Raw genomic sequence first — 55,630 nt, 5'->3', positions numbered from 1 at the left:
CCTCGCGCTCACCGGAGCGCTGTTCACGGCCATCGGGGGTACGGCCTCGGCCGCTGTGTACTTCCAGATCCGGGCACAGCACAGCGACAAATGTCTCGACGTCTACAACGCGTCCGTGCTCGACAACGCTCCTGTCGTGCAGTGGACGTGCTTCGGCTCCAGCCAGGCCAACCAGTTGTGGAAGCTCGTCGACATAGGCAATGGCCTGCACTACAAGGTGGCAGCCTTGCATAGCAACAAATGTCTTACTGTTCCAGGCTCGGCGATGAACGACGGTGCCGCCGCCGTGCAGTTCACGTGTTTCAACCCCAGCCCTGCCAACCAGTTGTGGCGCATCGAGCGGATAGGCGGCGCCTACTACAACCTTGTCGCCGTGCACAGCGGCAAGTGTCTCGACATCACCGGCGGCCCGGGGTCGATGGACGACGGCGCCGCCGCCACGCAGTGGGCGTGCCTCGGTCCGAACCAGACCAACCAGCGGTTCCGGTTCGTCAGCGCTTGACCCGTCGGGGGAAGCGGTGCCGGGCTCATCTGCCCGGCACCGCTTGACGCTCAGGACAGACCGAGAATGTCGCGTGCCTCCGCACGCATCTGGACTTTCCGGACCTTTCCGGTGACAGTCATCGGGAATTCGTCGACCACGTGGACATAGCGCGGCACCTTGTAGTGCGCGAGTCTGCCCGCGCAGAACTCCTTCAACGCCTCCGCTGTCAACGGATCCGCGCCTTCGCGCATCCGCACCCACGCCATCAGTTCCTCGCCGTACCGCTCGTCGGGAACGCCGATGACTTGCGCGTCAAGGATGTCCGGGTGCGTGTAGAGGAATTCCTCGATCTCCCGGGGATAGATGTTCTCGCCGCCGCGGATCACCATGTCCTTGATCCGGCCGGTGATGCTCAGGTACCCCTCGTCGTCCATCACCGCGAGGTCGCCGGTGTGCATCCAGCGGGCCGCGTCGATCGCCTCCGCGGTCTTGTCCGGTTCTTCCCAGTAGCCCAGCATCACCGAGTACCCGCGGGTGCAGAACTCGCCAGGAGTTCCGCGCGGCACGGTCAAACCGGTCTCCGGATCGACGATCTTGACTTCGAGGTGCGGGTGCACTCTGCCCACTGTGGACACTCGGCGGTCCAGCGAGTCCTCGGCGGTGGTCTGCGTGGAGACCGGTGACGTCTCGGTCATGCCGTAGCAGATCGTCACCTCGTTCATCCCCATCCGCTCGATGACCTGCTTCATCACCTCGACCGGGCACGGCGAACCGGCCATGATCCCGGTGCGCAGGCTGGACAGGTCGTAGGAGTCGAAGTCGGCCTCGGCCAGCATCGCGATGAACATCGTCGGCACGCCGTACAAAGACGTGCACTTCTCCTCGGCCGCGGCGGCGAGTGTCTCGGCGGGCTGGAACGACGGCGCTGGGATGACCATGCACGCGCCGTGCGACGTGCACGCAAGATTTCCCATCACCATTCCGAAGCAGTGGTAGAAGGGCACCGGGATGCAGACCCGGTCCGCTTCGGTGTAGCCGCAGCCTTCGCCGACGAAGAACCCGTTGTTCAGGATGTTGTGGTGCGACAGCGTCGCGCCTTTGGGAAAGCCGGTGGTGCCGGACGTGTACTGGATGTTGATGGGATCATCCGGCGAGAGCTGGATCTCCGCCAGCGCGGCCGGATCGGCCGCCCGGCCCGCATCGACCAGCTGGGTCCACTCTGGACTGCCGAGCAGGATGACGTCGCGCAGCGCCGGGCAGTTCGGCTTCGCCTCCTCGATCATGGCCGCGTAGTCCGACGTCTTGAAGGACGCCGCGGAGATCAGCGTCCGGATTCCGGACTGGTTGAGCACATAGGACAGCTCGTGCACCCGGTACGCGGGGTTGATGTTGACCAGGATCGCGCCGATCTTCGCGGTCGCGTATTGCACGAACGTCCACTCGGCACAGTTGGGCGACCAGATCCCCACTCTGTCGCCCTTCTTGACGCCGCGCGCCAGCAGGCCGAGAGCGACCGCCGTGATCTCGTCCGACAACTCCCGATATGTCCAGCGGCGAGCTGAAGCGCGGTCAACGAGTGCGTCCCGGTCCGGGAAAGCGGCGACGGTCCGGTCGAAGTTGTCCCCAATGGTGTCCCCGAGCAAAGGCACGGTCGACGTACCCGATGCGTAGCTAGGAACCGACACGGCGAGCCTCCCAACGATGTGGTCTATCTCACCTTAGAACTGTCCGCTACCGCCCTGGCAAGATCGACGCACCGACCACCGGTTGCGGCCCGGTCGACCTGACCAGCGCGGGCGGTGCGGAACTCGGCGCGGGGACCACGATCCCGCCGCGCTTGTCGTCGTTGGCCAGAAACGCGATGACAACGCCGATTATCAGGGTGAGCACAGCGGCAACGCCGACGACGGTCCAGTTGACCGGCCAGCGACTCGGCTTGTGCCTGCGACCCAATTCAACTCCTCGCCGTTACTCCAGTCGCCATTACTATCGTCCGCCGGATGGGCGGTCAAGCCCATCGAGACGGCCGAAAGGACGTCATCCACGCAACGCTGCGATCATGTCCCCATGACCTGGAACTATCTGATGGACATGGACGGTGTGCTTGTCCACGAGGAACACCTCGTTCCCAGGGTGGACGAGTTCCTCGCTGAACTGCGTGCCAACGACATCCGGTTCCATGTGCTGACCAACAACTCTATTTTTACGCCACGCGACCTGCGCGCGCGGCTGCTTCGGACAGGTCTTGACGTTCCTGAGACATCGATCTGGACCTCAGCGCTGGCGACGGCCAGGTTCCTGGACTCGCAGCGGCCGGGCGGTTCGGCGTTCGTGATCGGCGAAGCCGGGCTGACCACGGCGTTGCACGAGATCGGATACGTGCTGACCGACCGCGACCCCGACTACGTCGTCCTCGGCGAGACCAGGACATACAGCTTCACGGCGATCACGCGCGCGATCCGCCTGGTGGAAGAAGGCGCGAAGTTCATCGCGACCAACCCGGACGCCACCGGCCCTTCGCGGGAAGGCTCACTGCCCGCGACCGGCGCCGTGGCCGCGTTGATCGAACGGGCGACCGGGTTCAAGCCGTACTTCGTGGGCAAGCCGAACCCGCTGATGATGCGGTCGGCGTTGCGCTCGCTGGGGGCGCACTCGGAGAACACACTGATGATCGGCGACCGGATGGACACGGACGTCCGCGCAGGTCTTGAGGCCGGTCTCGCCACGATCCTGGTGATGACCGGGATCTCGAACGAGCACACCGCCGAGCAGTTCCCGTACCGTCCGACCAGGGTGATCAACTCGATCGCGGACCTGATTGGGCATACCTTGAATCCGTTCGACTAGACGGGCTCGTATCGTCTCCTTTTGTGCGGGATGAGCGACGGACCTATGTGATCGGGGACGTGCACGGGCACCGCGCGGAACTCGAGGGGGCGTTGCGAGCCAACGGCCTGGTCGACGAGGACGCGAACTGGTCCGGGGGCGACACCCACCTGTGGTTTCTCGGTGACTTCGTCGACCGGGGGCCGGACGGCGTCGGCGTGATCGACCTGGTGATGCGGCTGTACGAGCAGGCCCCCGAAGCGGGCGGGGTGGTCGACAGCCTGCTCGGCAACCACGAGATCCTGCTGCTGGGCATGCACCGGTTCGGCGATACGGACGTGCCGTCCGACTTCGGGCCACGCAGCTTCGCGCGCAGCTGGGAGATCAACGGCGGCCAGGAGGAGGACCAGGAGGCGCTGACCGCCGAGCACGTGGACTGGCTGACGTCGCGGCCGGTGCTCGCGCTGGTCGACGACCACCTGCTGATGCACTCGGACACCATCGAGTACCTGCAGTGGGGCGAGACGATCGAGAAGGTCAACGACGCCGTGCGGGCCCTGCTGCAGTCCGATGACCTCGGCGAATGGTGGGAGTGCTGGCGGCGGATGACCACCAGGTACTCCTTCCGCGGACCACAGGGCACCGAGGTCGCCGAGCAGCTGTTGGACATCCTCGGCGGCAAGCAGGTCGTGCACGGCCACAGCGTCATCGCCGACCAGCTGGGGATCCTGCCCGCGCAGGTCGAAGCGCCCTACGAGTACGCGGGCGGGAAGGTGCTCGGTATCGACGGCGGGTTGTTCGTCGGCGGCCCGTGCCTGGTCGTGCCGCTGCCCTACACGCCGGAGGACTGAGCCCGCAGCTTGGCCAGCGCATGCTCGTCCGGCCACTTCAAGGTCCGGCGGCGGGGCGGCGTGGTGAGGGCTTCCTCCCACTCGGTGGTCAGTACCTCCATGACCGTCGACCACGAGACCCGGAACGCGCCACTGGACGCCGGGAACAGGATGTCGTCGGCGTACGGCAGCAAGGCGTCATGACCTTGCGGCCACGTGGTCATGCTCCGAGCAGTCCCATCAGGACCAGTGCCCACTTCGTACTCGGCGATCTCGAGGTCCTCGCCCGCCTGGCGGAACAGCTTCTCCATCCGGTTTCGCTGCTCGCGGTACTCGAACGTCTCCAATGTCCGTTCGGCCAGCCGGACTGACGCGTGCGCCATGCTTCCCTGCGCCGGTTGCCACGCGACGATGTCGCCGTCCTCGTCCGCTTTGTACGGAACCGGCGAGAGCCAGCGCGGGTGGTCGGCGAAGATCTTCAGTCCTTCGTCGAGCATCCAGAGCACCGCGGCTTCGTCCCGCTCATCGGCGATCAGCATCATGTCGCGGGACGGCACCACGGCCACCGGCTGAATGCCGACTTCCTCACCGAGTCCGGCCAGCCATCCCGGGACGACCAGCCGCGAGGATTCATAGGTGTCCTCACTGGCCACCGCGAACACGCCATTGTCCAAACGCGCCAGATGCGTGCCTTCGACCATCAGGTTCTGCGCACCGCGCTGGTAGGCCTCGTCGAAGGTGACGCCCCACTCTTCCAGGCTGTCCGAATTGACCAGGCTCATCCGGTGCTCGTGGTCGATCACGATCATCTCGACCAGGTGCCGCAGTGCCGGACGGCTCGCCACGGTGATCCCGCCGACCTGTCCTGCCTGGGCGTATGAGGCCGTACGCAGCACCGGCCGCAGCCGTGGCGCGGCCGCTTCCCAGCTTTCCGGCTCGTCCGGCTGCGCGAACATCGCCGCGACGAACTGGCGGACCGCTTCTTTTCGCTCGGCCGGCGAGAGGTGCTTCACCTCGGCGAACAGATTGCCCAAAAAGATCGAATGCGCACCGGTCTCCCCCACCCTGCGCACGTCGATGCCGAATCCGTCGGTCCTGGTGATCTTCGCGATCCCCGGCAACCGGTTGATGGTGGCCACGAAATCGTCGGTGAACTGTTCCTCAGGTGTCCGCCCCCGGCCGAACCCCCGCTTGATGCGCCCCAGGAAACCCATATCCACAAGGTATCCGACATGGACTAAGGCGTTTCCACCATCACGGTCGTCGCCTTCACCACAGCCACCGCCAACGAGCCGGGTTCAAGACCAAGTTCCCGCACGGCCTCGGCGGACATCAGTGACACGACCCGATGCGGCCCGCACTGCATTTCCACCTGTGCCATCACTTTGTCGATCACAATGGACGTGACCAGGCCGACAAACCGGTTGCGGGCCGACCGGCCGATACCGGACGGATCGGGCACTTCGTTCGCATGGGACCGGGCGAATTCAGCCAGTTCGGCCCCGTCGACCACTTTCCGCCCGGACGCGTCGAGGCTCGAGGACAGTTCGCCCGCGTCGACCCAGCGGCGGATGGTGTCGTCGCTCACACCGAGCAGTTTGGCCGCCTCGGCGAAGCGGAACCGGGGCATCAGCGGTTCTCCAGCTCAGCGAACGCGTCCTTGCGGAACCGGTCGACCAACTCGCGCTGGAACCGTTCGATGATCGCGCGCTCCGGCGGGGAGAACTTGGTCAGCACGTCCTCGAGGCCGGTGGCCAGGTGCGTGAACAGGTGGTCGTACTTGTGCTCGTCGACCTTCGTGACCTCGACGAGGACTTTGCGGCGGTCGTGCGGGTCACGGACGCGCCGGACGAACCCGTGTTTCTCCAGCCGGTCGATCACGCCGGTCACCGCGCCGGTCGACAGGCCGGACATCTTGGCGATCTGGCCGGCGGTCAGCGGCTCGTCCACCCGCATCGCGATGTCCAGGCACTTGTAGTCGGTCGCCGACACACCCATCTGCTCGGCGATCCGGGAGTGGAACAGCACGGTCAGGCCGCTCATCTCCCGGCCCATGTCGCCGAACCGCGCCAGCTCGTCCGGGGGCACCGGGTACGTGCCGCGCTCGGCCGAGGTTGACATGGCACACCACTCCTCTTAGCCTCCAGTTATCTTAGTAACTAAGAGGCTTAGTCGCTGACAAGCTTTGTTCTAAAGACATAATAACCGGAGGAATCCGTCATGAGCACCACGACACTGCCCACATCAGCCGCTGACCAGGCGTTCACCGCACACCCGCGGCGATGGGCGGCACTCACCGTGCTGATGATCGCCGGGTTCATGGACTTGCTCGACACCACCATCGTCAACGTCGCCTTACCCGCGATCAGCCACGACCTGAGCGCCGGGAACGCCGCCGTGCAATGGGTCGCGGCCGGGTACACGCTCGCCTTCGCCGTCGGGTTGATCACCGGCGGAAGACTGGGCGACTTGTTCGGCCGGAAACGGATGTTCCTGCTCGGCATGGCCGGGTTCACGGCGTTCTCCCTGCTCTGCGGCCTTGCATGGACTCCCGAGGTGCTGATCGGTGCCCGTGTGCTGCAAGGACTTTCCGCTGCCGTGATGATCCCGCAGGTGCTCAGCACGATGTACGCCACCTTCCCGCCGTCCGAGCGGGCCGCCGCGGGCGGGTTGTTCGGCGGTATCGCCGGGTTCGCCTCGGTCGTCGGACCGCTCGCGTCCGGGCTGCTGGTCGAGCACGACCTGTTCGGCCTGGGCTGGCGGGCGATCTTCCTGGTCAACGTGCCGGTCGGGGTGATCACGATGGTGGTCGCAGCCCTGATCGTGCCGGAGACCAAGTCGGACCACGCGATCAAGCCGGACCTGCGCGGCATGCTGCTCGTCTCGGCCGCGTTGACGCTGATCCTGGTGCCGCTGGTGCAGGGCCGCGAGCTGGGCTGGCCACTGTGGACGTTCCTGTCGATGGCCGCGTCGGTGCCGGTCTTCGCACTGTTCATATACAGCTCCCGTCGGCGCGGCGGTTCGGCGCTCGTGCCGATGCGGTTGTTCTCCTCGCGCGGATTCAGTGCGGGCTCGGCGATCGCGGCGCTCTTCTTCGCCGCACTCGCCGGGTTCTTCCTTCCTTATACGTTGACGCTGCAACTCGGCCTCGGCTTCACGCCGATCCAGGCCGGGCTGACCTCGTTGCCGTTCTCGATCGGCGTGGCGTTGTCGGTGGTCCCGAGCAATGCGCTGGTCACACGGTTCGGCCGGTACGTGACGACGGTCGGCGCTCTGGTCATGGCCGGCTCGATGGTGATGATGCTGACCACTGTGGACAGCGGGGTCGGGTTCTGGGACCTGGCGCCGTGGCTGCTGATCGGCGGGCTCGGAATGGGTGGTGTGGTCGGGCCGATCTTCGCGATGGCCGGTGCCGAGATCGCAGCGCGGGACGCGGGCGCCGCGTCCGGCACGCTCAACGCGGCCGACCAGCTCGGCGGCGCGGTCGGGATCGCGGTGCTCGGTGTGCTGTTCTTCGACGGGATCGGCCACGCGCCGGACGTCACTGCTTATACGTCGAGTTTCAGCGGTACGACGTGGTACGTGGTCGGCACGCTGGTCGTGGTCGCACTGCTGAGCCTGCTGCTGCCCCGCAAGATCACCGCCGAGCGGCTCAGCCAGGCGCACTGAACAGGCCGGACATCATGATCCCGAGGTTCGCCTCGACCTGCCCGCGGGCCTGAGCCGGGTCGTCCGCGTGCGCGATCACCATCACGGCCTCGACCAGCAGGCTGAACACGAACCGGGCAAGCACCTCGGAAGGCTCGTGCGCCAGCACGCCTGCCGAGGCTGCTTGCACCATCAGGTCGTTGATCAGCTTCAGGCCGTACTCGGACTCGATCGCCCGCCAGGTCTCCCAGCCGAGCACGGTCGGCGCGTCCTGCAGGACGATCCGCAGCACCTCCGGCCGCTGGCAGGCGTCGAGAAAGGCAGGCAAGGCGATCGCCATCCGGGCCGGGACGTCCGCCGCCTTGTCCATCGCGGCGGCGATCTCGTCGCTCAGCTCGGCTTCGATCTGCTCGAACACCGCACGGAACAGGCCTTGCTTGTCCTTGAAGTGATGGTGCAACGCACCACGTGTGAGCCCAGCGGCCGCGACGATCTCGTCGGCGGAGACGCCTGCGTAGCCCCGCTCGCCGAACATCGGACGCGCTGCCTTGATCAACGCGTTCTTCGTCGCCTTCGAACGGTCCTGCTGGGTGCGCGGCATACGCCTTAGTTTGCCTTGATGAACCCGATGATCTGCTCGGCCAGCTCGGCGGGTTGGTCTTCCGGGACGAACGTGTAGCTGTCGTCGATTTCCACGACGGTCGCCTTCGGCAGGATCTCGCCAAGCCGGTACGCGAGCTTGACCGGGAACACCTTGTCCTCGCGGGCCCAGGCGAGCAGCACCGGCTTGGTGAAGTCCCGCAGCTGCTCGGCCGCGGCGATGGTGTGTCGGTTGTGGACGTTCCGGAGGAACCTCGTCAGGTCGTCCCTGACAGCTTTGCTACGGCGGCTCGGCGCGAGGTAGGAGTCGACGATTTCGTTGGGAATACGACGTTTCGCGATGAAGCCGAAGGCGGCTGGGGACCGTTGGACCCATCGCGAGCGCAGTGCGGCCACGAGCACCGAGGCGAAGCCGGGAACGCGGGCGAGCTTCGGCAGCGGTGCGAACAGCGGCGGGAAGAAGTACTCGAAGCAGTCCGACGGGGTGAGCACGACCCGGCCGATGCGGTCCGGGTTCCTTGTCAGGACAAGCTGAACGAGCGCACCGCCGGTGTCGTTCGCGACGATCGTGACGTCCCGCAGGTCCAAAGTGTCCAGAAACTCGGCGATCAGATCGGCGACGCCCGGCGGGCTCATGTCGGCGTCCGGCACCGGTGTGGTGTGCCCGCCGAGCGGCCAATCCGGTGCTATGCAACGGTTTCCGGCGTCCGCGACGACCGGCGCGACGTGGCGCCACAGCCCCGAGTTGACCAGCAGGCCGTGCACGAACACGACCGGCGGCCCATCTCCCCACTCTGTGTAGTCAATCGTCGCCCGGCGCAACCGGGCGGATTTCCGTGTCGGCATGCCGTCGATAAAAACATACATACCGTATGTATGTCTACGCGAGACTAGAATCACCGAGGTGAGTGACAAGGTCACAGTCCAGGTCCGGTACTTCGCAGGCGCGCGCGCCGCGGCCGGCATCCAGGAGGAGCTGATAGCCCTCCCAGCAGGCGCGACAGTGGCCGACGCGGCCAGCACCATCTCCGCACAGCACGGCGAGAAGCTCGCCGGCGTACTGACCGCGTGCAGCTTCCTGCTCGACGGCGTCGCGGTCCGGTCGCCGGGCACGCGACTGTCCGACGGAGTTCAGCTGGACGTCCTCCCGCCGTTTGCCGGCGGCTGAATGGGCGTGCACGAACGGCCCAACCGGGTCGCGACACGCATGACGCAGGTCTCACTTAGAGTGAAAAATCTCGGCCAGGAAACGAACCGATAACGGCGTCCCTACCTGCGGATATACCTCATATCGCAGGGGGTTGCGTGACGTTACTGTGACCTAGGTCACGCCCACATAAATTTCCGATCTCGGTTCTGGTTACGTACGGTCGCTCTCGGGTTGGACCCGACCAACCCGGCAAGACCTGAGAGCCCGCAGCGCCGAACCCCGTCCGGTGGGCTCCCAGGACCCGAGCCCCGAGTGAGAGACAACTTCCGGACGGGGGCAGGAGGGCGAACCCCGAGTGACCCCTCCCAGCACGCAGCAGGCGCTGGAGGTGAGAGCGAAATGACTAACCCCGGCAAGCACCGCAGGCCGACCTTCGCTACCCGCACCATCGCTCGCGTCGCCATCGCTGGCCTCGCGGTCGGCGCGCCCCTGGCGATCGCAGCGGCACCGGCGCAGGCTGAAGGCAGCGTCAACTGGGACGCCATCGCGCAGTGCGAGAGCGGCGGTAACTGGTCGATCAACACCGGTAACGGCTACTCCGGCGGTCTGCAGTTCCACCCGCGCACCTGGACCGCCAACGGCGGCAAGGGCAGCGCGCACAACGCGTCCCGCGAGGAGCAGATCCGCGTCGCGGAGAACGTGCTGAAGTCGCAGGGCATCGGCGCATGGCCGGTGTGCGGCAAGAAGTCCGGCGCCTCCGGTGCCGCCAAGAAGCCCGCCACCACCAAGAAGGCGACCAAGCCGGTGAAGAAGGCCACCCCGAAGCCTTCGAAGCCCGCCGTGGCGGCTCCGGTCGCGCAGAACAACGTCGGTGACTACACCGTCGTCGTCGGCGACACGCTGTCCGGCATCGCCACGAAGCTGAACGTCCAGGGCGGCTGGCAGAAGCTGGCCGAGCTGAACAAGAGCAGCGTCAGCAACCCGAACCTGATCTTCCCGGGTCAGAAGATCGTCACCAAGTAAGTGATGATCACGGGCGGCTGAGGCCCGAAGCCCGGAATCCGGTGACACGACCGGATTCCGGGCTTCAGCCACATTCACGGCTCAGCTCGGATCCCGCCGCCGTGGTGAACGCTGCTTGCCATCCGGTGGCATGCGGAACCACGACCAGTACACCAAGCCCAGCCCGACAATCGCGAAACCGGCCGCGCCCACCAGGAACTCCGGCTCCGATATCGGTTCCTCGGCCAGCCGGGCGTTGCGGACCTCGCCCGAGCTCCGCACGTCGTAGCGGATCCTGACCGCGTCGCCCACGGCTCGGAGGGTCTTCCACTCGCGGACGACAAACGTGGTCCTGGTGGCGGTCGGTGTCTCGAACTCGACGCGCAGGTCGATGCCCTTCCTGCGCTTCTCGCGCGAGATGACCGTCGCGTCGGCCTCACTCCATGTGGACTGGTCGTAGGAGAACCAGAGGCTCACCCCGCCGAAGACAAGAGCGAACCCTAGGAAGAAGATCGAGAACCCGCGGGCGAACGCGCGGGACTGCCTTGGCTTCTTGGGTTTCTCGCCCAGAAAGTCGTCTGTGACACCTGACACCGGTACGCCCCCAGTCTTCCGGCTGCTGAACATGACGTGATCGCAGCCGGGACATCAGGCGTTACGGGCAGTTGACCCATTCATCGGTGCCGTCAGTGAAGGTCTGGTGCTTCCAGATCGGCAGCTGCCGCTTCACCTCGTCGACCAAGTCCGAGCACGCCGCGAACGCTTCGGCGCGGTGCTCTGCCGAGACCGCGCAGGCCAGGGCCACGTCGCCGATCTGCAAGTCACCGATCCGGTGGCTGACCGCGATGCCACGCAAGCCCGGCCGAGACCCGGCGATCTCACCGGCCACGCGCTCGATGACCTCGGCCGCACTGGGGTGGCCGCTGTAGGACAGCTCACGGACGCTCTTGTTCCGGTCGTGGTCACGGACCACGCCGCCGAAGGTCACCACGGCTCCGGCTGCCCGGTCGGCGACAACCTCAGCGTGCTCCTCGACCGACAGGGGCTCATCGGTCACGACCGCCCGGATGACCCGGGCGGGCACGATCTGGCCCTGCTGGCGCTCGTGGTCGCCGCCGCTCAGCTGGTCCACCGCGTGGTCGAGCACTCCTTCGAGCACCCCAAGGCCGTCGCGCACGCCGCCGGTCGACCCGGGCAAGTTGATGACCAGCGTCTTTCCGGCCACTCCGGCGAGTCCACGGGACAAGGCCGCGGTGGGGACCTCGGGCTGGCCCGCCGCGCGCACGGCGTCGGCCAGGCCCGGGATCTCGTAGTCCAGCACTGAGGACGTGGCCTCGGGCGTGCGGTCCGTCGGTGTGATGCCGGTACCGCCCGTCGTGATGACGACATGCACCCCGGATGCGACGGCCTCACGAAGCGCCGCGGCGACTGGTGCGCCGTCGGGGACAACGACGGGCGCGGGTACGTCATAGCCGCGAACTCGCAGCCAATCGACGATGATCGGGCCGGTGCGGTCTTCGTAGACGCCCGCTGCCGCCCTGTTCGATGCCGTGATTACCCGCGCCGTGCTCGTCATTGCCAACAATCCTTACTGCTGAGCAGCCTTGCGGACCGCTTCGGCGACCGCGGGCGCGACCGCCGCGTCGAAGACGCTGGGCACGATGAACGACGCGTTGATCCGCTCACCGTTCGACACGTCCGCGATCGCGTCGGCCGCGGCCAGCAACATGTCGTCGGTGATGGTCCGCGCGTGCGCGTCCAGCAGTCCACGGAAAACACCCGGGAAGGCCAGCACGTTGTTGATCTGGTTCGGGTAGTCGCTGCGGCCGGTCGCCACGACGGCGGCGTACTGCTGGGCCTCGAGCGGGTCGATCTCCGGGTCCGGGTTGGCCAGTGCGAACACGACCGGGTCCTTGGCCATCGTCTTGACGTGCTCGGCACCGAACAGGTTCGGCGCGGAGACACCGATGAACACGTCCGCACCGACCAGTGCGTCGTGCAGGGTGCCGGAGACACCGTCCTTGTTGGTGCTCGCGGCGATCTGCTCGAGGTTCGAGTCCAGGTCGCCGCGCTCGGCGTGCACGATGCCGTTGATGTCGACCGCGATGATGTCGCCCGGGTCGCGGTGCTGCAGCAACCGGATGATCGCCGAGCCCGCCGCGCCGACGCCGCAGACCACGATCTTGCACTGGTCAAGGGACTTGCCGACGACCTTCAACGCGTTGCGCAGCGCAGCGACCACGACGATCGCCGTGCCGTGCTGGTCGTCGTGGAAGACCGGGATGTCCAGCTTCTCGCGCAGCCGGGCCTCGATCTCGAAGCAGCGCGGCGCCGCGATGTCCTCGAGGTTGATGCCCGCGTAGGCCGGGGCGATCAGCTCGACGGTCCGGATGATCTCGTCGGTGTCCTGCGTGTCCAGCACGATCGGCCACGCGTCCACGTCCGCGAACTTCTTGAACAGCACGGCCTTGCCTTCCATCACCGGAAGGGCGGCGGCCGGGCCGATGTTGCCCAGTCCAAGCACCGCGGAACCGTCGGTCACCACAGCGACCGTGTTGCGCTTGATGGTCAGCCGGCGTGCGTCCTCGGGGTTCGCGGCGATCGCCTGGCAAACCCGGGCGACACCCGGCGTGTAGGCGCGGGACAGGTCGTCACGGTTGCGAAGCGCGACCTTGGAGTGCACTTCGAGCTTTCCACCGAGGTGGATCAGGAACGTCCGGTCGGAGACCTTGCGGACCGCCACACCGGGCAGCTCACCCAGTGCCTCGGTGATCTCGTTGGCGTGCTCGGCGGACGTCGCGTTGCACGTGATGTCCACGACCACGCGGTCGGCGTGCGACTCGACGACGTCGAACGCCGTGATGACGCCGCCTACCCGGCCGACGGCCGAGGTCAGGTCGCCGGCGGCACTCGCCGACGGCGGGGCCTCGACCCGGATGGTGATCGAATAACCAGGACCGGGCACTGGCATGTCTTGCTCCCCGCGAGAGAACGATTTACTTGTTGATCTCCGTGACCGGGTGCTGGTAGCCGAGGTCCTCGACGGGCAGCGGGAAGGTCACGTCACCGAAGGGCGACAGCGCGCCCTGCATGTCCGCCGCGAGTTCGCTGACCGGATGCGCGGCGTTGACCGGCTTCTCGGGCCAGGTTGGGTCGATCCGGTCCGGGTTGACCTTGGCCACCGAACTCCTCCTCGAAGTGCTCGCCCGCTTGTCGATGCGGAAATCCGCCCGTACGGTACCCGACCTCGCACCTGCCGGAGCACGCGCGTATACCGTGGTCAGGGTGTCAGTCTCCACGTTAACCGAGTGGCTGCGCGAGCGGGATGACGCCGCGTTGGCCCGGCTGCTCGGTGCGCGCCCGGACCTGGCGACGCCGATACCTGCGGACACGTCCGTTCTGGCGACCAGAGCAGGCAGTCGGGCGTCCGTCGCACGAGCGGCCGAATCGCTGGACACCTTCACGTTGACCGTGCTGGACGCGCTGCTGTTGTGCGACGCGGACACCCGCTCGGTCACGCTGGCCGAGGTGGCCGCGATGCTTGGCGCGAAGGTGCCACGAAAACGGGTCCGTGAGGCGTTGGCCACGTTGATCGATCTGGCCTTGGCGTGGGGTTCGGACGACGCGTTGAGCGTGGTGCCCTCGGCGCGGGAGGCGGCCGGGATGTTTCCCGGCGGTCTGGGGCGCCGGTCGTCCGAACTGGACGGCAAGGACGTGACCGATCTGCTGTCCGGACTGTCCGAACCGGAGCGCAGGCTGCTGGCCACGCTGGCCGAGGGCCAGCCGACTGGCCGCAGCCGGGACGCGAACGTGATCGTGCCGCTTGAGCAGGCCGAGACGCCGGTGCAGAAGCTGCTGGCACGTGGGCTCTTGTTGCGGCTGGACGCCGAGACGGTCGAGCTGCCGCGGCAGGTCGGGCTGGCGCTGCGCGGCGCGAACCCGATGGGCCAGGTCAAGGCCAACCCGCCGCCGGTGCAGACCACCGCCCGCAATCTGTCCACTGTGGATTCCACTGCGGCCGGTGAGGCGATGGAGCTGATCCGGCACACCGAGTCGCTGATCTCGGCGTGGTCGGAGGATCCGCCTGCCGTGCTGCGGGCGGGCGGGCTCGGCGTACGGGACATCCGCAAGCTGGCCCGTGAACTGCAGGTCGACGAGGCGCGCGTGACACTGCTCGCCGAGCTGGCGCTTGGCGCGGGGCTGGTGATCGCGACCGACACGACCTCGCCGCAATGGGCGCCGACGACTCAGGCGGACGTGTGGCTCGTGGCCTCGCCGTCGCAGCGCTGGGCGACGCTGGCCTCGTGCTGGCTGGACCTGCCTCGGCTGCCGGGGCTCGCGGGCAGCAAGGACATACGGGACAAGGTGATCGCTCCCCTGTCCGAGGAGCTGCGGCGGCCGCTCGCCCCCGCGTCCCGGCGACGGGTCCTCGACGCGTTGGGCGAGTTCGAGCCGGGCACCGGAGTGGACTCAGTGGACGACCTGGCCGGGCTGCTGGCCTGGCGGGCGCCGCGCCGGGGCGGACGGCTGCGTGACGACCTGGTGCACTGGACGGTCCGAGAGGCGCAAGCGCTTGGCCTGGTCGCGTTCGGTGCGCTGACGTCAGCCGCCCGCGGCCTGTTGGCGGACGGCCCGGCCGCCGCGGCCAAGCAGATGGCCGAAGCCATGCCGACACCCGTGGATCACGTATTGGTGCAGGCAGACCTCACGGTCGTCGCGCCAGGACCGTTGGAGCAAACGCTCGCGCACGAGATCAACTTGGTAGCGGACGTCGAATCGGCCGGTGGCGCAACGGTTTACCGGATCAGCGAGGCCTCGATCAGGCGCGCGTTGGACGCCGGTCGAACGTCGACCGACCTGCACGAACTGTTCCGGACACGGTCGCGAACGCCGGTCCCGCAGGGCTTGACGTACATGATCGACGACGTCGCCCGTAGGCACGGACGGCTGCGCGGAGGCACGGCGATGTCCTTCCTGCGCTGCGATGACGAGACGTTGCTGGCGGAAGTGGCGTCGAGCCCGGCCGGCGCGCGGTTGGAGTTGCGCAAGATCGCGCCGGGCGTGCTGGTCAGCCCCGTACCGTTGGCCGACGTGCTGGAAGAGTTGCGAGCGGCGGGTTTCGCGCCGTCCGCCGAGGACTCCGACGGCCGGTTGATGGATCTGCGCCCGAGTGGCCTCAGAGTTCCGTTGCGGCAACGTGCCAAAGGCACCGCGATCCCGAAACCACCCAGCCCGGAGCAGCTCGCGGACCTGGTCAGCGCGATGCGCGCGGGCGACAAGGCCGCCGCGACCCGTCGCGGCAGAACCGTCGCACTGGCCGGCGGCCGAGGCGCGGACACGTCGGAAACCCTTGCCCTGCTTCAGGAAGCAGCCGCACAGGGCCGAAGCGTGTTCATCGGGTACGTCGACGGCAACGGCACCGCGAGCCAGCGCGTGATCGAGCCCATCCGGGTCGGTGCGGGCGTCCTGGAAGGACTGGACTCGACCCGTTCGGAGACGCACAGGTTCGCCCTGCACCGGATCACATCGGCCTCACTGGTGGAGGACTAGGCCCACCGCCGTGTCCACCGTTCCGGCACACCGTGTCCACCGTTCCGGCACAATGAAATTCCCCATGCGCGGACCGACCGGTGATCTCGTTGTGCCGGAAAGTGCATTTCATGGTGTCGGTGTGGTGGACACACCGTGCTGGGGTGGTGGACACAACTGGGCCGTGTTTTAGGTAGCGGGTGAGTCTTGGGCGGACAGCTCTTCGGCCAGTTCCATACAGCGCAGGCGGGCTGGGGAGAAGTCGTAGGGCATCTTGCCGATGGCTTCGAACGCGCTCATGGAGTCAGCCTCCCGCCTGCCAGAGCTGAGGTCGGCCTCGTCCTCGCCGTCATCGGCGGTAGCAGAGTGCGAAGTGTCCCAGGCATCGCAGAGCGCATCGTCGTCCTTACCCAGGCCGGACTCCTCGATGACGGCCTGCAGGGCGCTTTCGAAGGCGTGCCGCTCGACGGCCACTTGAGCCACCCGTGGATCATCGACGGCGACGCTGTCATCGAGTGCCTCCTCGGCGGCATCGATGCGGTCGGAATCCGCCCGCAGCGTGGGATGCGTGGCCAGGACGACGAAGCGGGTGGCCTGGACGGCCGCGCCGAGCGGGCCGAAGATCCGCTCAGTGACCAGCAGACTGTCCAGGTCCGCCTGACGCAGGGAGCCTTCGGGCAGGCTCTTGAGGCGTTCGGTGACGAAGTCGGAGAGCAGGCCCATCCGGCTGCCTTCGGTGCGCATCCGCTGCACGGCGGTCCGTTGCCGCCGCAGTTCCGCCTCCTGCTCGGCGAGGGTTTCCGCCAACCGCTCCAAGATGCCCGCGATACCGTCTCCGCTGTCCGCACCGGCGGAAGCCGGGCCGGTGGTAAAGGCGTCACGGATGTCGTCCAGTGCGATCCCAGCGTCGGCCATCTTGCGAATCCACAGCAGGCGGATCATGTCCTCGTACCCGTAGCGGCGGCGGTCATCACCGCCCCGCTCAGGCTCAGGGAGCAGGCCGATCTCGTGGTAATGGCGAATCGCCCGTGGCGTGCTGCCGGCGAAGGCCGCCGCGTCACCGATCTTGACCTGGCGGGGTGGCATGAAAGACGAATGCATGAGCAGGGACCTTCCTCAAGGGATCGGGACGTAAGTCCACTGGACCACATGCCGCTACGGAAGGTGCAACTCTGTACACACCGCCCCGCGCCAATGCCAGGAAATGTGTCCTTCCTCCGTAATGACCGCAGGGCCGTCGTTTTCCTGCTGGGGCATCCGCACGACGGCAGGCTAAAACACGGCCTAGGCGGCGAGCGCGTCGTGCACTGCTTGGCGGCCGAGCATGACGGCCTTGCGCAGCAGCTGCGTGTCACGTTCCAAAGGGGATACTGTCGGCGCGTCGCTGGGCGGGCGAATTGACATGACCGTAGGAAGTTCGGTCAGCAGCTGTTCGTCTGCGATGTCGCGGGGATACTGCTGGACCCAGACGCTTCGCAAGCCAGGCAACGCCCGCGGCACGACCATGCTGTGCATGCGGCGCGGTTTCGTCGGACGCTCGGTCGCACGCCGGGTGCGCAGCACCAGGACATGCGTCGCGCCATTGGCAAGGGCCGTACGGAAAGGAAGCGGCTCGGCCACGCCGCCATCGACGTAACGCCTGCCTGCCAGGAAAACCGGCTTACCGGCGAGGACGGGCATGCACGCGGTGGCGCGCAGGGCCGTTTTCAGGTCCTCGACTTTCCGGATGTACGGCCGTAAGTCGACCGGCTGGCCGGTTTCGGCGTCGGTGGCCATCGGGTGGTAGCTCACCGGGTTGGCCAGGATCGCCGGGAAATCCATCGGCGTCAGTTCTTCGTAGACGGTGTCTACCAGGAACTTCGTGTCCAGCACGGGTTTGCCGCGAAAGAACCGCCACGGGTTGATGACCTGGTGCATGATCTCCGGATCCCACCAGCCGCGCATTCCGGACAAAGCACGCCCGGACAGCAGCCACGCGCCGTTCAGCGCACCGGCGGACGATCCGTACACGGCATCGAAACACCTGGTCAGGCCGAGTTCTTCGATGGCCATCACCATGCCGCTCGAATAAGTTCCCCTGCTGCTGCCGCCTTCGATCGCCAACGCGATGCGGTGTCCGTCGGCCCGGTAACCGGGGCGGCTGCCGTCCGCGTGACGACGAGAGATCAGACGCATAACAGGGTGCACAGATCAAGTTTGACATGAGCAGAATGGGGGTATGCGCGCACTTGTCCTTGGCGGTGGTGGAATCGCCGGAGTCGCTTGGGAAGTCGGGATCCTGCACGGGCTCGGCGAAACGGTCCTCGACGTCGACATGATCGTCGGGACGTCGGCCGGCTCGATAGTCGCCGCGGCACTCGGCCACATCTCTCCTGCTGAGGCGTACCGGCTCCAGACCACACCGGCACCGCCGTCGGCCAACAACGCCGCTGGCCCGGTCCCGGACATCGACAAGCTGATGGAACTGTTCGGCAAGGCCTACAGTCTTCCTCCGGACGAGGCCGTGCGGATGGTCGCCGACGTCTCGTTGGCCGCGGAAACCATGCCCGAAGAGGCGTTCGTGAACGTGATCGGCAGGAACCTGCCGTCGCCCGAATGGCCGGACAGCAACATCTCGGTGGTCGCGTACGACACAGGTTCAGGCGAACGCACAGTGTTCACCCGTGATTCCGGTGTGGCTCTGGGACTCGCCGTCGCGGCGAGTTGCTCGGTACCCGGCGTCTTCCCGCCGATCACGATCGACGGAAAGCGCTACATGGACGGCGGAATCCGGATGTCCAACAACGCGGACCTGGTCGCGGACCACGACGAGATCCTGATCATCGCACCGATCGTGGAACTGGCGCCGCCACCGAACGCCAAGGTGATCACGCCGGACGAGGGCGCGATGAAGGCGATGGGTGCCAACGTCCTCGACCCCGCGAGCAGGATCCCGAGCGCCGAGGCCGGACTGCGGCAAGGCCAGTCCATAAAGCTGCACTGAAGTCGCGCGCGCGATCAGCCGGGTGTCGATACTGTCCCGCCTGTGGGAAAACGACTGTTCGTACTGACGTTGGCCTGGTCATCGGCACGCATCCAGCCAACTGGAACGTCGTCAACGTCGAAGCGTCGCAGCAGCTGGCGCAAGAGCTGGGCGTGCCGTTGAACGTGCACCTGCTGGAGTCCAAAGCAGACCCGGCAACCGACCAGATGGGAGTCTTGCGCCGGGCCGGAGCCCTGCGCCCCGGACTGCTGGCCAACCACGTGGTGCACGCGACGGACGCGGAACTGGACGAGCTTGCGACGCATGACGTTCGCATCGCCCACAACCCGCTTTCCAACATGCGCTTGGCATCCGGTGTGGCACGCGTGCCGGAGATGAAGGCCCGCACCATGAAGTTCGGCCTCGGCCTGGACGGCGGGACGAACGACACGTCCGACATGTTCAACAACATGCGGGCCGCGGTCGGCTTGCAGCGAGCTCAGTCCACGGATCCGGCCCGGTATCCCACGCCTGCCGACGCGCTGCGGATGGCGACGTTGGGTGGTGCCGAAGTCCTTGGACTGGAGGAGGAAATCGGTTCGCTGACGCCGGGGAAGAAGGCGGACCTGCAGGTGATCGACACGCAGGCACTGAACTTCGCGCCCAAGGTGGACTGGGCCAGTCAGGTGGTCTTCAACGCGCAGCCGGTGAACGTCCAGTGGGTGTTCGTGAACGGCGTGCCGCTGAAGAAGGACGGCAAGGTCACCGGTGACAACGGCCGGGTCATCGCGGACGCCCAAGCGGCCGCGGACCGCGTGCGGGAGTACCTCGGCCGCTGAGGCCGGAGTTGATCACTCTGCGGGCGCACCAAAGCGGCTGCCGCCGACGAGGGCGACAGCCGCTGGTGAGAGCAGATCAGACCGCGCGGGCCGACATCCGCTGGTGCATCGCGTGCTCGACCAACGTGATCAGGCTTTCCTTGGTGGATTCCCGATCTCGCGCGTCACACGTCACCACCGGCACCGACGGCTCGATGGTCAGCGCGTCCCGCACGTCTTCGACCCGGTGGTGCAGCACCCGCTCGAAGCAGTTGATCGCCACGATGTACGGCAGCTGCCGGTCCTCGAAGAAGTCGATCGCGGCGAACGCGTCGGCCAGCCTGCGGGTGTCCACCAGCACGATCGCGCCGATCGCACCGCGCACCAGGTCGTCCCACATGAACCAGAATCGGTGCTGGCCCGGCGTTCCGAACAGGTACAGGATCAGATCCGAGTCCAGCGAGACACGGCCGAAGTCCATCGCCACCGTGGTGGTGACCTTGTTCGGCGTGGCCGACAGGTCGTCGACGTCCTGGCTCGCCTCGGTCATCACCGCCTCGGTGGTCAGCGGCACGATCTCCGAGACCGCTCCGACGAACGTGGTCTTACCGACGCCGAACCCACCGGCGACGACGATCTTCGCGGACGTCGTCGCCTGACGCGCCACGGCCCGCGGGTTGTGAGGACTAGAGCCTGCGGAGCCCACTGAGCACCCTTTCCATGAACTCGATCGACGGCCGGTCCCCGACGACCATGCCGCTCTGGTGGATCAGCACGAGCCCCATGCCGGCCATGTCACCGATCAGCACCCGGGCAACGCCGAGTGGCAGACGCAAGTGTGCGGCCACCTCGGCGACCGAGCGCGTGTCGAGACACAGCCCGCAAATCGACCTGTGCTCGGGGAGCACAGCCGCCTCCGGCAGCCTTCCTCGGTCACTGGTCGACACCAGCGCCTCGATGGCCAAGTCGTAGTCGGACCGCGTGCGCCCACCGGTCTTCGTGTAGGGACGGACCAGCGAACCGGTCTCTGCGATCGGTTCAGCTCTGACCGGCTCCTCCCACTCCGTAGCGGCTGGCACCGCGGGAAGCTGGTCGGAGTTCCAGTCATTCTGCCTTGGCACTCCCGGGTCGCCGTACAGGCTAGCCCCTGGCCCACCGAACAACCTCGCTCGGTAGCCATCCAGGTCGATCCTGTTCGGTGGGTCCCCAAGTCCGTGCTCGGGCAGGTCCTCCCAACCTCGCTCCGGCATTTCCTCTTGCCTCCGCTCCGGCCGGCTCGGCAGCCGATGGTCTTGCTCGTCCAACGCCTCATCGGGCTCGTGATAGACCGCCACGTCGACCGCGGCGTCATCATCGTCGTCGGGGCCACCCGCGTCGGGCTCGTCGAATCGGAACCCGGTCGAAGCCCAGTCCCGATACGAAAAGTCCGCGCCGAACCGACCGCCTGAGGCTCGGTGACCTCTAGCCATCTGCTCTCACCCCGCCCAACCCGGCTTATCTTCGCTGCGCGCCTTGCAGCTGCGCCCGTAGTTCGGGCGTCATCTGCTGGCCGACTCGCTCGACCAGAAGCGTCATCTCGTAGGCGACCAAGCCTATGTCGCAGTTCGGTGCTGCGAGCACGGCGAGACAAGACCCATCCGAGATCGACATGAGGAAGAGATATCCCCTGTCCATCTCGACGACGGTCTGGTTGACCCCGCCTGCCTCGAAGCACCTCGCGGCGCCCTGGGTGAGGCTCACCAGGCCGGACGCCACCGCGGAAAGCTGTTCGGCACGGTCGCGGGGCAAGCCCTGGGACCCGGCCAACAGCAGGCCGTCTGCCGAAACCACCACCGCGTGCGCGACTCCGGGCACCTGCCGAACGAAATCGGTGATGAGCCAGCCGAAACTGCCTGGCTGGTTAGTCGTCGCGGTCGTCACTCCTGCTCCTCGTCTTGACGGCTCTCGACTGAATCCTGGTCACCAGCGTAAGACTCGGCCATCGCGTGCCTGCCTCGGCGGATGCCTTGCTGGAAGCTCGACATGCGGCCTCGGACCGCGTCTGCCGAACGTGGTGGCAACGCCGGCGCGCGCTGCGCCTGCTGCTGCGGCGATGCTGGTCTTGACGGCGCCGATCCAGGGATCAGCTGCGCCTTCGGTACCCGCTTGGGCAAACCGGCGGAGGTGACCACCTCAGGCGCTTTCTTGGTCAGTGCCTGTGCGGCCTGCCAGCCCTCGTCACCCGGCGACTGCCAGGCGGACTGCGCCGGGGTCGGCTCGGGCTGGGGCTCCGGCTCTGGTTGCGGCGCGGGCTGCGGTTCGGCGTGTGCGACCGGCTCCGGCTCGGCGTGCTGCTCAACGTGTGGTGAATCGCCGTTCATTGCTTCCACGTGTGCTGGCGGCGGAGGCGGCGGCGTCGCGTTGCCGGGCTCCCGGCGCGGTAGCGACGTCTCAGCGGCGGGCGCCGTCGAGCGGCCACGCTCGGACGCCGGGGCGCGCTTCTCGCTGTCGCCCTCCTCGAACCACTGGGACAGCACGGCCTCGTAGATCGGCAGTCGCTCGGTCGGCGCGTCGAGGTCCTGGTTCACCGGCTGGGGCGGTGGCGTCGGCCTCGGGTTCGCGGCTTCCCGTGCGGCTTTCTCCGCGGCGAAGGCGTCACCGAACAGCGACGTCGTCGCGTGCTGCTCCGGCTGCTCCTGCTGGAGCGGCTGGGCGTATGCGGTCGACTCGTCGTGCCCCGGCTGGTGGGGCGGCTGGTCGAGGCGGTCCGGCGCCCACCCGCCGGTGGCGGGCATGCTGCCGTTGGTCGCGTTCTCCGTCGCCGGCGGGTATGCGGGCGGCGGGTACGACGGCATCGACGTGAGGTTCGGGTCCGAGTCCTCCGGGCCACCCTCACGGCCGACCCTGGGCAGGCTGCCGGTGAACGCGTTGGCGATCCCGCCGCCCGGCCTGGACGCAGGCGGCGGCGTGCGCTGCCCGCCCATCGTCCCGGTGCCGCTCAGCGTGCCCGTCGGCGTGCCACCCATGGTGGTCTCAACGGGCGGCGCCAGGGTCGGGATACCACCGGTCGGGGTCAGGTTCGTGGCCTGCACGCCACGCGAGGACTGGATCAGCGACGCGGGGACGATGATCCGGGCGATCAGACCGCCGTCGATGTCCTCGTTGTCGCGCAGCCGGACCTGGATGTTGTGCCGCTGCGCCAGGCGCGCGACCACGTAGAGGCCCATTCGCCGGGTCACCGACACGTCCATGTCCGGCGGGTCGGCCAGGCGGCGGTTGGCCGCCTCGATCTCGTCGGCCGACATACCGACACCCTGGTCGGTGATCTGGATGGCCAGCTCCTTCTTGCGGGTGGCGGCCATCCGGACGGTGACCTTCTTCTCCGGCTCGGAGAACGAAGTCGCGTTGTCCAGCAGTTCGGCGATCAGGTGCACGAGGTCGTTGACCGCGCGGCCCTGGACGGCCACCTCGGGCGCGGAGAGCACCTCGATGCGGGCGTACTGCTCGACCTCGGACACGGCGGCACCGACCACGTCAGCCGCGGGCACGGGCCGCGTCAGCTGGCGGGAAAGACCGGTGCCCGAGAGCACCAGCAGGCTTTCGGAGTTACGCCGCATCCGGGTTGCCAGGTGGTCCAGCTCGAACAGGCTGGCCAGCTGGTCGGGGTCCTGCTCGTCCTGCTCGAGCCGGTCGATCAGGTTCAGCTGGCGTTCCACCAGCGCCTGCGAACGGCGGGACAGGTTGACGAAGATCGAGTTGACGTTGTCGCGCAACAACGCCTGCTCGGCCGCCATTCGGACGGCCTGTTCGTGCACCGCGTCGAAGGACCGGGCGACTTCACCGGTCTCCTCACGCGTGAACACCGGCATCGGCTCGACCGCGTGCTTGGACGCCGCGACCGGGTCCGGGTCGGCCAGGATGCGCTGCACCGTCTCCGGCAGCCTGGTGTAGGCCACGTCGAGGGCGTTGGTCCGCAGCACCCGCAGCGGCTTCAGGATCGAGCGGGTGACCAGGGCCATCAGGATCAGCGCGGCGATCAGCAGCGCGAGCACGATGGCCGCGTTGGTCCACGCCGAGTTGGTCCGCGCGGTGGCCAGCACGTCGGCACTGTTGCGCAGGTTGGTCAGCAGGTTCTCCTCGACCGTGCGCAACTTGTCGACGGTCACCGTGCCGTCCCTGACCAGCGCGGCCTTGTCGATGCCCAGACCCTGGTTGTTGTCGGCCTTGTTGAAGGCCGTCGACTTGATCCGCTCCCGGTCGTCGACCTCGGGGCCGGACACGGTGTCGGAGTAGAACTGCAGTTCCTGCGGGGTCGCGTTGGCCCGGAACGAGGCCTGCGCGGCCTGGAAGCTCGCTTCCGCGGCGCGTGCCTCCTCGAGCAGGCCGGACGGGAAGCTGTTCACCGTGGCCGCGATCTGCAGTGCCGCGTTCTCCTGCGAGGCGAATTCCTTGGTCTCCGAGAGACCCTGCACCGTGGTGGCCTGACGCAGCAGGTCCCGGTCGGTGACCGCGGTGTTGACCTCACGGCCCAGCTGGACGAGCGCCTCGATGATCGAGGTGTACGCCGCCTTCACCGCGATGTGCGGGTACTCGGTCTCCTTGGCCGCCTGGCGCAGCGCGTCGAGACCCGCCAACCGCTGCAGACCGCGGTTGTAGCGCTCGAGCGCACCCTCGTCGTCGGTGTTCACGCGCTGGGCGGCTTCGCTGAGCTGCTGCCTGGCGTTGTTCACCGTGTTGATCTGACCGTCCAGCTCGGCTCTTGCCGCGTTGCGGTCCGCCGCCACGTTGTCGACCGCGAGCGTGCGTTCCTTCTGCAGCTCATGCACGACCTTGGTGACGTTGTTGGCCAGATCCACCTGGTTGACCGTCTGGCGGAAGGCTTCGGCGCGCTCAAGGTCTTCCTGCGCACGCAGGCCACCGAGCGCGAGAGCTGTCAAGGTCGGGATGATGAGCACGGCGAGGACCTTGGTGCGCAACCTCCAGTTGCGCATGCGCCATGGCGACCCGGCGCGGGCGGTCTTGCCGCCGGGCGCGCGAGTCCCTTGGGGCCTGGCACCTATGTCGGCCGGCTCGCCGCCTGGCATCACCGCCTGGCGGCCGAACCCCGAGCTACCTGCGACCCCAGCGTTCTGGTCGGGCACTCCCAGCACACTCCCTGCGTTTGAGCCAGTAGCCCGGTACCCGGAAGGCCAGCTCGAACGGACGATTTACCGCAATGAGTAGGACAGCGAACGAGACACGTGTCTCGTTCGACACCGAACGTCAGGTCACATAGCTCCAGTCCTCACAACCTGTCGCTTCGGCTCGCGGCAGCCAATCCACTCAGCCTCGAGCCGGGCATGCCAAAAACCGTCCGGCGCGAAGCATCGCGGCCCAAGGCCACCTAGGTCAACCCATCCCGACCTGGGTCGTCCTCGGCGGCCACGGTGTTCCCCTCGAGACTTCTCGGCTGTCGGTACGACGGCTCGATGCCATCGGCCCGGCACCCGGGCAGCCTCCTCCCTACATCGGTGGCGCTCCACCTCACTGTGGGCACAGAAGGTAGCGAAAACTATGCGCTGATGTAAGCCTATCGGGGAGGTTTGCCGGACAGTCACCTGGCAACCACCGCTACCGGAACGATCGTTTTGTGTCGGAATAGCCTCTTCGGAGGGGCGGATTCCGCCATTCGAGTGCAATTCATCCCGCAGGTGCAACGGTCTGTAGCCCATTGTCACAACGGCTTCGCAGTCCCTACGGTGGCCTGACCGATGTCGCCGCTGGGAGGAGCGGATATGTGGCGTCGCTCATTCGGCCGAGGATGCATGTCGATCATCGGGGTGGCGGTTCTCACACTTTCGGGATGCGGATTACTCGGGGATTCGGACAACTCCGGCACCGCCGGAACGACCACGGTCAAGATCTCGGTGATGCCGACGATCGACCTCGCCCCGTTCCACCTCGCGATGCGTAACGGCTACTTCGAAGCCGAGGGCCTGAAGATCGAATCGTCGGTCGCGCCGAGCGGACCGGCGTCGGTGGCCAAGATGGTCTCCGGCGAAGTGGACATCGCCTACGGCAGCTACACGCCGTTCTTCACGGCCAAAGCCCAGAACACCGCCGATATCAAGATCATCGCCGCGTGTTCGTCCGCCGGGCCGTCGAGCACGATGGTCGTGACAGTGCCGGGGTCGTCGGTCAAGTCGATCACCGACCTGCCGGGCAAGCGGGTGGCGGTGACCGCCCGGGGAACCATGTCGGACCTGTTGACCATGTCCGCGCTGAAGACGGCCGGCGTGGACTACCAGAGCATCCAGTGGGTCACGATGCCGTTCCCGGACACACCGGCGCGGCTGCAGCGCGGTGACGTGGACGCGGCGTTCCTCACCGAACCCTTCATCACGCAGGCGATCCAGACCGTCGGCGCCGTTCCGTTGTTCGACACCGCGACCGGACCGACCACCGGCCTGCCCACCGCCGGGTACGGCGCGACCGCGGCCTATGTGGCCTCACACGGCCAGGCCGTCGCCGCGTTCCAGCGCGTGATGGATCGCGCGACCAAGGAGGCATTGGCGGATCGGTCGAAGATCGAGCCGCTGCTGGTGGAGTTCGCCAAGGTCACGCCGGAGATCGCCAAGTCGACGAAGCTGCTGACCTTCGAGTCCCAGGTGGACATCACGTCGATCCAGCGGGTGCCCGACCTGATGCGCGACTTCGGGTTCATCAACCAGCGTGTCGACGTCGCCTCGATGATCTAGTGCGGGCGCTGATCGGGCTCGCCGTCTTCGCCGCGCTGTGGCAGGCCCTGTTCTCGCCACCCTTTCACGTGGTGCTGCTCCGGCTGGTCGAACTGTTGGGGCAGCGCGGTTTCCAGCTCGACATCATCGCCAGCGTGCTGGCGTGGGCGATCGCGATGGGGATCGCCATCGCGATCGCCGTGCCTGCCGGACTGGTCCTGGGCAGCGTGCCGCTGCTGCGCACGGCGACCCGCGCGGTGATCGAGTTCCTCCGCCCGATCCCCTCGGTGGCGCTGATCCCGCTGGCCATCGTGGCGATGGGCGGCGGATCGGATACGAAGATCGCACTGGCCGTGTACGCGTCGGTCTGGCCGATCCTGTTCAACACGATCTACTCGATGGCCGAGATCGATCCGTTGCTTGTGGACACCGCGCGGTCGTTCGGCTTCCGGCGGCCCCGGATCCTGCTGACCGTGGCCCTGCCGCACGCGGCGCCGTTCGTGTTCACCGGCATCCGGCTGGCCGGCTCGATCGCGCTGATCCTGATCGTCAGCACGGAATTCCTGGCCGGAGCGCCGCGCGGGATCGGCACGTTCATCCTCAACGCGAGCAGCGGCGCGGGCCGTCTCGACCTCGTACTGGCCGGGACCCTGGTCGCCGGGGTGTTCGGCTTCCTGGTCAACGCGGGCCTGGAACGCTTGGGCCGCAAGCTTTTCCGGTGGCAGCCATGAACCTGCTGCGGAGTTTTGCCCGCAACTGGGCGTTCTTCATCGGCATCGTGGTCGTCTGGCAGCTGGTCACCGCCGCCGTACGCAGCCCGTTCTTCCCCACGCCCGCGACGATCGCGGATCACCTTGGCCGGTTGCTGCTCACCGACGCCGTCGTGCACGACATCCTGCCGAGTGTCGGGCGGATTCTGGGCGGGTGGCTGATCGCCGTCGCGATCGGCGTGACCCTGGGTACCGCGCTCGGGCTGACGAAGACCGGAATGGCTTACGTCGGTTCGCTTTTCGCGTTCTTCAGGGCGATTCCACCACCCGCGTTGATCCCGGTGTTCATGATCTTGTTCGGAATCGACACGACCATGAAACTGGCCACGATCGTTTTCGGCGCGCTGTGGCCCGTCCTGCTCAACACGGTCGACGGAGTCCGGTCCGTCGATCCGGTGAAAACGGACATCGCGCGGGCATTCCGGATTTCACCGCACCTCCGGCTTTTCATGATCGTCATACCGGCGGCATTGCCGAAGATATTCGCCGGGCTGCGAATCAGTTTGTCGATCGCGCTGCTGCTGATGGTCGTCTCGGAGATGGTCGGCGTCACCAACGGCATCGGCTACCAGCTGCGATACGCCCAAGACCAGTTCAGCTTCCCGGACATGTGGGCGTGGGTCGTGCTACTCGGCGCGCTCGGCTACGTGTTCAACACGCTGTTGCTGGTTCTCGAGCGCAGCGCGTTGCACTGGCAGTCAGATTCCAACATCAGCTAGATCCAGAAGTTTGCCAACAGTTGCCGCCAGGTCGGGCAGACGGTTACTCCATTCGGGGTTTTGACCGGAAAGGGCGATCAATTGAGGCGAAGAGAAACCGGTCGGCAACCCATTGTGACCGACCAGTAGTCGGCCCTAGAGTCTCGCCGGTACGTCGGGGAGCGACCTTGCGAAACATTCACATCAGCAAGAACTCGAGGAGAGGCAATGCCTAGACGCGGCGACACCCGGTCGCGCGTGTGGATCCCGATCACCTCCATCGCCGTCGCCCTGTTGACCGCGCTCAGCGGCTGCAGTGCGCTCAACGGCTCGTCCAACAACCCGAGCGGTGGCGGCTCGGGAACAGCCGGGCCGATCGAAAAGCCCAAGCTCAAAGTCGGTCTGCTACCTGTGGTCGACGTCGCCCCGCTGTACCAGGCGGTCGAGAAGGGCTACTTCAAAGAGCAGGGCCTCGACGTGGAGCCGATTGTGCTGGCCAGCGGCCCGAAAGCGGTGGAGAGCGTGATCTCCGGTGAGATCGACATCGCCTTCACCAGCTACCCCGGCGCGTTCGTCGCGCAGTCCAAGGGCGTGGCGAACCTGAAGATCGTCGCCGACGCGTACGCGGCGAGACCAGGTCACCTCGCGCTGGTCGCGACACCGAACTCGACGATCAAGAAGCCTGAGGACGTCGCCGGCAAGAAGATCGCGGTGACCAGCAAAGGGTCCATCTCCGACCTTGGCGTGATGTCGGTGCTGTCGGCGCAGAACATCCCGGTCGACAAGATCCAGTGGATCCCGATGACCTTCCCGGACATGGGCCCGGCGATGAAGGCGGGCAACATCGACGGCGCGGTGGTCGCCGAGCCGTGGTTCACCAGGACCGCCAAGGAGTTCGGCGCGATGTCCATCGTCGACGTCTCGTCCGGCCCGACGGCCGACATCTCGATGTCCGGCTGGGCCGCGATGGACAAGGTGACCAGCGCGAACCCCAACTCGTTCGCCGCGTTCCAGCGCGGGCTGGCCAAGGGTGTCGCCGACGTGAAGAGGGACCGGACGGTCCTCGAGCCGATCCTGATCACGCACGTCAAGATCGACCAGCAGACTGCTCCGCTGGTCACGATCGCGGACTACCCCGAGCGGGCCGACGCGATCCGGCTGCAGCGGGTCGCCGACCTGATGCTGGAGTTCAAGGTGATCAGCGAACGTCTGGACGTCAGCAAGATGCTGCTGGAGCCGTCAACGAACTGATGCGCGCGAGAAGTCTGTCAAGCCCGGGGATCACACATCCCCGGGCTTCTTCTGTTCATCGGCAGCAGGATGGCTCGCACGCAGTAACCGTGTCCGGCTGGACGGAGCAACCCGCTGCTCCTGCGCGGCTAGGCCGAACGGCCGGATTTCCATACCGTCATGGGTTGACGGAACGTGAGCAATTTGTCGAAAACCGTCGCCAGTCTCTACAGTGACCCCCTGGCATCGCCGGGTGACCCGCCTTCCAACCGCTCATGGAGTTCGGTGTGTTCATCTCCGCAGCGTCGCCGCTCGACGCCGCACCTGTGATCTCGTCTGTCGGTGAACCGGGGTGATCCGGTTTCTCCGCGGCCTGGTGGGGATCGTCGTCATCCTCGCCGCATGGCAGCTCGGCTCGTTCACCGGGCTGTTCCCCCAGGACTACATTCCGCCGCCGACCACGGTCATCCCCCGGATGTTCGAGCTCTTCGGGCCGACCTTCAACGCGAACGACACGAGCTCGACCAGCAGCCACTTCATCGACGACCTGGTCGCGACCATGCTGACCTGGTTGCTCGCCCTGCTGATCGCCATCGGGATCGCCGTCCCGCTCGGGCTGATCCTCGGCAGCATCCCGTCGGTGCGGATGGCGACCAGGGTGATCATCGAGTTCCTCCGGCCGATCCCGTCGGTCGCGATCATCCCGCTGATCATCGTGATGCTCGGCTCCGGCGTGGAAACCAAGATCACACTCGCGGTGTACGCCGCGGTCTGGCCGATCCTGTTCAACACGATCTACGCGCTGGACGAGATCGACCCGCTGCTGCTGGACACCGCACGGTCGTTCGGCCTTGGCAAGGCGCGGACCATGTTCACCGTCGGCCTGCCGCACGCGGCGCCGTTCATCTTCACTGGTGTCCGGCTGGCCAGCGCGGTCATCCTGATCGTGGTGATCAGCGTCGAGTACCTGGCAGGCGGCGTGATCGGGATCGGGAAGTTCACGCTGGACTGGGCAAGCGGCTCCGGCCGCCAGGACGTGATCCTCGCCGTGACGATCCTGGCCGGCGTGATCGGCTACCTGCTCGACGGCGGATTCCTGAAGCTGCAGCGGGTGCTGTTCAAGTGGAACACCGTGGAGGCGGGCAAATGACGCACCTGAGGGGTTTCGCGCAGCGCTGGGTGGTGTTCGTCGGCGTTCTGGTGGTCTGGCAGCTGCTGACCATGGCCAGCGGGTCGAAGTTCTTCCCCACCCCGGTGTCGATCGTGCAGGCGGGTGCCGAGCTGTGGTTCGGCGGGCCCGCGTCGCAACTCGGCTTGCACGACAACGTGTTCACGCACATCCTGCCGAGTCTCGGCAGGCTGCTGACCGGCTGGCTCGGCGCCGCGGTCGTCGGGATCACGCTGGGCATCGCGCTCGGCCGCTCCAAGCACGGCGTCGACTACTTCGGCCCGCTGTTCGCGTTCCTGCGGTCCATCCCGCCGGTGCTGCTGCTGCCGTTCTTCATGGTGATCTTCGGGATCGAGTCGCCGCAGAAGATCGCGTTGATCGCGTTCGGGGCGCTCTGGCCGATCCTGCTCAACTCGGTGGACGGTGCCCGCTCGGTCGACGCGGTGAAGACCGATACCGCGCGGTCGTTCCGGATCCCGCGCGGTCAATGGATCTTCATGGTCGTGCTGCCTGCCGCGCTGCCGAAGATCTTCGCCGGCCTGCGGGTCTCACTGTCGTTGTCCTTGGTGTTGATGGTGATCTCCGAGCTGGTCGGCGCGGCCACCGGCATGGGCACCCAGCTCGTCGACGCACAGCGGCAGTACGAGTACACCGACATGTGGGCGATCATCCTGCTGCTCGGCGTGCTCGGTTACGCACTGAACAGCTTGTTGCTGGCGGTGGAGCGGCGCGTGCTCTCCTGGCAACCCACCCGAAACACGCAACCGAGTACCGTTAAGGCCGGAGGCTGAACTTTTATGACGCCAATGCTGGAAGTTGCCGGTCTTCGGCACACGTACGGCTCCGGGCCGACCGCGCACACCGCGGTGCAGAACCTCACCTTCGAAGTGGCCACTGGCGAGCTCGCGTGCATCGTGGGCCCGTCGGGCTGCGGCAAGTCGACGCTGCTGCGCTGCATCGCCGGGCTGATCAAGCCCTCCGCGGGCACGGTGTCGTTGCACGGCGACAAGATCGACCGCACGCCAGAGGACCTGGCCGTGGTGTTCCAGGACTACAGCCGCTCGCTGTTCCCGTGGCTTTCGGTGCGCGGCAACGTCGAATTCCCATTGCGTTCACGCGGTGTCTCGCGGGCCGACCGCCGCAAGCGTGCCGCGGAAGCGTTGGAGTGGGTGGGCCTGTCCGGCGCGGGTGCGAAGTACCCGTGGCAGCTTTCGGGCGGTATGCAGCAGCGCGTGTCGATCGCGCGTGCGTTGGCGTGCCAGCCGTCGTTGCTGCTGATGGACGAGCCGTTCGCGTCGGTCGACGCACAGACCAGGTTCGAACTGGAGGACCTGCTGCTGCGCGTGCGCCACGAGCACGAGAGCACGGTTCTGCTTGTCACGCATGACATCGACGAGAGCGTGTACCTCGGTGACCGCGTGCTGGTGCTGTCCAAGTCGCCCGCGTCGATCGTGGCTGACTTGACAGTGGATCTGCCTGCCCAGCGCGACCAGATCACCACCCGTGAGTCGAAGAACTTCGTCGCACTGCGCGGCGAGGTCGCCCGGCTGCTGCACAACCAGCCGGCCGCTGAGCCGGAGCCGGTCAAGCGGCCGACTCCGTCATCGGCCGACGACCAGGCCGCCGCTCAGCGCTTCCTCGAGGCCGAGCGCGAGCAGGCCCGGCAGACCAGCCACTAGTTCAACATCGGGTTTGATGACCGGCACGCGCGACGGCGGTGCCGGTCGTCCATAAAGGACTGTCTCATCGGTCCCCCGGCACCTTCACACCGTCCACTTCGGTCAGAATGCGTATCGGCAACGGTTTCGGCAATGACTGAACCGATCGGCCGCGGTACACGTGATGTGTTAATGCGGGCGCGCCGAGGACGAGAACGAGGTCGTATGGGCTCTACGCACTGGCGATCGCCGGGCGTCTGCCAGCATCCAGGCTGGCCACAAGGTCCTTGACTGAACTTAATGCTCCATTTGACGTACGGCCTTGGGAAAATCGCCGCGTTCGTGGCACCGGAAAATGGCTCCTCAGGGAGTAATGATCATATTTGTTCCTCCCGCGAGGACAATCTTCGGCGGCCCCGGTGATGCTTCCTACCTGCGCGTACCCTCGACCATGGCGACGACTGCAGATTCCTGCAAGCCGAGGGCGCAGATCACGCGAAATGGCACTTCAGCGGTGCCTTGATTGCCCAAGATCGTCGCCAGCCGGAAGGCAGGGAGCAGATCCCTGATGACTTCGTGAAGAGTACTCACGATCATCTTCTGGGAATGCTCGGCCCGATGGTGTATAAAACACCGCACAGAAACACGTTAGGTGACTGATCGCGTACGGGGCAGTGTCAGATCGTGTCACTCGTGTCTCATCTGTTCCAGATCCTCACTCCCAGATAAGGCATCACATGCTTGGAAGAGGCAGTAGGTCTGTTCATAGTCGCCGCGCCGCGATCAGCGTCCTGGGAACCGCGAGCCTGCTCGCGGCGCTGAGCGGCTGCGGACTTCTCGGCGGATCGAGCAACGACGGTGGCAGCGGTGGCGGCAGCAACGGTCAGCTCGAACGTACCCAGATCACCGTCGGGGCCATGCCGATCATCGACTCGGCACCGATCCACATCGCGGCGCAGAAGGGCTTCTTCAAGGAACAGGGCCTCGACGTCAAGCTGGAGACAGTCACCGGTGCCGCGACCGCGATCCCGAAACTGATCAACGGCGAGCTGCAATTCACTTACGGCGCATACGTTCCGGTGTTCCAGGCGCAGGCGAAGGGCACCGGTGACTTCAAGTTCGTCGCCGACAGCTACCAGACGGCCGAGAACATCTTCGTGATCATGGTGGGCCGCGACTCGACCATCAAGACCCCGAAGGATCTTGAAGGCAAGAAGATCGCGACGAACACGAAGAACAGCATCACGGACCTGCTGGCCAAGTCCGCCATGGAGACCGCGGGCGTGAACCACTCGACGGTGACCTGGGTCGAGTTCCCCTTCCCGGACATGCAGGCCAGGCTGGACAACAAGCAGATCGACGCCGCGGTGATCCTCGAGCCGTACGTCACGCAGGCCGCCCGTGCGATCGGAGCAGTGCCGATCCTGGACACCTCACAGGGCCCGACCTCGAACTTCCCGATCTCCGGCTACACCGGGATGTCCAAGTTCGTCGCCGAAAACCCGAAGACGACCGAAGCATTCCGCCGCGCACTGGTGAAGGCCAGCGAAGTGGCCCGCGACCGAACCGTGGTGGAAGAAGCGGTGGTCCAGTACGCCAGGCTGGAGAAGCAAGTGGCGCAACTCGTGCGCATCGGCACATTCCCAACCAGTGTGGACCGCACCCGCCTGCAGCGAACCGTTGACCTGATGAAGCAGTACAACATGTTGCCCGCCAACGCGAACATCAACATCGACTCGATGATCTTCACCCCACCAGCCAGCTGAGACCCGCGACCGGCGGTATGTCCATATGAGACAGACCGCCGGTCAGGTCATCATCGGGCTGGTCGCACAGGCCACGCTCGACCCACCGCGCAAAGCAACGCCCTCGGGGGGCCGACCAAGCCGCCGCCGGTCCCATGAGGAGCGGGACCAATAAAGCCTGCCGAGCTGACGACGGATCCGCATCCAGTGCTGGCCCGGTTGCGCAGTCCGTGAGCTGCCGGACAAGCCGCCGCGGCCAGAAAAAGCACCGGACAAGGCCCCGCCCATCCATGAACCGCCCGGCAAACGCCGCCGATGGGCGGTCGCCGCGCAGGGCAGCGTTGCCGTTGGGCGACCGACCAAGCCACCACCGGTCCCCTGAACGGGCCGATAAAGGCTGCGCCAGTCCATGAGCTGCTGCCCGACAACCCGCCGCCGAACGACAGATCAACCGTTGGCCCGTGGGTGGCGGGCAAGGCACCGGCCAAGGGTTGCCCAGCCACCCACGAGGTTTGTCAGCGCCAGCGGAAGTGCCAGCGGCGCAAGCGGATCAGGCCGCGCGACAGCTGCGGCAGTGTGCCGGGGATGCGGGGGCAGAACGACCGGTGTTCGTTGGCGATCACCAGGGCGTGGTGCAGTTCGGTTGGCGGGGCGGACACCGACAGCATCATCTCGCGCGCTCCGAGCATCACCAGGGTCGCGCCGAAGCGGTCTTCCCAGCTGCGCAGGATCGCCGAAATCCCTGGCCTGCCAAGGCGCGCGGGCACGTCGGCCGGGCGGCTGGCTTCCACTAAACCGAGGCGGTAGGCGGGGCGCTTGTTGGCGAGCATCACCGCGCCGGTGATGCCTGCCTCGGCCTGCGGGTCGTGCCGGTCGACTGCGCGACGGGCCGACTCGGGCACGAAGTTGACCTCGGGTGGGATGCCGAGGCCGCCCGCTGGCACGAGCACCGGCCACAACCGGGTCCGCGAGTACTCCGCGACCCGGTCGAGGTACGCGTGCGGGTCGGTCAGCACCGCGTCGGTCAACCAGATCTCACCGTGCCAGCTGCCCAGCGCCGCCGGTGCGATCGTCATAGCCGTCATAGCGAACCCCTCGCCTCGAACGTGTGTTCGAATATAACCGTAGCGGAGGGGTCCGACAATCTGATTCAGCCGATCTCTGGCACCGGGGGTCCCAGCAGGTCGTCGGCGTCCACGATCGTGTACGCGTATCCCTGTTCGGCCAGGAAGCGCTGCCGATGAGCCGCGTATTCGGTGTCCAGTGTGTCGCGGGAGACCACCGAGTAGAAGTGCGCTTGGCGCCCGTCGGCCTTCGGCCGCAACAGCCTGCCGAGGCGCTGCGCCTCCTCCTGGCGCGACCCGAACGTGCCGGACACCTGCACGGCCACCGAGGCCTCGGGCAGGTCGATGGAGAAGTTCGCGACCTTCGAGACCACCAGGGTGGGCAGTTCGCCGTTGCGGAACGCGTCGAACAAGGCTTCGCGTTCCTTGTTCTTCGTCGAACCCTGGACGATCGGGGCGTTCAACTCCGCGCCCAGTTCGTCCAGCTGGTCCAGGTACGCACCGATCACCAGTGCGGGCTCGCCCGGGTGCTTCTCCAGGATGCTGCGGACCACCGGCAGTTTGGTCCGAGCCGTCGAGCAGATCTTGTAGCGCTCCTCCGGCTCGGCCGTCGCGTACTTCAGGCGCTCCGCATCGGTCAGCGTCACGCGCACCTCGGTGCACTCGGCCGGGGCGATCCAGCCTTGTGCCTCGATGTCACGCCAGGGCACGTCGTAACGCTTCGGGCCGATCAGCGAGAAGACGTCGCCTTCCCGGCCGTCCTCGCGCACGAGGGTCGCGGTGAGGCCGAGGCGGCGACGGGACTGCAGGTCCGCGGTCATCCGGAAGACCGGCGCGGGCAGCAGGTGGACCTCGTCGTACACGATCAGGCCCCAGTCACGGGAGTCGAACAGCTCAAGGTGCCGGTATTCGCCCTTGGTCTTGCGCGTGATCACCTGGTACGTCGCGATGGTGACCGGGCGGATTTCCTTGCGCTCACCGGAATACTCGCCGATCTCGTCCTCGGTCAGCGACGTGCGCGCGATGAGTTCACGCTTCCACTGCCGCCCGGCGACCGTGTTCGTCACCAGGATCAGCGTCGTCGCCTGCGCCTCGGCCATCGCGGCCGCACCGACGAGAGTTTTACCTGCGCCACAAGGCAATACGACGACGCCCGAGCCGCCTGCCCAGAACGTCTGGGCAGCGGTGCGCTGGTAGTCGCGCAGTTGCCAGCCGTTCTCGTCAAGGGCGATGGGGTGCGCCTCACCGTCGACATAGCCCGCCAGGTCCTCGGCCGGCCAGCCGACCTTGAGCAGGACCTGCTTGAGCCGTCCACGCTCGCTCGCGTGCACGACGACCGTGTCGTCGTCGATCCGCGCGCCGAGCATCGGAGCGACCTTTTTGTTCCGCAGCACCTCTTCGAGCACCGCGCGGTCGAGGGCGTTCATCACCAGGCCGTGCGCCGGGTTGTGCAGCAACTGCAGCCTGCCGAACCGGCTCATCGTGTCCACGACGTCGATCAGCAACGGCTGCGGCACGGGATAGCGCGAGTACCGCGACAGGGCGTCGACGACCTGTTCGGCGTCGTGCCCGGCGGCGCGGGCGTTCCACAGCGCCAGCGGCGTCACCCGATAGGTGTGCACGTGCTCGGGGGCACGTTCCAGCTCGGCGAACGGCGCGATGGCCATCCGAGCCTCGTCGGACAGTGGATGATCGACTTCGAGCAGCAGCGTCTTGTCGGACTGCACGATCAGCGGGCCGTCGGTCACTGTGTAGTACAACTCCTCATCCGCAGGATCTCCCCAGTGTGCCAACACGGCGAGCGCTCGCAAAAATCCCGGCCATTCCGGCCTGATGACAGCCTTCCGAGAGGTAGCGTGACCCCGTCTCAACCCGATCAAGCTGGGGACCCGATGACCTATCCACCGCAGGGGAACTATCCACCGCAACAGGGTGGCTACCCACCGCCCTACCCGCAGCAGCCGCCGCCCCAGTACCCGCAGCAGCAGCCCGGCTACCCGCCGCCGTCCGGTGGTTTCCCGCAGCAGCCGTACCCGCAGTCGCCCGCGGGCGGCTTTCCACAGCAGCAGTACCCGCCGCCCCCTGCAGGCGGATACCCCCAACCTCCCGCAGGCGGATACCCACCGCCGCCGGCCGGATTCCCACCACCGAACCTGCCGCCGCCGATGCCGCAGAAGAACCCGCGCTCGAAGGTCGTCCTCGGCGTCGTGGCGCTCGGTGTGGTCGGACTGATCATCTTCGGGATCATCAACTGGGGTACGGGCGCGGCATCGGCCGAGGCTGGTGACTGCATCAAGGTCGTTTCGGCGTCCAGCGCGGAGGCCGAGAAGGCCGAATGCGGCAGCCAGGAAGCCGTGTACAAGGTCGCCAAGAAGCTGGACAGCTCGTCCGACGCGTGCCCCAAGGGCGACTACACGGAGTGGACCAGGCGCAGCCGCCGGGACACGATGAAGCTCTGCCTGATGCTCAACGCCAAGGAAGGCGACTGCTTCAAGATCTCGGCCAGCGGGCTCAACCAGACCGACGAGCGTGTCCCGTGTGGCCCGTCCGCACCGTACAAAGTGGTCAAGGTCGTGACCGGCACGGCCGACAAATCGGCTTGCGCCAGGGGAAATGTGGCAGCTGTCTACTCGGAGCCGGCCACGACCCTCTGTATCGCCAAGACCTAGTCGGCGACGTTTCCGTGCGCGATGACCTTGGTTATCCGCGCACGGATCAACAGTTCCTCAGGCACCGCGTTGCGTTTGCCGTATGCCTCGGCCTTGTCCTCACCCATGTAGCGAGCCGCGATCTTGGTCGCCCAGATCAGTGACTCGTCCAGATCGTCCACGATCGCGGCCTCCGCGTGGAAGACCACGTACGAGTACGGCGGCTGCTGGTCGTCGACGCACAGCGAGAAGCGCGGGTCCCGCCGGAGTGCCTTGCCCTTCAGCGACTCCGCGCCGGTGTTGAAGATGATCTCGTCGTAGCCGTCCTGCTCGTTGAGCAGAAACCAGATCGGGGCCACATGGGCCGCGCCGTTGGCCCGGACGGTGGCGAGCTTGCCGGTGCGGGTGCCCGCCGATGCGAATTCCCACCACTGTTCCCGTGACATGTTGTACATAGCGATCACAATGACGCACCGCGCCGCACGACACATTTCGGCACGTCACGAAGCGCTACCGGCACGGGCTGTTCGGGCGATTCGATCCGCGTTCTCGGATGCGATCCGCACATCGACCCGCAGATGCGGATCTTGATCGACACGGGGTTGATTGAGCACGCAATCGGGAGCAGGCTCGAACACTGGTGAGCGTGATCACACTCACCAGTTCCCGAGCCCACCACCGAGCCAGCGTTGGAGGCGCTATGCGGATCACCGTCAGCGTCGACGGGACCAGGTACACGGACGATGTCGAGCCTCGCATGTTGCTTGTGCACTACTTGCGCGAGCGGCTCGGCAAGACCGGAACCGTGGTCGGATGTGACACCAGCAATTGCGGGGCTTGTACCGTGCATCTGGACGGGCACAGCGTGAAGTCCTGCTCAGTCCTCGCGGTCCAGGCCGACGGCTGCGAGGTCACCACCATCGAGGGACTTGCCCGCGACGGCCAGATGCACCCAGTCCAGCAAGCATTCCACGACAACCACGCGTTGCAGTGCGGGTTCTGCACACCGGGCATGATCATGCAGGCGATCGACCTGCTCGCCGACGACCCGGATCCCGACGAGAACGCGGTCCGGCACGGCCTTGAGGGAAACCTCTGCCGCTGCACCGGTTATCAGAACATCGTGCGCGCGGTCCGTGATGCCGCGCAGAAGATGGCACCCGGCGCGGGTCCCGCCGCCGAACAGGTTTCCGACACAGAGATCACTTCTCGGGCACCGAGCCACACGGGAGGCGGTAACTGATGACCGCCGGGCAGATCGACACTGCTGAGCCTTCGCAAGAAATCGGCAAGGCCCGGCTGCGCAAGGAAGACGCTCGTCTGATCACCGGACGCACCCGGTGGACCGACAACCTCACGTTGCCCGGCATGCTGCACCTCGCCGTGCTGCGCAGCCCGATGGCACACGCCAAGATCGTCAGCATCGACGTGTCCGCGGCCCGCGAAATGCCCGGTGTCATCGCGGTCTTCACGGCCAAGGACCTCGATCCGGCCGGTGAGATCGGCGTGCCGTGCGCATGGCCGGTCACGCCGGACATGAAGCACCCGCGGCGGCCGATCCTCGCCGCGGACCAGGTCAACTTCGCCGGCGAAGGCGTCGCCGTCGTAGCCGCGCGCAGTGCCGCCGAGGCCGAGGACGCACTGGAATCCATCGACATCGAGTACGACGAGCTCCCTGTCGTGCTGGACATGGAAGCCGCGTTGGCCGAAGGCGCGCCACTGGTCCACGAGGACCTTGGCACGAACCGCAACGCCTTGTGGATCTTCGACTCCGGTGAGGCAGGCACCGGCGGCGACGTCGAGCAGGCCATCCAGGGCGCCGAAGTCACACTCACCCGCCGGTTCCGCCAGCAGCGGCTGATCCCGGCGTTCATGGAGCCACGCTCCACCGTCGTCGACCCGACCGGTCCCCAGCTCACCGTCTGGTCGTCCACCCAGATCCCGCACATCCTGCGCGTGATGACCGCGCTGACGCTCGGCGTGCAGGAGCACAAACTCCGGGTGATCGCGCCCGATGTCGGCGGCGGTTTCGGCGGCAAGATCGCCGTGCTGCCCGAGGAACTGATGACCATCCTGGTCGCCCAGAAACTCGGCAAACCGGTGAAGTGGACCGAAAGCCGGTCGGACGCCATGATCACCGCGCACCACGGCCGCGACCAGATCCAGGACATCACCGTCTCGGCCAACCGCGACGGCACGGTGACCGGCCTGAAGGTCGAACTGCTCGCCGACATGGGCGCGTACCTCGGCGTGGTCGCGCCGGGCGTGCCGTTGCTCGGCGCGTTCATGTACAACGCGATCTACAAGATCCCCGCGTACCGGTTCGTGTGCACGAACGTGTTCACCAACAAGACGATCACCGACGCCTACCGCGGCGCCGGTCGTCCGGAGGCCACGTTCGCGATCGAACGGATGATGGACGAGCTGGCCGCCGAGCTCGGCATGGATCCGATGGCAGTGCGGGAAAAGAACTGGATCAAGCACGAGGAGTTCCCGTTCACCACGGTCGCCGGGCTGACGTACGACTCGGGCAACTACGAAGCCGCGACCGAACGGGCCATGCAGCTGTTCGACTATGAAGGCTTGCGGCGTGAGCAGGAAGCGCGCCGCGCGTCGAACGACCCGGTCCAGCTCGGCATCGGCATCTCGACGTACACGGAGATGTGTGGCTTGGCGCCGTCCCGGGTGCTCGGCTCGCTGGCATACGGCGCAGGCGGTTGGGAAAGCGCGTCAATCCGCATGCTGCCGACCGGCAAGGTCGAGGTCATCACGGGTTCGTCCGCGCACGGCCAAGGCCATGAGACGGCGTGGAGCCAGATCGTGTCCGACCAGCTCGGCGTTCCCTTCGAGGACATCGAAGTGCTGCACGGCGACACCCAGTTCTCACCGAAGGGCATGGACACGTACGGTTCCCGTTCGCTGACCGTCGGCGGGACCGCGCTTGTCCTTGCCGCACAACGGGTCGTCGACAAGGCCAAACCGGTCGCGGCGCACATGCTCGAATGCTCGGTCGACGATGTCGAGTTCACCGGCGGCAAGTTCGCCGTGCAGGGCACCGACCAGTCGGTCAGCATCCAGGACGTGGCGCTGGCGGTGTTCGCCGCGCACGACCTGCCGGACGGCTTCGAGGCCAGCCTCGACTCCGATGCCACGTTCGACCCGGAGAACTTTTCCTATCCACATGGGACACACCTGTGTGCGGCCGAAGTGGACACTGAGACCGGGCGCGTGGCCATCCGGTCGTACGTCTGTGTCGATGATGTCGGCAAGGTGGTCAACCCGATGATCGTCGATGGCCAGGTGCACGGCGGTCTCGCACAGGGCATTGCCCAAGCGCTGTACGAGGAAGCGGTGCACGACGAAAGCGGAACGCTGACCACAGGCACGTTCGCCGACTACTACATTCCATCAGCGGCGGACATGCCGACGTTCGTGACCGACCGGACCGAGACCCCGGCGACGACAAACCCGTTGGGTGTCAAGGGAGTCGGTGAGGCAGGCACGATCGCGTCCACGCCTGCCGTTGTGAACGCGATCGTCGACGCGGTCCGGCACATGGGTGTCAACGACATCGAGATGCCGTGCTCGCCGATGCGCGTGTGGCAAGCGATCCACGGAGGTGCGCGATGATCCCCGCGCAGTTCGACTACGTCGCACCGGCCACTGTGGACGACGCGGTGCGGGAACTCGCCGACGCCGGCGACGACGGCAAGGTCATCGCGGGTGGGCAGAGCCTGTTGCCGGTGCTGCGGATGCGGCTCGCGGCGCCGTCGAAGCTCATCGACATCGGCCGGATCCCGGAGTTGCGCGGGATCCGCGAGGACGGCGACCACCTCGTGATCGGTGCGATGACCACGCATTACGAGGTACAACGCGACCCGTTGGTACGGGAGCACGCCTTGTTGCTCGCACTGGCCACGGACACCGTGGCGGATCCGCAAGTGCGGCACCGCGGCACGTTCGGCGGCTCGCTCGCCCACGCCGACGTGGCAGGCGACCTGCCCGCACCGGCATTGGCGATGGACGCCGTGATGGTCGTCGCGGGCATGGACGGGCGCCGGTCGGTGCCCGCGTCGGAGTTCTTCGTCGACTTCTTCACCACGGCGATGTCCCCCGCCGAACTGCTCGTCGAGGTGCGCGTGCCCAAGTACACCGGCTGGCGTTCGCACTACGAGAAGTTCAACCGGGTGGCGCAGTCGTGGTCGATGGTCGGCGTCGCCGCGATGGTCCGTACCGAAGGCGAGTCCATCGCCGAGGCACGGATAGGGCTGACCAACATGGCGTCGGTCCCCGTGCGTGCGCGTGCGGTGGAGGAGGCATTGGTCGGGCAAGCCGCGACAACGGAGAACATCAAGGCCGCGGCCCAACACGCCGCGAATGACACCAGTCCGACCAGTGACGGCAACGCCGATGGCGAGTACCGTAGCCACCTTGCTCGTGTACTCACCGGACGTGCGTTGACTGCCGCTATCGGTTAAGGAGACTGGGCCTGTGCAGCTGGAACATCAGTTCACCGTCGAAGCGCCGGTTGATGTCGTGTGGCAGGCCCTGCTGGATCCGGAAAGGGTGGCGCCGTGCATGCCCGGCGCCACCCTGACCAGCGTCGAAGGCACCGCGTTCGCCGGGTCGGTGAAGGTCAAACTGGGTCCGATCTCCCTGCTGTACAAGGGAAAGGGCGAATTCACCGAAACCGACGCGGAGACAAGGACGGTCAAGATCAAGGCGTCGGGCAAGGACGCCCGTAGTGGTACGGCGTCCGCCGACGTGACCGTCGTGCTGTCCGAAAAGGACGGCCAGACGACCGGAGCCGTGACGACAGACCTGACCATCACCGGCAAACCGGCGCAGTTCGGCCGCGGCATGATCGCCGAAGTGGGCGGCAAGATCCTGGACACCTTTGCCAAAAACTTGGCCGAAGTCGTGGCACCGCCGGCGAAAGCCCCGGAAGAAGTTGCTGAGCCGCCGGTGTCCGAGCCACTACGCGTCGTACCGGATCCGCAAGAGGCAGAAGCGATCGACTTGCTCCACTACGCCGGAAGCCCAGCGCTCAAACGGGTGTTGCCGCTGGTCGTGGTGGCCTTGATCGTGCTGTTTCTGCTAGCCCGCCGACGCCGGAAATAATCTACTGGCAGGATGGCGCGCATGCGCCGGCCCTTGCTCGCGACTTTCTGCGCGACTGTTCTGTTGGCAGCCGGGTGCGCGACCGGGAGCGTCGCGGACCCGAAGATCACGGTGCCCAACGCACCGCAGACCAACAACCTGTCAGGCTCGGCCAAACCCGACGACCAGGGCTTCACGGTGGTGGCGACCGGAGACGTGCTGATCCACCCGGCGCTGACCGACCAGGCAACCCAGGACGGCGGCGGCAAACGCGACTACCGGCAGATCTTCGCGGGCGTCAAGCCCACGATCAGCTCGGCGGACCTGGCGATCTGCCACCTCGAAGTGCCACTGGCCCCGCCGGACGGGCCGTTCAAGGGCTACCCGGAGTTCAGTGCGCCGCCGGAAGTCGCCGACGCACTGGCTGACGTCGGCTACGACGACTGCTCAACGGCGTCGAACCACACGCTGGACATGGGCGAGGCCGGCGTAACCCGAACCCTGGACGTCCTGGACAAGGCGGGCATCAAACACACCGGCTCGGCGCGGTCGTCGGAAGAGGCGAAGAAGCCGCTGATCTTGGACGTGAAAGGGATCAAGATCGGGCACGTCTCGTACACCTTCGGCTTCAACGGAAAGCAATTGCCTGCGGGCAAGCCGTGGCTGTCGAACACCCTGAAGGCCGACGACGTGATCGCGGCGGCGAAAGCCGCGAAGGGCCAAGGCGCGCAAGTGGTGATCGCCAGCCTGCACTGGGGCACGGAATTCGTGCACGAGCCGACCGCGGCGCAGAAGCGGGATGCCCAGAAACTGCTAGCGGATCCGAACATCGACCTGATCATCGGCCACCACGCGCACGTCGTGCAGCCCTTCGAGAAGATCAATGGAAAATGGGTCGCCTACGGCCTGGGCAACCACATCGCGAAACACTCCGAGCCGCGCGGGGTTTCCGAAGAAGGCGCGATCGCCCGGTTCCATTTCGCACGCAACGGCAACGGCTGGGCCGTGGACAAGGCTGAATACCTGCCGACCCTGATCGACCTTGGCCCACCGATCCGGCTGCTCGACCTGACGCAGGGCTCCCCCGCCGACTCCCGCCGGACCGAGGCCGTCAACCGCACCGAGGGCATCATCCTGTCCCGCAAAGCAGGCGACCAAGGGTTGATCCGCCCCAGCAAGTGATCAAGCCACTGCCTGCGGAAACTCGTTCTTCAGAAGACCTGCCGGACGGCGTTGCCGGAGCAGGTGGAGCGGGGTGACGGTCCCGCGCTCCAGGGACCGCTGACTAGGTCGTCTCCCTGTGGATTGGGCCTGCCGTGGTCATCAGGCGTTCGCCGCGGCCGCCCCACCTGAGCGAGATGATCTCCGCCGCGATCGACACCGCTGTCTCCTCCGGCGTTCGGGCACCCAGGTCCAAGCCGATCGGTGAGGACAATGTGGACAGTTCGGCCTCGGTCATCCCGGCTTCGCGCAGGCGGTCCAGGCGGTCCTCGTGTGTACGCCGCGACCCCATCGCGCCGACGTAACCGAGTTCCATCCGCAGAGCCTCCTGCAGCACCGGCACGTCGAACTTCGGGTCGTGCGTCAGCACCGCGACCACGGTCCGCGCATCCACCCGGCCCGCTTCAGCTTCTGCCTTCAGATACCGGTGCGGCCAATCCACGACCACCTCGTCGGCCTCCGGGAACCGGCTCTTGGTCGCGAAAACCGGCCGGGCGTCGCAGACCGTCACGCGGTAGCCGAGGAACGAACCGAGCCTGGCCATCGCCGAGGCGAAGTCGATCGCGCCGAAGACCAGCATCCGGGGCGGCGGCTCGAACGAAGCCACGAACACCGACATACCCTCACCACGACGCTGCCCGTCTGGGCCGTAATGCAGCGTGCCTGTACGGCCAGTGGCGAGCATGCCGCGTGCGTCGTCGGTCACCGCGTCGTTCATACGAGACGAACCGAGGTCGCCGACAACGCGGTCCGGCCAGATGATCATGCGTTGGCCGAGGCGTGCGGCGTCGGAGTGTTCGATCACCGTCGCCAAAGCGACGGCTTGCTCGGTCCTGATCGACTCGGCGAGTTGAGGGAACTCGGGGAAGCTCTGTGAATTCACCGCCTCGACGTAGATGTCCAGGATGCCGCCGCAGGTCAGGCCGACAGCGAACGCGTCGTCGTCGCTCACGCCGTAGCGCTGCAGCACGGGTTGCCCGTCCGCGATCACCGTCTGGCCGAGGTCGTAGACCGCTCCTTCGACGCAACCGCCTGAGACACTGCCGAAGGCCTCGTCGCGTTCGGTGACCATCATGGCCGCGCCAGGCGAGCGCGGTGCTGAGCTGAATGTCGCGACAACTGTCGCCAGCCCGACCGTCTCGCCGGCTTCGTAGCGCTTGACCAACTCGTCGAGCACGTCACGCACGGCGTACCTCCACCAACAGTTCCTCCAGCGTTGCCAGGCTGTGGCCAGCCAACAACTTCTCAACGTGTTTACCGGCCGCAACGATCCCGGACTGGACCGGTCGATAGCCGTCCCGTCCGGCGTGCGGGTTCACCCAGAACACGGCGTGCGCCAGCCGTCGCAGCCGGGCCATCTGCTCGCCGAGCAGTCCTGGGTCACCGCGCTCCCAACCGTCTGAGAACAACACCACGACCGCTTGTCGTGCCACGCCGCGTTGGCCCCATCGGTCCAGGAAGGCCCGTAGTCCTTCGCCGAGCCGCGTACCGCCTGCGAAGTCGGGGACAGCACGGGACGCGGCCGCGAGCGCGACCTCGGGGTCACGCTGACGGAGCTGACGTGAAACGCGGGTGAGCCTGGTGCCCAAGGTGAACACCTCAGCATGAGTTCGCCGCGCGACCGCGTGCGCGAAACGCAGCAACGCGTCGGCGTACGGGCTCATCGAGCCGGAGATGTCCACGAGCAGTACAACCCGGCGGGGCCGCTTTCCCTTCCTTCGATAGTTCAGCCGGATCGGTTCACCAGTCGCCCGCATCGCCTGCAAGGTCCGGCGCGGGTCCAGTTCACCCCTGCGGTACGGCTCCTTGCGGAACGCCGCACGCATCGGCGGATCAGGCTTGAGCAAGACCATCAGCTCACGCAGATGTGCCCGCTCTGCCGGGCTCAGGTCACTGATATCCCTGTGCCGCAACACTTCTGTGTCACTTGCCGCCACACCCAGCTCGTCCGGCTCGGTCGACCCGATGCCTTGACCCACGCTCGGCACCATCGCGGCGATCACGCTCTGCTGCGGCTTGGCCGCGCTCTGCCGGGGCGGTGCCGGAGTGCTTCCGGTGAACCAGGCGTGGAATGCCTCGTCGTAGCGCGGCAGGTCGTCGGGGTCGCCGCACAGCGTCACCCGGCCCGCCCAGTACAGCCGGTCAGGGACGGCGATGTCGATGTGCTCGACCGCGGCCAGATATGCCTGGACCCGCTCCGGGTCGCACGCCAGCCCGGCGGCTCGCAGCGTCGCCGCGAACCCGACCAGCCCCGGAACAGGGTCCATACCTCACCCCGCCAGCAACGCGTCGAGATCCACTCGTACGCGGTCCGCGTCCTCGCGGTACTTCAGCACCGCTCCCAACGTGATCGCCGCGGCCTCGGCGTCGAGTTCCGTCCTGCCCAACGCCAGCAAGGCTTCGGCCCAGTCGATGGTTTCCGCAACGCCCGGTGGCTTCAGCAACTCGGCTGCCCGCAGGCGCCGGACCGCGTTCGCGACCTGCGCTGCCAGCCGATCCGATATCCCGGGCAGTCGTCGCTTGAGGATCTGCACTTCACGGGCCAGATCCGGGTGCTCAAGCCAGTGGTACAGGCACCGGCGCTTCAACGCGTCGTGCACTTCGCGGGTCCGGTTGGACGTAAGGATCACCAGCGGCGCGACCTCGGCCCGTACCTCCCCGATCTCGGGCAGGGTCACGGCGTTCTCGCTGAGCACTTCGAGCAGGAACGCCTCGAATTCGTCGTCCGCGCGGTCGATCTCGTCGACCAGCAGCACACAAGGTGCTTCCCGCAGCGCTCTGAGCAACGGCCGGGCCAGCAGGAACCGCTCGGTGTAGAGCGACTGCTCGGCCGCGTCGGCGTCCAGTTCGCCGTGCGACGCCGCCTCCAAGGCCCGCAGGTGCAACAGCTGACGAGGGAAGTCCCAGTCGTACAGCGCCTGCGTCGCGTCGATGCCCTCGTGACACTGCAGGCGGATCAGGGGAACCCCGAGTGCCTGGGCCAGGGAAGTCGCCAGCGAGGTCTTCCCTGTGCCCGGCTCGCCCTCGCAGAACAGCGGCCGATGCATTCGCAGGGACAGGAACGCGGCCGTGGCCAGGCCGTCGTCGGCCAGATAGCCGACGCCGTCCAGCGCTTTTGCCAGGTCCTCGGGGGCAGGCACCGACATCCACGTCATTCAGTGAGGGTAGGTCAGGGTCGGCGAATCCGGGGACTGCCAGGGCCGTTCCCGGATGTCCGTACGCTGTCGAAATCGGATCCTTGAACCATGACGAACGAGATCTACACCCGCAAGCTCCGCCGCAGCCGCACCGACCGGATGGTGGCCGGGGTGTGTGGCGGCTGGGCACACGTTCTCGGCGTGGACGCCGCCCTGCTGCGCATCCTGCTCGTCGCGGCGACCATCCTCGGCTTCGGTACGGGCGCGATCCTGTACCTGATCTGCTGGATCCTGATGCCCCAGGAGCCGACCCCCGACTGGTGACCAGTGGCCGGTGACTCACCGACAGTGACGCAGGCCACAACGCAGTAATTTTTCGCATTTCGTGTATCCAGGCCAGGGCCTCTCGCTCTTGTGACAGCGAAGACCCGTTCGACCTGGAGGCATGATGAGCCGACCGCATGAGCCGGAGATCGCGGCGATCCGCGACTCGCTGGCCGCGTTCGGTGATCCATGGCAGGTCGGTGAGACCCGGCTGAGCCGCCTGCCAGAGCGGTTACGGCGAGTGCGCCTCGGTGTGCCCGCGCCGGAGCAGACAGACATCGACGCACGTGCCGGCCAGGCCGAGCGAATGGCGGCCGAGGCACTGGAAGCCGTTGGGCAGCAAGTGGTCGCGGCCACCGCACCGGCGTCGACGTTGCCGAAGTCCTTTGATCTCAGGGAAGTCAGCGGACGCGACTTCGTCACGTCGGTCAAGGACCAAGGCAGCTGCGGTTCTTCGGTCTCGTTCGGCACGCTCGCCGCCCTGGAGACCACGGCCGCGTACACGCGTGGTGCGCCCGGACTGAACCTCGACCTGTCCGAGGCCCACCTTTTCCACAGCCACGCCCGCGCCCGCGGCTACACCAGCGACTCCGGGTCGTGGCCGGACGATCTCTTCGACGACGCCGCGACCAAGGGCGTCACGTTCGAGGACTACTTCCCCTATCAGGACAACGGTTCCGGCGCGGCCAACCCGGACTGGCCGAACCGGCTGGCCAAGGCGGCCGGAGTCACCGACCTGACTGGCAACCCCGCGGCCATCAAGCAGCACATCTTCGGATATGGCGCGGTGGCAACGTGTTTCGTTGTGTACGCCGACTTCTTCCATTACCGCGGCGGCGTGTACAAGCACACGACCGATCGACTCGCCGGCGGGCACTGCGCCGCGTTGATCGGCTGGGACGATGATTCGCAGTGCTGGATCGCCAAGAACTCGTGGGGCACCACCTGGGGCGAGGACGGTTTCTTCCGCATCGCGTACGGCGAGTGCTTCATTGAGGACTACCCGAGCCCACGACCGACCGTTTTCGGTTGTACGGCAGTGCATTTGCGCGCATGGTTGCCTGCGCAGCGCGCGCTGAGGCTCTTTGCCACGGCCAATGACGCGAACGGCTGGGCGTATCTCGAGAACCTGGGTTGGACGCACCTGGCGGGCGGGCCACACAGCACCACGAACAAGCTCGCGATGCTGACGCACGCAAGGGCCAGCGGCCACCCGGTCACACCATTCATCAACGGAAACGAACTCTCCACTGTGCAGGTGGCGGACTGATGATTCAACCACCCGTGCCAAGCCCATATGCCGAGCTGGACACGCCTGAGGACTGGGCGCCATACGGGGATGCGGCGATGAGCCCGCAGACTGCGGCGCCGACGCAGTCGGGCTGGCACATCGGTCACACCATCTCGGACTTGTGGTCCTATGAGGACGCTTCCGGCGTCTGGGTGCTTGTCGACGGCATTGGCTGGAAACGGTTGTCACCGGCCAGCCGGTCCGGGCACACCCACATGACCTTGCTGGCCGGCGCGGCCACGCACGACAACTTGCCCGTCGATTTCCACGAGGACTCCGACGGGCAGATCGACCAACTGATCGTCTAGGTATGCCACCGAGATGTATGCCACCGGGACGGGCCGAGGGGGGCCGCACAACGGAGGTGGTGGCCGGCAGCACGAGGGGGGTTGCCGGCCACCGTCTCCCTACCAAGGAGATAACGCCCAATGAGATGTCGGGTGGTGACCAGACTCACCGGATTTGCCGAGGGGAAATCGGGGGCACCGGGGGATGGGGGCGGCGCGGGCCGGCCATGGGTTTTCGCCATGGCCGGCCTGCGCCACATCAGCGGGTATGTCCGCCAAGTGAGCGACCGATCATGAGCGGTTTGATCACGGTCCGTTCGAGGACGCCGTTACGTTCTCGGTCGCTAGTCCATTCGGGTGAGTTATGTATCCAGACAGGATCTCGCCGTTCATGTACTTCACGAAGGTCGCGATACTTCCGTCGCCAGCTGAAGGACGACACCCGGAATGGGGTGGGCGTGGTGACTGATGTTCGAACCGCGGAAGCTGACCCGCCATGGGAGGGTCTGCAGGGCGCTGAGCGCTACGCGGCGTGCATGCACGCCGCGAGAGCGGGCAGCCTGATCGCGCGGTCGACTCTGGTCAAGGACCTCACCCCGTTGGTCTGGCATGTCGCGCGGGGCAACGGGCTTGACCGCACCACCGCTGAGGACGTCGTGCAGACCGTCTGGCTGGCGTTGTTCAGCCACCTCCACTCGCTGACCGAGCCGAAGGCGCTGGCCGGTTGGTTGATCACCACCACCCGCCGGGAAGCTCAGCGGGTACGTACCAAGGGCGCGAACGACCTGCCGCTCACCGATGAGATGGCCGAGCAGCTGACCAGCACCCAGCCGCAACCCGAAGACGAAGCACTGCGCGTGGACCGTGACACACGGTTGTGGCGCGCGTTCGGCGAGTTGCCGGAGAAGTGCCAGGAGCTGCTGCGGTTGACCGTACTGGCCGGTCGTAGCGAATATCGCCTGGTAGCCGAGGCTATGCAGATGAAGCGTGGCAGCATCGGACCGACGCGGGGCCGGTGCTTGAACACGCTGAGGGAGCTCTTGGACACCGAAGGGGGCGGCGGATGACGAAGATCGATCCGACGGGAGGCCAGGCGTATCCCGACGACGAGACCCTGCTGGCCGACCTGGACCGAATGATCGACGAGTTCGATCCGCCGCCTGCCGGCCTGGTCGAGCGCATCCAGTTCGCGATCGCGCTCGAGGACCTGGATGTCGAGGTCGCGCGGTGGGAGCGCGCCGACTCACTCGCCGGAGTGCGCGGCGGCGACCAGGGGACCATCACGTTCACGGTGAGCGACCTGACCGTGATGATCAACCTGACCAGGATCGGCGAGAACAACCGGATCGATGGCTGGCTCGTGCCCGCCGGCGAGCATTCGGTGGAAGTGCGCGTCGCCGAACACGGATCACAGGAAACGACCGCGGACGAAGGCGGCCGGTTCGTACTGGACGGCGTTCCGCGGGGGACGACACAGATCATCATCCAGCTGGACGGACCACCGGCCAGAACCGTGGTGACACCGACAGTGCTGCTCTGATCTGCTTTGATAAAAGCGCGTGGAAGCCCTCGGCGTCCACGCGCTTTTTCATGCCGTGACCAGGCGTGAAAGGCTTTCCGGCAATTCGGCTGAGTGGATTACGCCGAGTCGCTGAGTGGCCCGGGTGAGTGCGACATAAAGGTCGTTCACGCCGCGCGGCGAATCATTGAGAATACTGGCCGGTTCGACCACCAGAACGGAGTCGAATTCCAGGCCCTTCGCCTGCCACACGGTCAGGATCGAGACCTGGCTTTCCAGGTCGACGTCCGGGCGGACTCCGGTGAATCCGGCCGGGACGATCACCCCGAGCCTGCCGTCCCCGATTTCGGCCGCCTCCTTGGCGATGATCTCCGGCAGCTGCGCCTCGATGTCGCTGACCTGGCGGTGCCACGGATCCATGCCGGAATCGCGGACGGACTTGGGCGCGTCGGCGTCAGGACCGAGCACGTCCGCTGCGACGGCCATGATCTCCGAGGGCGTGCGGTAGTTGACCGTCAAGTGCTCCATGCGCCACCGGTCCTCGACGTATGGTTCGAGCGCGGCGCCCCATTCCGTTGTCCCCGCCGGGTCGCCGGTCTGGGCCACGTCGCCGACGAGCGTCATGGACCGGCTGGGGCACCTGCGCATCAGTACACGCCATGCCATCGCGGACAGCTCCTGTGCCTCGTCCACGATCACGTGCCCGAACGTCCATTCCCGGTCGTCCGCGGCGCGTTCGGCGGCGGTGCGGTAGTCGACCTCCTCGTACCGCCCGGCCAGCCTGCCCGCGTCGATCAGGTCGGTGGCCATCAGGATCTCGGGATCGGCCGCGTCGTCCAGGTCGAGGATGTCCAGCACGCCGCTGGCGTAATCGATCTCCTCCTGGCGCCTGCGTGCGTCGGCGGCCTTCTGCTTGGTGTCGTCCACGCCGAGCCGTTCGGCGGCCTCGTCGAGCAGTGCCGCGTCGGCGACCGTCCACCCACCCGGTTCCCGTTGCAGCTCAGGGAAATCAGGCGCGGCTGACGCGAGCAGTTCTGGTGAGGAGAACAGGTCCTCGAGCAGTTCCTGAGGGGTGAGGATCGGCCACAGCCAGTCGATGGCCTGCTGAACCTCGGGCGACTCGCGCAGTTCGCGTTTGATCTCCTCGATGTCGGCCTCTTCGAGCAAGTTGGCGCCACCCAACGGGTCCGCGCCGATCTTGTCGGCGTACTGGCGCGCCAACGCGTCGAGGATGGTGGGCACGATCAACGGCTTGGCCTTGTTGTGCACCCGCCGGGAACGCCGGGCGACCGCGCGGGCCTGGACGCAGGTTTTCTTGTCCAGCTTGAGGATCTCGCGCTCGAACTCGATCTCCAGGTAGTCGTCGGGGACCCGCTGCCGGTCGCGGACGGCGGCCTTGAGCACGTCGACCATCTCGATCCGGCCCTTGATCTCGGCCACCGCGACCGATTCGGTCCGGTCCGGCTGCATACCGGGGAACAGCTCGCCGACCGTGGACAGCAGAACACCAGTCTCACCAAGGGAAGGCAGAACCTGGCTGATGTAACGCAGGAATGTCGCGTTCGGACCGACAACGAGCACACCGCGCCGGGACAACTGCTCGCGGTACGTGTACATCAGGTACGCCGCGCGGTGTAGCGCGACGGCAGTCTTGCCCGTGCCCGGGCCGCCTTGCACGACAAGGATTCCGTTGAGACCAGAGCGGATGATCTTGTCCTGCTCGGCCTGGATGGTCTGCACGATGTCGTTCATCCGGCCGGTGCGGTTCGCGTTGACGGCCGCGAGCAGCGCGGCCTCACCGGTCAGGCCTTCATGGCGGGTCGGATCGGCGGCATCGAGGTCGAGCACCTCGTCGTCGAGCGCCGTGACCTTGCGCATGCTGGTGCGAATGTGCCGGCGCCGCTTCACCCCGTCCGGAGCGGCGGCCGTGGCGAGGTAGAACGGACGGGCAGCGGGTGCCCGCCAGTCCATCAGCAGCGGCTCGTAGTCGTTGTCCTCGTCGAAGATCCCGATCCGGCCGATGTGCTGGTGTGAATGATCGTCAAAATCAAGCCGACCGAAGACGAGCCCGTTTTCAACCGAGTTGTACTGAGCGAGCTGCTGCGAATACATGACGTTGGCCGCTTCCCGCTCGGTGCGGGCCTGCGGGGTGCCGCCAGTTTGCTTGAGCACCTTGGCCAACTGGTCGCCAGTGCGCGCCCTGAGCTCGTCGAGACGGCCATAGAGCATCGAAACGACCTGTTGTTCCAGCTCGATTTCCCCGCTTGACAACCGGCTTTCCCTTCGCTAAAATAATGCCATCGGCCAAAGCTTTGTTGGTCGATTTTTTGTGTCGCGAAGAGTCAATGTATCAACAATTCTGACCAATTGCGAACACACACTTTCCGGCCCGTGATCGACGGCTACGCTCGCACCCATGGACGACGAAGGCCCCTCCCCCAACACCGGTGCAGCGCGGCTGATCGTCCTGCTGTGCGCGTTCGGCCTGGCGACAGTGGGTGCCTTCAGCGCGTTCTTCGCCACCGAGATCCTGGCGACGGTGCTCGGCACACCTTCCCGACCGAGCACAGGCGCGCTGATCTTGTGCGCGATGGTGCCGATCGCCGCGGCCGTCGGGGCAGCGATCGTTTCGGTGCGGGTCAAGGGAATGGGCAAGATCTTGTCGCTCGGCTGCGGCACGCTGATCCTCGGCGCGCTCGCGACAGTGATCCTGATGGTCGTCATCGCCGCCTGACACTTGCGCCGTGCACAAGTGTCCACTTAGAACTGTTCAGCCTTGCGCGGTTGCAGGCCGCGCAGCGCGGTCTCCACCACCCGGTCGGCGTATTCGGGCGTCAGCGGGCCGGTGCGCTGGAGCCACCGGTTGAGGATCGGCCCGAACAACATGTCGACGGCCACGTCGAGGTCGACGTCCTCAGCCACTTGCCCGGCCCGCTGGGCGGCTCGCAGACGATCCTTCTTCAACTCCCGCATCGGCTCGTCAAGCCGCTTGGCGTAGTCCGCCGCCAGCGCGGGGTCGTGGACGATCTCGGTGTGCAAGGCGCGCATGGGCTGGTCGTAGCGCGGCTCGTTCAGTTCGGCGACGGTGGCGCGCAGAACCATCTTCAGGTCGGCCATTACGTCGCCGGTGTCGGGCAGGGCCGCGGCCTGGTCCTCCTGTCCGTCGGTGGCGAGCGTCAGGAAGGCGTCGAAGAGCAGCGAGCCCTTCGACGGCCACCAGCGGTAGATCGTCTGTTTGCCGACGCCTGCGGCCGCGGCGATGCCCTCGATCGTGAGTTTCGCGTATCCGACCTCGCCGACCAGGTCAAGGGCAGCGGCAAGGATGGCTCGCCGCGCGGTCTCGCTGCGGCGACTGGCGTCGGGGGTGACCTTCTGAGGCACGTGCCCGACTCTAACAGGGCATGAGACGAGACGGTCCGTCTTGACAACCGTCCGCGGGCGCCTTAGATTGCCTCACATAACGAGACGGAACGGTTCGTCTCGTCAACGAAGGGATATTGATGGAAACCTCAGGCGCTACCGAATCTCACGGATCCCGGGTCTGGTTCATCACCGGGGCCAGCCGCGGTCTCGGCCGCGCCTTCACCGAGGCCGCGCTCTCGGCGGGCGACCGAGTTGTCGGCGCGGCACGTGATGTCTCACCGCTCGACGACCTCGTGGCCAGGCACCCGGGCCGCCTGCTGGCATTACGCCTCGACGTAACAGACCGCGCGGCGGTCTTCGACGTGGTCGCCAAGGCAGTCCAGCACTTCGGCCGGCTCGACGTCGTCGTGAACAACGCCGGGGCACTGTTCGCCGGAATGGTGGAGGAGTTCACCGAAACCCAGGCCCGCGCCCAACTGGAGGTCAACTTCTTCGGCGCACTCTGGGTCAGCCAAGCCGTCCTGCCGCAACTGCGGGCACAGGGCAGCGGACACATCGTGCAGATCTCCAGCATCGGCGGGCTCGGCGGCTTCCCCAGCACCGGGCTCTACAGTGCGAGCAAGTTCGCGCTGGAAGGCATGAGTGAGGCGTTGGCCGCCGAGGCCGCCCAGTTCGGCGTGAAAGTCACCATCGTGCAGCCAGGTGGCTACTGGACGGACCTCTACACCAGCAGTACGGCTACAGTCCCGAACCCCAGCTACGACTCGCTGCGCGACGAGTTGGCGAAGCAGTGGGCGGAAGGATCGATCGACAGCGAGCCACAGCTGGCCGCCGAGGCGATGATGAAGCTGGTCGCCAGCGACGACCCGCCGCTACGGCTGTTGCTCGGCAGCATGGTCTACGACCTCGCCTTCGACATCGCCAAGCAGCGCATGGATACATGGGCCGGTTGGGAAGAGGTGAGCCGCGCCGCGGAGAAAGCGGTTCCCGCGCCGAAGTGACGGCGTGGCCCCGCCTTGCGGCCTGGTTTCGCATGCCTGGCTTCCAGCCTGGGCACGCATGCCTGCTATCCAGCGTGGTTTCGTGTCCACACAGCACTGCGCCCCAGGGAAAACTCCCTGGGGCGCAGTGGGTGTTCTGCTACCTACCTCGCGGTGGTGGACTTGATCAGAAGTCCATGCCGCCGGTCGGGTCGCCACCGGCCGGGGCCGCGGGGGCCTTCTCCGGCTTGTCGGCCACGACGGCCTCGGTGGTCAGGAACAGAGCCGCGATCGAGGCGGCGTTCTGCAGCGCCGAGCGGGTGACCTTGGCCGGGTCGATGATGCCCGCGTCGACCAGGTTGCGGTACTCGCCGGTGGCGGCGTCCAGGCCCTCGCCCTGCTTGAGGCCCTTGACCTTCTCCACCACAACTCCGCCTTCGAGGCCGGCGTTGATGGCGATCTGCTTCAGCGGCGCCTCGACGGCCACCTTCACGATGTTGGCACCGGTGGCCTCGTCGCCCGACAGCTTCAGGCCGGCGAAGGCCTCCTCGGCGGCCTGCAGCAGGGCCACGCCACCACCGGCGACGATGCCCTCCTCGACGGCAGCCTTGGCGTTGCGTACGGCGTCCTCGATGCGGTGCTTGCGCTCCTTGAGCTCGACCTCGGTGGCCGCGCCCGCCTTGATCACCGCGACACCGCCGGCCAGCTTGGCCAGGCGCTCCTGCAGCTTCTCGCGGTCGTAGTCCGAGTCGCTCTTCTCGATCTCAGCGCGGATCTGGTTGACCCGGCCCTGGATCTGCTCGGCGTCACCGGCACCCTCGACGATCGTGGTCTCGTCCTTGGTCACGACGACCTTGCGGGCCTTGCCCAGCAGCGAGATGTC

General features: G+C 66.6%; 57 protein-coding genes (1 of these 57 cut by a window edge). 30 read left to right on the top strand and 27 right to left on the bottom strand.

Annotated elements, in window-relative coordinates; all coding sequences use genetic code 11:
• A protein-coding gene (locus B9C43_RS51025; protein ID WP_160097325.1) for an RICIN domain-containing protein crosses the window boundary here: on the top strand, positions 1-502 show its 3' portion. Its footprint begins 26 nt before the window's first position; only the last 502 of its 528 coding nucleotides appear in the window; its start codon lies off the left edge, out of view; the stop codon is at positions 500-502.
• A 50-nt stretch (positions 503-552) separates the two neighbouring features.
• On the opposite strand, the gene B9C43_RS51020 is transcribed toward B9C43_RS51025, so the two are convergent.
• Together B9C43_RS51020 and B9C43_RS51015 are read right to left on the bottom strand one after the other, a co-directional pair.
• Positions 553-2,169 carry an AMP-binding protein gene (locus B9C43_RS51020; protein WP_200826082.1) on the bottom strand — a complete coding sequence of 539 codons (1,617 nt, stop codon included), beginning with the start codon at positions 2,167-2,169 and terminating at the stop codon, positions 553-555.
• A gap of 46 nt (positions 2,170-2,215) precedes the next feature.
• Positions 2,216-2,437 carry a hypothetical protein gene (locus B9C43_RS51015; protein WP_033390362.1) on the bottom strand — a complete coding sequence of 74 codons (222 nt, stop codon included), beginning with the start codon at positions 2,435-2,437 and terminating at the stop codon, positions 2,216-2,218.
• Positions 2,438-2,551: 114 nt separating this feature from the next.
• Here B9C43_RS51015 and B9C43_RS51010 point away from each other — a divergent pair, with 114 nt between their 5' ends.
• Both B9C43_RS51010 and B9C43_RS51005 read left to right on the top strand, forming a co-directional pair.
• Positions 2,552-3,331, top strand: coding sequence for an HAD-IIA family hydrolase (locus B9C43_RS51010; RefSeq protein ID WP_033390363.1), 780 nt, complete (start codon positions 2,552-2,554; stop codon positions 3,329-3,331).
• A 23-nt stretch (positions 3,332-3,354) separates the two neighbouring features.
• Positions 3,355-4,161, top strand: coding sequence for a metallophosphoesterase family protein (locus B9C43_RS51005; RefSeq protein WP_084434486.1), 807 nt, complete (start codon positions 3,355-3,357; stop codon positions 4,159-4,161).
• On the opposite strand, the gene B9C43_RS51000 is transcribed toward B9C43_RS51005, so the two are convergent.
• The 3 genes from B9C43_RS51000 to B9C43_RS50990 are packed head-to-tail and all read right to left on the bottom strand — an operon-like array spanning position 4,143 to position 6,261.
• A complete protein-coding gene (locus tag B9C43_RS51000; RefSeq protein ID WP_033390365.1) occupies positions 4,143-5,354 on the bottom strand; it encodes a DUF1444 family protein in 1,212 nt (403 codons plus the stop codon). The two genes, B9C43_RS51005 and B9C43_RS51000, sit on opposite strands and share 19 nt — an antisense overlap.
• A gap of 23 nt (positions 5,355-5,377) precedes the next feature.
• A complete protein-coding gene (locus B9C43_RS50995; protein ID WP_033390366.1) occupies positions 5,378-5,770 on the bottom strand; it encodes a TOBE domain-containing protein in 393 nt (130 codons plus the stop codon).
• Positions 5,770-6,261, bottom strand: a complete 492-nt coding sequence (locus tag B9C43_RS50990) for a MarR family winged helix-turn-helix transcriptional regulator (protein ID WP_084434485.1) — start codon at positions 6,259-6,261, stop codon at positions 5,770-5,772. The genes B9C43_RS50995 and B9C43_RS50990 overlap by 1 nt, the downstream gene beginning before the upstream one ends.
• Before the next feature lie 99 nt (positions 6,262-6,360).
• On the opposite strand from B9C43_RS50990, the gene B9C43_RS50985 reads away from it, so the two are divergent.
• Complete coding sequence (locus B9C43_RS50985; protein WP_084434484.1) at positions 6,361-7,809, top strand: DHA2 family efflux MFS transporter permease subunit; 1,449 nt, start codon at positions 6,361-6,363, stop codon at positions 7,807-7,809.
• On the opposite strand, the gene B9C43_RS50980 is transcribed toward B9C43_RS50985, so the two are convergent.
• Complete coding sequence (locus B9C43_RS50980; RefSeq protein ID WP_084434483.1) at positions 7,793-8,389, bottom strand: TetR/AcrR family transcriptional regulator; 597 nt, start codon at positions 8,387-8,389, stop codon at positions 7,793-7,795. The genes B9C43_RS50985 and B9C43_RS50980 overlap by 17 nt on opposite strands.
• 5 nt (positions 8,390-8,394) lie before the next feature.
• Positions 8,395-9,234: an alpha/beta fold hydrolase gene (locus B9C43_RS50975; protein WP_084434482.1), complete on the bottom strand. Its 840-nt coding sequence runs from the start codon at positions 9,232-9,234 to the stop codon at positions 8,395-8,397.
• A 49-nt stretch (positions 9,235-9,283) separates the two neighbouring features.
• On the opposite strand from B9C43_RS50975, the gene B9C43_RS50970 reads away from it, so the two are divergent.
• Together B9C43_RS50970 and B9C43_RS50965 are read left to right on the top strand one after the other, a co-directional pair.
• The gene (locus tag B9C43_RS50970) at positions 9,284-9,556 is read left to right on the top strand and encodes a MoaD/ThiS family protein (protein WP_235039326.1); all 273 of its coding nucleotides are present in this window, start codon (positions 9,284-9,286) and stop codon (positions 9,554-9,556) included.
• Between the two features lie 381 nt (positions 9,557-9,937).
• Positions 9,938-10,561, top strand: coding sequence for a transglycosylase family protein (locus B9C43_RS50965; RefSeq protein ID WP_084434480.1), 624 nt, complete (start codon positions 9,938-9,940; stop codon positions 10,559-10,561).
• Between the two features lie 81 nt (positions 10,562-10,642).
• Here the strand turns inward: B9C43_RS50965 and B9C43_RS50960 are convergent, their stop codons facing one another.
• The 4 genes from B9C43_RS50960 to B9C43_RS50945 are packed head-to-tail and all read right to left on the bottom strand — an operon-like array spanning position 10,643 to position 13,722.
• Positions 10,643-11,167: a DUF3592 domain-containing protein gene (locus tag B9C43_RS50960; RefSeq protein ID WP_084434479.1), complete on the bottom strand. Its 525-nt coding sequence runs from the start codon at positions 11,165-11,167 to the stop codon at positions 10,643-10,645.
• A 28-nt stretch (positions 11,168-11,195) separates the two neighbouring features.
• Positions 11,196-12,116: a molybdenum cofactor biosynthesis protein MoaE gene (locus B9C43_RS50955; protein ID WP_084434478.1), complete on the bottom strand. Its 921-nt coding sequence runs from the start codon at positions 12,114-12,116 to the stop codon at positions 11,196-11,198.
• 12 nt (positions 12,117-12,128) lie between these two features.
• The gene (locus B9C43_RS50950; RefSeq protein ID WP_033390374.1) at positions 12,129-13,511 is read right to left on the bottom strand and encodes an NAD-dependent malic enzyme; all 1,383 of its coding nucleotides are present in this window, start codon (positions 13,509-13,511) and stop codon (positions 12,129-12,131) included.
• 25 nt (positions 13,512-13,536) lie between these two features.
• Positions 13,537-13,722, bottom strand: a complete 186-nt coding sequence (locus tag B9C43_RS50945; protein WP_033390375.1) for a hypothetical protein — start codon at positions 13,720-13,722, stop codon at positions 13,537-13,539.
• 103 nt (positions 13,723-13,825) lie between these two features.
• Here B9C43_RS50945 and B9C43_RS50940 point away from each other — a divergent pair, with 103 nt between their 5' ends.
• A complete protein-coding gene (locus tag B9C43_RS50940) occupies positions 13,826-16,090 on the top strand; it encodes a helicase-associated domain-containing protein (protein ID WP_143447190.1) in 2,265 nt (754 codons plus the stop codon).
• Positions 16,091-16,258: 168 nt separating this feature from the next.
• On the opposite strand, the gene B9C43_RS50935 is transcribed toward B9C43_RS50940, so the two are convergent.
• Entirely contained in the window at positions 16,259-17,170 is a 912-nt protein-coding gene (locus tag B9C43_RS50935; protein WP_084434477.1) for a MerR family transcriptional regulator, read from the bottom strand.
• Between the two features lie 183 nt (positions 17,171-17,353).
• Positions 17,354-18,244: a patatin-like phospholipase family protein gene (locus tag B9C43_RS50930; RefSeq protein WP_235039319.1), complete on the bottom strand. Its 891-nt coding sequence runs from the start codon at positions 18,242-18,244 to the stop codon at positions 17,354-17,356.
• A gap of 43 nt (positions 18,245-18,287) precedes the next feature.
• On the opposite strand from B9C43_RS50930, the gene B9C43_RS59200 reads away from it, so the two are divergent.
• Both B9C43_RS59200 and B9C43_RS59195 read left to right on the top strand, forming a co-directional pair.
• Positions 18,288-19,052 carry a patatin-like phospholipase family protein gene (locus B9C43_RS59200; RefSeq protein ID WP_084434476.1) on the top strand — a complete coding sequence of 255 codons (765 nt, stop codon included), beginning with the start codon at positions 18,288-18,290 and terminating at the stop codon, positions 19,050-19,052.
• The gene (locus B9C43_RS59195) at positions 19,049-19,870 is read left to right on the top strand and encodes an amidohydrolase family protein (RefSeq protein WP_084434528.1); all 822 of its coding nucleotides are present in this window, start codon (positions 19,049-19,051) and stop codon (positions 19,868-19,870) included. Before B9C43_RS59200 ends, B9C43_RS59195 begins: the two co-directional genes overlap by 4 nt.
• A gap of 76 nt (positions 19,871-19,946) precedes the next feature.
• Here the strand turns inward: B9C43_RS59195 and B9C43_RS50915 are convergent, their stop codons facing one another.
• From B9C43_RS50915 to B9C43_RS50900, 4 genes are read right to left on the bottom strand one after another with little or no spacing between them, the layout of a single operon-like run.
• Positions 19,947-20,555 carry a GTP-binding protein gene (locus tag B9C43_RS50915; protein ID WP_037254387.1) on the bottom strand — a complete coding sequence of 203 codons (609 nt, stop codon included), beginning with the start codon at positions 20,553-20,555 and terminating at the stop codon, positions 19,947-19,949.
• Complete coding sequence (locus tag B9C43_RS50910; RefSeq protein ID WP_084434475.1) at positions 20,536-21,318, bottom strand: DUF742 domain-containing protein; 783 nt, start codon at positions 21,316-21,318, stop codon at positions 20,536-20,538. Before B9C43_RS50910 ends, B9C43_RS50915 begins: the two co-directional genes overlap by 20 nt.
• 25 nt (positions 21,319-21,343) lie before the next feature.
• Positions 21,344-21,769: a roadblock/LC7 domain-containing protein gene (locus tag B9C43_RS50905; RefSeq protein ID WP_033390388.1), complete on the bottom strand. Its 426-nt coding sequence runs from the start codon at positions 21,767-21,769 to the stop codon at positions 21,344-21,346.
• The gene (locus B9C43_RS50900; protein WP_235039317.1) at positions 21,766-24,969 is read right to left on the bottom strand and encodes a sensor histidine kinase; all 3,204 of its coding nucleotides are present in this window, start codon (positions 24,967-24,969) and stop codon (positions 21,766-21,768) included. The genes B9C43_RS50905 and B9C43_RS50900 overlap by 4 nt, the downstream gene beginning before the upstream one ends.
• 663 nt (positions 24,970-25,632) lie before the next feature.
• Here B9C43_RS50900 and B9C43_RS50895 point away from each other — a divergent pair.
• The 7 genes from B9C43_RS50895 (at position 25,633) to B9C43_RS50865 (ending at position 32,089) form a co-directional block, all read left to right on the top strand.
• Positions 25,633-26,565: an ABC transporter substrate-binding protein gene (locus B9C43_RS50895; RefSeq protein ID WP_235039316.1), complete on the top strand. Its 933-nt coding sequence runs from the start codon at positions 25,633-25,635 to the stop codon at positions 26,563-26,565.
• A gap of 8 nt (positions 26,566-26,573) precedes the next feature.
• The gene (locus B9C43_RS50890; protein WP_407657183.1) at positions 26,574-27,275 is read left to right on the top strand and encodes an ABC transporter permease; all 702 of its coding nucleotides are present in this window, start codon (positions 26,574-26,576) and stop codon (positions 27,273-27,275) included.
• Positions 27,272-28,033 (top strand): ABC transporter permease, encoded by a 762-nt coding sequence (locus tag B9C43_RS50885; protein WP_084434472.1) that lies wholly within the window; start codon positions 27,272-27,274, stop codon positions 28,031-28,033. Before B9C43_RS50890 ends, B9C43_RS50885 begins: the two co-directional genes overlap by 4 nt.
• A 207-nt stretch (positions 28,034-28,240) precedes the next feature.
• Positions 28,241-29,263 (top strand): ABC transporter substrate-binding protein, encoded by a 1,023-nt coding sequence (locus tag B9C43_RS50880; RefSeq protein WP_084434471.1) that lies wholly within the window; start codon positions 28,241-28,243, stop codon positions 29,261-29,263.
• A 331-nt stretch (positions 29,264-29,594) separates the two neighbouring features.
• Positions 29,595-30,392, top strand: coding sequence for an ABC transporter permease (locus tag B9C43_RS50875; RefSeq protein WP_200826080.1), 798 nt, complete (start codon positions 29,595-29,597; stop codon positions 30,390-30,392).
• Positions 30,389-31,201, top strand: a complete 813-nt coding sequence (locus tag B9C43_RS50870; protein WP_084434470.1) for an ABC transporter permease — start codon at positions 30,389-30,391, stop codon at positions 31,199-31,201. The genes B9C43_RS50875 and B9C43_RS50870 overlap by 4 nt, the downstream gene beginning before the upstream one ends.
• 6 nt (positions 31,202-31,207) lie before the next feature.
• Entirely contained in the window at positions 31,208-32,089 is an 882-nt protein-coding gene (locus B9C43_RS50865) for an ABC transporter ATP-binding protein (RefSeq protein WP_033390393.1), read from the top strand.
• 408 nt (positions 32,090-32,497) lie between these two features.
• Here B9C43_RS50865 and B9C43_RS57230 read toward each other — a convergent pair whose 3' ends face one another.
• Positions 32,498-32,659 carry a hypothetical protein gene (locus B9C43_RS57230; RefSeq protein WP_160097323.1) on the bottom strand — a complete coding sequence of 54 codons (162 nt, stop codon included), beginning with the start codon at positions 32,657-32,659 and terminating at the stop codon, positions 32,498-32,500.
• A gap of 146 nt (positions 32,660-32,805) precedes the next feature.
• Between B9C43_RS57230 and B9C43_RS50855 the strand changes: the two genes are divergently transcribed.
• Positions 32,806-33,834 (top strand): ABC transporter substrate-binding protein, encoded by a 1,029-nt coding sequence (locus B9C43_RS50855; RefSeq protein ID WP_084434468.1) that lies wholly within the window; start codon positions 32,806-32,808, stop codon positions 33,832-33,834.
• A gap of 494 nt (positions 33,835-34,328) precedes the next feature.
• Here the strand turns inward: B9C43_RS50855 and B9C43_RS50850 are convergent, their stop codons facing one another.
• Positions 34,329-34,898 carry a DUF4253 domain-containing protein gene (locus B9C43_RS50850; RefSeq protein ID WP_033390396.1) on the bottom strand — a complete coding sequence of 190 codons (570 nt, stop codon included), beginning with the start codon at positions 34,896-34,898 and terminating at the stop codon, positions 34,329-34,331.
• Positions 34,899-34,963: 65 nt separating this feature from the next.
• Positions 34,964-36,625, bottom strand: a complete 1,662-nt coding sequence (locus tag B9C43_RS50845; protein WP_033390401.1) for a DNA repair helicase XPB — start codon at positions 36,623-36,625, stop codon at positions 34,964-34,966.
• A 144-nt stretch (positions 36,626-36,769) separates the two neighbouring features.
• Here B9C43_RS50845 and B9C43_RS56310 point away from each other — a divergent pair, with 144 nt between their 5' ends.
• A complete protein-coding gene (locus B9C43_RS56310) occupies positions 36,770-37,546 on the top strand; it encodes an LppU/SCO3897 family protein (protein ID WP_143447188.1) in 777 nt (258 codons plus the stop codon).
• Here B9C43_RS56310 and B9C43_RS50835 read toward each other — a convergent pair.
• Entirely contained in the window at positions 37,543-37,980 is a 438-nt protein-coding gene (locus tag B9C43_RS50835) for a PPOX class F420-dependent oxidoreductase (RefSeq protein WP_033390402.1), read from the bottom strand. The genes B9C43_RS56310 and B9C43_RS50835 overlap by 4 nt on opposite strands.
• Before the next feature lie 245 nt (positions 37,981-38,225).
• Here B9C43_RS50835 and B9C43_RS50830 point away from each other — a divergent pair, with 245 nt between their 5' ends.
• The 5 genes from B9C43_RS50830 to B9C43_RS50810 are packed head-to-tail and all read left to right on the top strand — an operon-like array spanning position 38,226 to position 43,807.
• On the top strand, positions 38,226-38,768 hold the full coding sequence (locus B9C43_RS50830) for a (2Fe-2S)-binding protein (protein ID WP_033390403.1): 543 nt from the start codon (positions 38,226-38,228) through the stop codon (positions 38,766-38,768).
• Positions 38,768-41,155 (top strand): xanthine dehydrogenase family protein molybdopterin-binding subunit, encoded by a 2,388-nt coding sequence (locus B9C43_RS50825; protein ID WP_084434466.1) that lies wholly within the window; start codon positions 38,768-38,770, stop codon positions 41,153-41,155. Before B9C43_RS50830 ends, B9C43_RS50825 begins: the two co-directional genes overlap by 1 nt.
• The gene (locus B9C43_RS50820) at positions 41,152-42,003 is read left to right on the top strand and encodes an FAD binding domain-containing protein (protein WP_084434465.1); all 852 of its coding nucleotides are present in this window, start codon (positions 41,152-41,154) and stop codon (positions 42,001-42,003) included. The genes B9C43_RS50825 and B9C43_RS50820 overlap by 4 nt, the downstream gene beginning before the upstream one ends.
• Before the next feature lie 13 nt (positions 42,004-42,016).
• A complete protein-coding gene (locus B9C43_RS50815; RefSeq protein WP_033390406.1) occupies positions 42,017-42,646 on the top strand; it encodes an SRPBCC family protein in 630 nt (209 codons plus the stop codon).
• Positions 42,647-42,667: 21 nt separating this feature from the next.
• Positions 42,668-43,807, top strand: coding sequence for a CapA family protein (locus B9C43_RS50810; protein WP_084434464.1), 1,140 nt, complete (start codon positions 42,668-42,670; stop codon positions 43,805-43,807).
• 103 nt (positions 43,808-43,910) lie between these two features.
• Here B9C43_RS50810 and B9C43_RS50805 read toward each other — a convergent pair whose 3' ends face one another.
• Genes B9C43_RS50805 through B9C43_RS50795 form a run of 3 tightly spaced genes read right to left on the bottom strand, consistent with a single transcriptional unit; the run spans position 43,911 to position 46,992 of the window.
• Positions 43,911-45,032, bottom strand: a complete 1,122-nt coding sequence (locus B9C43_RS50805; RefSeq protein WP_033390409.1) for an XdhC family protein — start codon at positions 45,030-45,032, stop codon at positions 43,911-43,913.
• Entirely contained in the window at positions 45,025-46,113 is a 1,089-nt protein-coding gene (locus B9C43_RS50800) for a vWA domain-containing protein (RefSeq protein WP_084434463.1), read from the bottom strand. The genes B9C43_RS50805 and B9C43_RS50800 overlap by 8 nt, the downstream gene beginning before the upstream one ends.
• A 3-nt stretch (positions 46,114-46,116) precedes the next feature.
• Positions 46,117-46,992 carry an AAA family ATPase gene (locus tag B9C43_RS50795; protein WP_051897123.1) on the bottom strand — a complete coding sequence of 292 codons (876 nt, stop codon included), beginning with the start codon at positions 46,990-46,992 and terminating at the stop codon, positions 46,117-46,119.
• Positions 46,993-47,091: 99 nt separating this feature from the next.
• On the opposite strand from B9C43_RS50795, the gene B9C43_RS50790 reads away from it, so the two are divergent.
• The 5 genes from B9C43_RS50790 to B9C43_RS50770 all read left to right on the top strand — a co-directional run bounded on the left by B9C43_RS50790 (position 47,092) and on the right by B9C43_RS50770 (position 50,425).
• The gene (locus B9C43_RS50790) at positions 47,092-47,307 is read left to right on the top strand and encodes a PspC domain-containing protein (protein ID WP_033390413.1); all 216 of its coding nucleotides are present in this window, start codon (positions 47,092-47,094) and stop codon (positions 47,305-47,307) included.
• Positions 47,308-47,431: 124 nt separating this feature from the next.
• Positions 47,432-48,577: a C1 family peptidase gene (locus B9C43_RS50785; protein ID WP_084434462.1), complete on the top strand. Its 1,146-nt coding sequence runs from the start codon at positions 47,432-47,434 to the stop codon at positions 48,575-48,577.
• Positions 48,577-48,906 (top strand): hypothetical protein, encoded by a 330-nt coding sequence (locus tag B9C43_RS50780; protein WP_143447187.1) that lies wholly within the window; start codon positions 48,577-48,579, stop codon positions 48,904-48,906. Before B9C43_RS50785 ends, B9C43_RS50780 begins: the two co-directional genes overlap by 1 nt.
• Positions 48,907-49,346: 440 nt before the next feature.
• Positions 49,347-49,952, top strand: coding sequence for an RNA polymerase sigma factor (locus B9C43_RS50775; RefSeq protein ID WP_033390417.1), 606 nt, complete (start codon positions 49,347-49,349; stop codon positions 49,950-49,952).
• Entirely contained in the window at positions 49,949-50,425 is a 477-nt protein-coding gene (locus B9C43_RS50770; protein ID WP_051897125.1) for a hypothetical protein, read from the top strand. The genes B9C43_RS50775 and B9C43_RS50770 overlap by 4 nt, the downstream gene beginning before the upstream one ends.
• Positions 50,426-50,473: 48 nt before the next feature.
• Here B9C43_RS50770 and B9C43_RS50765 read toward each other — a convergent pair whose 3' ends face one another.
• On the bottom strand, positions 50,474-52,633 hold the full coding sequence (locus B9C43_RS50765) for a HelD family protein (protein ID WP_084434525.1): 2,160 nt from the start codon (positions 52,631-52,633) through the stop codon (positions 50,474-50,476).
• Between the two features lie 187 nt (positions 52,634-52,820).
• Between B9C43_RS50765 and B9C43_RS50760 the strand changes: the two genes are divergently transcribed.
• Complete coding sequence (locus tag B9C43_RS50760) at positions 52,821-53,138, top strand: hypothetical protein (protein ID WP_033390414.1); 318 nt, start codon at positions 52,821-52,823, stop codon at positions 53,136-53,138.
• Positions 53,139-53,164: 26 nt separating this feature from the next.
• Here the strand turns inward: B9C43_RS50760 and B9C43_RS50755 are convergent, their stop codons facing one another.
• Positions 53,165-53,785, bottom strand: coding sequence for a TetR/AcrR family transcriptional regulator (locus B9C43_RS50755; protein ID WP_084434460.1), 621 nt, complete (start codon positions 53,783-53,785; stop codon positions 53,165-53,167).
• Between the two features lie 119 nt (positions 53,786-53,904).
• On the opposite strand from B9C43_RS50755, the gene B9C43_RS50750 reads away from it, so the two are divergent.
• Positions 53,905-54,768 (top strand): SDR family oxidoreductase, encoded by an 864-nt coding sequence (locus tag B9C43_RS50750; RefSeq protein WP_084434459.1) that lies wholly within the window; start codon positions 53,905-53,907, stop codon positions 54,766-54,768.
• A gap of 166 nt (positions 54,769-54,934) precedes the next feature.
• Here B9C43_RS50750 and B9C43_RS50745 read toward each other — a convergent pair.
• Positions 54,935-55,630, bottom strand: a 696-nt coding sequence (locus tag B9C43_RS50745; protein WP_327225311.1) for a TCP-1/cpn60 chaperonin family protein, incomplete at its 5' end; no start/stop codon positions are given.

Origin of the sequence: Kibdelosporangium aridum (assembly GCF_900176515.1) — a bacterium.
GTDB classification, from domain to species: Bacteria; Actinomycetota; Actinomycetes; order Mycobacteriales; family Pseudonocardiaceae; genus Kibdelosporangium; species Kibdelosporangium aridum.
This window is presented reverse-complemented; position numbering and strand designations above follow the sequence as displayed.

Bases quoted from the DNA above. Each gene is read 5' to 3' on its own strand.
- B9C43_RS51010 (WP_033390363.1), top strand. From the start codon at position 2,552: ATGACCTGGAACTATCTGATGGACATGGACGGTGTGCTTGTCCACGAG.
- B9C43_RS51000 (WP_033390365.1), bottom strand. From the start codon at position 5,354: ATGGGTTTCCTGGGGCGCATCAAGCGGGGGTTCGGCCGGGGGCGGACA.
- B9C43_RS50995 (WP_033390366.1), bottom strand. From the start codon at position 5,770: ATGCCCCGGTTCCGCTTCGCCGAGGCGGCCAAACTGCTCGGTGTGAGC.
- B9C43_RS50990 (WP_084434485.1), bottom strand. From the start codon at position 6,261: ATGTCAACCTCGGCCGAGCGCGGCACGTACCCGGTGCCCCCGGACGAG.
- B9C43_RS50985 (WP_084434484.1), top strand. From the start codon at position 6,361: ATGAGCACCACGACACTGCCCACATCAGCCGCTGACCAGGCGTTCACC.
- B9C43_RS50980 (WP_084434483.1), bottom strand. From the start codon at position 8,389: ATGCCGCGCACCCAGCAGGACCGTTCGAAGGCGACGAAGAACGCGTTG.
- B9C43_RS50975 (WP_084434482.1), bottom strand. From the start codon at position 9,234: ATGCCGACACGGAAATCCGCCCGGTTGCGCCGGGCGACGATTGACTAC.
- B9C43_RS50965 (WP_084434480.1), top strand. From the start codon at position 9,938: ATGACTAACCCCGGCAAGCACCGCAGGCCGACCTTCGCTACCCGCACC.
- B9C43_RS50960 (WP_084434479.1), bottom strand. From the start codon at position 11,167: ATGTTCAGCAGCCGGAAGACTGGGGGCGTACCGGTGTCAGGTGTCACA.
- B9C43_RS50955 (WP_084434478.1), bottom strand. From the start codon at position 12,116: ATGACGAGCACGGCGCGGGTAATCACGGCATCGAACAGGGCGGCAGCG.
- B9C43_RS50950 (WP_033390374.1), bottom strand. From the start codon at position 13,511: ATGCCAGTGCCCGGTCCTGGTTATTCGATCACCATCCGGGTCGAGGCC.
- B9C43_RS50935 (WP_084434477.1), bottom strand. From the start codon at position 17,170: ATGCATTCGTCTTTCATGCCACCCCGCCAGGTCAAGATCGGTGACGCG.
- B9C43_RS50930 (WP_235039319.1), bottom strand. From the start codon at position 18,244: ATGCGTCTGATCTCTCGTCGTCACGCGGACGGCAGCCGCCCCGGTTAC.
- B9C43_RS59200 (WP_084434476.1), top strand. From the start codon at position 18,288: ATGCGCGCACTTGTCCTTGGCGGTGGTGGAATCGCCGGAGTCGCTTGG.
- B9C43_RS50910 (WP_084434475.1), bottom strand. From the start codon at position 21,318: ATGGCTAGAGGTCACCGAGCCTCAGGCGGTCGGTTCGGCGCGGACTTT.
- B9C43_RS50895 (WP_235039316.1), top strand. From the start codon at position 25,633: ATGTCGATCATCGGGGTGGCGGTTCTCACACTTTCGGGATGCGGATTA.
- B9C43_RS50885 (WP_084434472.1), top strand. From the start codon at position 27,272: ATGAACCTGCTGCGGAGTTTTGCCCGCAACTGGGCGTTCTTCATCGGC.
- B9C43_RS50880 (WP_084434471.1), top strand. From the start codon at position 28,241: ATGCCTAGACGCGGCGACACCCGGTCGCGCGTGTGGATCCCGATCACC.
- B9C43_RS50870 (WP_084434470.1), top strand. From the start codon at position 30,389: ATGACGCACCTGAGGGGTTTCGCGCAGCGCTGGGTGGTGTTCGTCGGC.
- B9C43_RS50865 (WP_033390393.1), top strand. From the start codon at position 31,208: ATGACGCCAATGCTGGAAGTTGCCGGTCTTCGGCACACGTACGGCTCC.
- B9C43_RS50855 (WP_084434468.1), top strand. From the start codon at position 32,806: ATGCTTGGAAGAGGCAGTAGGTCTGTTCATAGTCGCCGCGCCGCGATC.
- B9C43_RS50850 (WP_033390396.1), bottom strand. From the start codon at position 34,898: ATGACGGCTATGACGATCGCACCGGCGGCGCTGGGCAGCTGGCACGGT.
- B9C43_RS56310 (WP_143447188.1), top strand. From the start codon at position 36,770: ATGACCTATCCACCGCAGGGGAACTATCCACCGCAACAGGGTGGCTAC.
- B9C43_RS50835 (WP_033390402.1), bottom strand. From the start codon at position 37,980: ATGTACAACATGTCACGGGAACAGTGGTGGGAATTCGCATCGGCGGGC.
- B9C43_RS50830 (WP_033390403.1), top strand. From the start codon at position 38,226: ATGCGGATCACCGTCAGCGTCGACGGGACCAGGTACACGGACGATGTC.
- B9C43_RS50825 (WP_084434466.1), top strand. From the start codon at position 38,768: ATGACCGCCGGGCAGATCGACACTGCTGAGCCTTCGCAAGAAATCGGC.
- B9C43_RS50820 (WP_084434465.1), top strand. From the start codon at position 41,152: ATGATCCCCGCGCAGTTCGACTACGTCGCACCGGCCACTGTGGACGAC.
- B9C43_RS50810 (WP_084434464.1), top strand. From the start codon at position 42,668: ATGCGCCGGCCCTTGCTCGCGACTTTCTGCGCGACTGTTCTGTTGGCA.
- B9C43_RS50800 (WP_084434463.1), bottom strand. From the start codon at position 46,113: ATGGACCCTGTTCCGGGGCTGGTCGGGTTCGCGGCGACGCTGCGAGCC.
- B9C43_RS50795 (WP_051897123.1), bottom strand. From the start codon at position 46,992: ATGTCGGTGCCTGCCCCCGAGGACCTGGCAAAAGCGCTGGACGGCGTC.
- B9C43_RS50790 (WP_033390413.1), top strand. From the start codon at position 47,092: ATGACGAACGAGATCTACACCCGCAAGCTCCGCCGCAGCCGCACCGAC.
- B9C43_RS50785 (WP_084434462.1), top strand. From the start codon at position 47,432: ATGAGCCGACCGCATGAGCCGGAGATCGCGGCGATCCGCGACTCGCTG.
- B9C43_RS50780 (WP_143447187.1), top strand. From the start codon at position 48,577: ATGATTCAACCACCCGTGCCAAGCCCATATGCCGAGCTGGACACGCCT.
- B9C43_RS50770 (WP_051897125.1), top strand. From the start codon at position 49,949: ATGACGAAGATCGATCCGACGGGAGGCCAGGCGTATCCCGACGACGAG.
- B9C43_RS50765 (WP_084434525.1), bottom strand. From the start codon at position 52,633: ATGCTCTATGGCCGTCTCGACGAGCTCAGGGCGCGCACTGGCGACCAG.
- B9C43_RS50760 (WP_033390414.1), top strand. From the start codon at position 52,821: ATGGACGACGAAGGCCCCTCCCCCAACACCGGTGCAGCGCGGCTGATC.
- B9C43_RS50750 (WP_084434459.1), top strand. From the start codon at position 53,905: ATGGAAACCTCAGGCGCTACCGAATCTCACGGATCCCGGGTCTGGTTC.